We start from the raw sequence: 57,671 nt of genomic DNA, 5'->3' as shown, positions 1-57,671 counted from the left end.
TGATCCTGGGCCTGGCCAGCCTGTACCTGGGTGATTTCGACAACGCCCGGCAAATGTTCTCCGGGCTGCAGGTCCGTAATGGTGAACTGTCGGCCGAGTATGCCAACCTGCTGGTCGACGCGTTCGAATATCCCTTGCGCCGTGAAACGGTGGAATCGGGTATGGTCGAGGAAGCCCATGAAGGCCGGCTGGACCCCTACCTGGCCTTTGAAATCCTCATGCTGATGGGCTCACCGCGAGCCTTCGACCTGGAAATCGATTACGGGAACAGCGACTTCGGATACCGGATGCCGGAGGAAATCTGGAGCAACTGGGGGGTCGAGTTGCGGCGCGATCCGCGCTTCAAGGGCTGGGTGCGTCAACTGGGCTACGACCGCTACTGGAGAAAGTTCGGTTGGCCGGACCGCTGCAAACCCACCGGGCGCGACGATTTCGAGTGCGTCTGAGGCCTACTCTTCCGGCGCCAGTTCCAGCTGCAGCCCGTCGTGCTGCTCGCCCAGCCGGAGCTGGCAGCTGAGCCGCGAATTCGGGGCCTCGAATTCCAGCATGTCGACCAGGTCTTCCTCGTCGACATCGCGGGGCGGAAGCTGGGCCAGCCAGGCCTCGTCGATAAAGACATGGCAGGTGGCGCAGGAGCACATGCCGCCGCAGACCGCGGCCACGCCCCAGGGCTGGTCGCGCAGGGCTTCCATCAGGGTGTCGCCCGCCTGGGCGGTGATAGTGTGCGACTGGCCGTCGCGGTCTTTCACATTCAGGTTGATCAAAACGCAGTCCTGTTACCGGGCTGGCGGTTATGCGCCACTCACCCGTTTCTTGCCGAATTCACGCGCATGCTGGATGGCCGCGTACGCGGCCGGCACCATGAGCGTGCCGAAAATCGCGGATGCGATCATGCCATAAAACACCACGGTGCCCAGGGAAACTCGCGAGGCGGCGCCGGCGCCGCTGGCCAGGATCAGGGGCAGCACGCCGAGGATAAACGAGAAGCCCGTCATCAGCACGGCGCGGAAACGGATCGATGCGGCCTGGCCGGCAGCCTCGGCGATGGGCACGTGCTCCTGGTCCCGTAACTGCTTCGCAAACTCGACGATCAGGATGGCCGTCTTCGCCGACATGCCGACCAGTAACACCAGGCCGATCTGGCCGTAAAGGTTCAGCGGCAGGCCGATGGCATGCAGGCCGGCGAACGCGCCGAGTATTGCCAGCGGCACGGAAAGGATCACGGCCGCCGGGATCAGCCAGCTCTCGTACTGGCCCACCAGGAACAGGTAAACGAACACCAGCGCCAGGCTGAAAATGATGGGTGCCAGGTTGCCGGCTTCCAGTGACTGGAAGGTCATGCCGGACCAGTCGTAGGTGTAGCCGGAAGGTAGCGCGCTTGCCGATATACGCTCGAGGGCGCCAATGACGTCGGACTCGCTGTAACCCGGGGCGGGCATGGCATTAATGGTGACCGAGTTGAACAGGTTGTAGCGGTTCAGCGTCTCGGGGCCGATGGTGTAGTCGGTGCTCACCAGCGTCGACAGCGGCACCATTTCGCCGTCATTGTTACGGACAAAGATCCGGGAAATGTCGTTTTCCTCGTCACGGAACTCCGCGTCCGCCTGGATCATGACGCGGAATGTTCGTCCATACAGGTTGAAGTCGTTGACGTAGAGCGAGCCCAGCATCGCCTGCAGGGTGCCGTACAGGTTCGCCAGGGCGATGCCCTGGTCCTTGGCCTTGACCCGGTCGGCCTCGACCTCGATCAGCGGGATGCCGGCCCGGAAGGTCGAGAACGCCATGCCGATTTCAGGCGCCTGGTTGGCCTGTGTGACGATGGTCCCCGCCACACCGGCCAGGTCGCTGGCGGGTCGTCCAAGCTGGTCGAGCAGGCGGTAGTCGACGCCGGAGACCGCGCCGACACCGGGCAGGGCGGGCGGCGAGAACACGGTCACCATGGCGTCCGGGATGGCCAGCAGGCGGCCGCGCATGCGGTTGGCGACGGCGGCCTGTGACTGGTCGGCACGCGGCCGCTGTTCCCAGTCCCTGAGCACCACGATGGCCATGGCGCCGTTGCTGGCGGCCACACCCTTGAGCAGTGAGTAGCCTTTCACAGCGATCACGTGCTGCACTTCCGGGTCGCCTTCGAGAATCTCGCTGACCCGTTCAACCACGCCGCCGGTTCGCTCCAGCGACGCGGCGTCGGGCAACTGGATGTCGACCATGAACGCGCCCTTGTCTTCATCAGGCACAAAACCCGATGGCAGCGTGGTCAGCATCCAGACAATGCCACCGACCAGCACCAGGTAGACGGCGATGGTGAGCCCCAGCCGGCGTACACTGATGTCAACGATGGAGCGGTAGCGGTGCGTCGTGCGGTCGATCAACCGTGCCACGGCACCGAGGAAACCCTTGGGCTCCTCGCGATGTTTCAGGATCAGGGCCGACAGCGCCGGGCTCAGTGTCAGGGCGTTGATGGAGGAAATGAAGACGGCGACCAGGATGGTGATCGCAAACTGCCGGTACAGCGACCCGGAAATGCCCGGCATCAATGTAACCGGCACGAACACGGCGAACAGCACCAGGGTGGTGGCCACGATGGGGCCGGTCACCTCCTTCATCGAGATCATCGCGGCGTCGAAGGCGGACTTGCCCTCGGCGATATGCCGCTCAACGTTCTCGATGACGATGATGGCATCGTCCACCACCACGCCGATGGCCAGGATCAGGCCAAACAGGGATACCGTGTTGATGCTCATGCCCATGGCCAGCAGCACCGCGAAGGTGCCGATCAGCGACACCGGGATCGTGACCGCGGGAACCAGCGTCGCGCGCCAGTTACCCAGGAAAAGGAACACCACCAGGATCACCAGCGCGACGGCCTGCAGCAGCGTGACCACGACCTCCTTGATGGAGATCGAAACGTAGCGTGTGGTGTCGTAAAGAACGGCGTAGTCGAGGTCTTCGGGGAAGGTCTGTGACAATTCATCCAGCTTGCTGCGGATGTCGTCCGCCACCGCCAGTGCATTGGCCTCGGGCAGTTTGTAGACGGCGATAACGGCGGCGGACTGCCCGTCCAGTTCACCCACCGCGGCATAGCTCTGCGCGCCCAGTTCAATGCGGGCGATGTCTTTCAGGTAGACGATGCGGGCCTCGCCACCGGCGCGGACGACAATCTGTTCGAACTCCTCCACGCTGGCCAGGCGGCCACGGGTGGTGATGGTGTACTGGAACTGCTGCCCCTTGGGCGCCGGGGGCGCACCCACCTGGCCGGCCGCTACCACCAGGTTCTGCTCGCGGATTGCCGCGACCACGTCCTCGGTCGCCAGTCCCAGCGAGGCCATGCGGTCCGGGTTCAGCCAGACGCGCATGGCGAAATCCAGCGAGCCCAGGTTGTTGGCCGCAGAAATGCCATTGATCCGGGCCAGGACATCGGACACGTTGATCTTCGAATAGTTGGAAATGAACTCGGGTGTCAGCGTGCCTTCGGGGGAGAAGACGTTGATCACCATCAGCATGTCGGTCGATTGCTTCTGCACGCGCACGCCGCCCTGCGAGACCTCTTCGGGCAGGAGTCGCAACGCCTGGTCGACCCGGTTCTGGACGTTGACCTGCGCCAGGTCCGGGTCGGTGCCGTACTCGAACGTGACCGACAGCGAGTAGTTTCCGCTGTTTGACGCCGTGGATTGCATGTAGATCATGTTCTCCACGCCGTTGACTTCCTGCTCGATGGGGCCGGCGACGGCGTCAATCACGGTCTGCGCGTTGGCGCCCGGGTAACTGGCCGATACGGTCACCTGGGGCGGCGTGATGTTCGGAAACTCACCAACCGGCAACAGCGGAATGGCAATCAGCCCGCACATGACGGTGACGACGGCGATGACCATCGCCAGCTTGGGTCGCTTGATGAACGTCGTGGAAATCATGGCCGGGTCACCAGGGGCGGTTGTCAGGGTTGTGCTTCGATGTCGGTCGCCGTGACCTGCATGCCCACGCGTACCTTCTGGATGCCGTAGACAATGACGCGGTCACCTTCTTCCAGTCCCGATTCAACCACCAGTCGGGTGCCGTCGCGTTGCCCCAGGGAGACGTTCTTCCGCACAACGGTATCGCTGTCATCGACGACGAAGACGTACTGCCCCTGCATGTCGGTGAGCACGGCGGGCTGCGGCACCAGCAATCCGGGTGTGGGATCGCCGCGCTGCAGTTCAACGCGGACGAACTGGCCCGGTAGCAGGATGCCGCGTGGATTGGGGAAACCCGCGGTCACGGTCACCGTGCCGGTGCCCGGGTTGACCCGGTTGTCGGCGTAGTTGATGGTGCCTTCCTCCGGGAAAATCTCGCCGTTGGGCAGTTTCAGTTCCGGGGTATACCTGACCGGCGGCTCACCACGTGCCTGGCGCTCCTGGTTGACCTTGAAGGCATCCGCCAGGGCCTGTTCGGTGACATCGAAATCAACCAGCATCGGGTCGAGTTGCACCAGTGTGACCAGCGCGTCAGACGTTGGGTTGACCAGGTCGCCAATGCTCAGTTCGGAGCGCCCGGCGGTGCCGGAGAAGGGTGCCTGGATCTCGGTGAACCCCAGGTCGATTTCCGCCTTTTGCACCACGGCCCTGGCCTCCTCGAGCGCCGCACGGGTCGAGTCGCGCTCACCCTCGAGCTGGTCCATTTCAGCCTTGCTGATGAAACCGCTGTCGACCAGTTGCAGGCCTCGCTCCAGGTTGCGTTCGGCCACCTGGGCGGCGGACTCTGCGCGGGCCAGCGTCGCTTGCGCGGAATTCAGGGCCGCCTGGTAAGGGCGCGGGTCGATGCGAAACAGCAGGTCCCCCTCGTTGACCGCCTGGCCTTCCTCGAAATTGCGCTCAATGATGGTGCCGCTGATGCGCGCGCGGATCTGAGCGTCTTCCTGCGCCCGTGTGCGCGCGACATATTCGAATACCGTCGCGACCTGTTCCGGCGCGATGGTCACGGTCTGCACGGCCGGTGGTGGCGCCTGGGGTGGCGCGGCTTCTTCGCCGCAGGCCATGAGCAGGGCCGTGAGTGGGGCGAGAATGACGAGTGTGATGACGCGGCGCATGAGATCCCCCGGTAAGCGACAGGCTTAGCGCCGCCAGTTTGACGGTTGGTAATAGGTGGGTCAAACCTGCCGGTGACTGTGATAGCGTTTCACGATACGTTCAGCATCACAGTTATGGAGTGACCCATGTCCGAACCCGTCAATATCCCCACCTGGCCCGTCGTTGGCTGGAACCTGGCCCAGGCCGAGAGTGCAGCGCTGTTGCTGCTCAATGTCCGGTTTCTGTCTTCACGTGAGCAGAGTGTCGACGTGCCCAGCGACAGCGGCTATTACGTCATGACCCGCCAGCAGGCGCAGGACCTTTCGAAAATGCTGGCCGACTACGCCGCGAAGTTGCCCGAGGATGGGTGACGGGTGACGGGTGACGGGTTACGCGTGACGCGTGACAAAAAAAGGGCGCCCGAGGGCGCCCTGAATCACCAGACACACACAGATAAAACTTATTTCAGGTAGCCGTGCTTCTCGAGGGTAATGAGAATGCGGTGCGCGGCCAGGTCCGGGCTCAGCTCGGAGGTGTCGATGACGATCTCCGCGTTCTCCGGCACTTCGTACGGGTCGTCGATGCCGGTGAAGCCCTTGATGATGCCGGCGCGCGCCTTGGCGTACAGGCCCTTGCGGTCACGCTCCTCGCAGACCTCGATCGGGGTCGCCACGTGCACTTCCAGGAAGCCGCCCAGCGGCTCGATGGCTTCGCGAACCTGGCGACGCATCTTGGCGTACGGCGCGATCGGCGCGCAGATGGCGATGCCGCGGTTCTTGGTGATCTCGCTGGCGACATAACCGATGCGCTGGATGTTCAGGTTGCGGTGCTCTTCCGAGAATGTCAGCTCAGAGGACAGGTTCTTGCGCACCACGTCACCGTCGAGCAGCGTCACCGGGCGTGAGCCGTCTTCCAGCAGCTTGACCATCAGCGCGTTGGCGATGGTGGACTTGCCGGAACCGGAAAGACCCGTGAAGAAAATGGTGAAGCCCTGCTTGTGCTTCGGCGGATGCGCGCGGCGCAGTTCTTCGACCACTTTCGGGTAGGAGAACCATTCCGGGATATCCAGGCCCTCGGCCAGGCGACGACGGAACTCGGTGCCGGACAGGTTCAGAACCTTGTCGGTCGGGCCGGTTTCGTCGGCCGGCATGTACTCGGCCTTGTTTTCCACGTAGACCATCAGCTTGAACGGCACCATGGTGATGTCCATTTCCTCTTCAAATTCCTTGAAGAGATCCTGGGCGTCGTAGGGGCCGTAGAACGGGTTGCCGTCACGGTCGTTGCCCGGGCCGGCGTGGTCGCGGCCGACGATGAAGTGCGTGCAGCCGTAGTTCTTGCGGATCAGCGCGTGCCAGATGGCCTCGCGCGGGCCGGCCATGCGCATGGCCAGGTTCAGCAGGCTCAGCGTGGTGGTCTGTTCCGGGTACTGCTCCAGTACGTGCTCGTAGCAGCGCACGCGGGTGAAGTGGTCGATGTCACCGGGCTTGGTCATGCCCACCACCGGCTGGATCAGCAGGTTGGCTTCGCATTCGCGCGCGGCACGGAAGGTCAGTTCCTGGTGGGCGCGGTGCAGCGGGTTGCGGGTCTGGAAGGCCACAACCTTGCGCCAGCCCAGCTTGCGGAACTTGCCGCGCAGCTCGGCCGGGGTGTCACGCAGCAGCTTGAAGTCGTAGAACGTGGGGACTTCCACGCCACGCAGCTTGCCGCCGATGTAGTGGCTGCCGGCCTTGTGGAACAGGTAGTTGACTGCCGGGTGGGTGTCGTCGGTGGTGCCGAAGACCTTTTCGGCCTCTTCTTCCTTGTTCGGGGCCCAGATGTCTTCGATTTCCAGCGTGGCGATCAGCACGCCCTCGGCGTCACGCAGGGCGATGGTGTCGCCTTCGGCAACACTGCCGGCGAAGTCTTCATTGACGTCCAGCGTGATGGGCATCGGCCACAGTACGCCGTTGACCAGGCGCATGCCGTCGCGGACGGACTCGTAGTCGGCCTTGTTCAGGAAGCCTTCCAGCGGTGAGAACGCGCCGTTCAGCAGCAGGTCCAGGTCACACAGCTGGCGCGGGGTCAGGTCCCAGGACGGGTAGTCCTTGGCCTTGATTTTCTCTTCGTCCGCCAGGTGTTCCGGCAGGTAGAGTTCCTTGAGTTCGCCGCCGTGCGGCTCCTTGAAAGCACCCATCTTGATCACTCCAATGTCTTGTGTCAGTCGTTAACGTTGTTCGTCGCGCACTCAGCCGGCGCGGTCGTGGTCGTGGTCGACCAGGCCGTTCAGCAGCAGGTCGGTGCACTTGCGGATGACCTCGAATACATCGAGCTCCGCGTCGCGGACGATCAGGTCGCCCCAGGCATTACAGATGCCGATCACCGATTGCGCGGCGAAATGGCAGTCCAGGTTTGGCCGGATCGCGCCGTCGCGCACCGCGTCCTCGAAAATGCCTTCCAGCAGTTCGCGGTAACGGCTGCCCATCTTCTTCAGTTTGCGCCGCTTCAGTTCCGGCAGGTAAAGGCGCTCGTCGTTATGCACCTTCAGCGCCTCGTTCTTTTCCCGGTAGCTCGACAGGTGCGAGGTCACGGTGGCCAGCAGGCGCGCCTCGAAAGGCTGGCGGCTGGCGGCGATCTCCTCCATCCGCTGGACGTAGTCGCTGATGCCGTACAGGCAGACTTCGGCCAGCGCCTCTTCCTTCGACTTGAAGTAGTAGTAGAGGCTGCCCTGCTTGATGCCCATCGCCTCGGCGATGTCGCCGGTGCTGGCCCCGTGGTAACCCTTGTGCGCGAACACCGTCGCAGCCGCACGAATGGCAGCCAGACGTTGTTGCTGGTACTTGGGTGACTCCGGGTTTTGCACTTCTCGGCTCAATCTCGGGCGAAGTGCGAGTATTCTATAGGTGTATAGAAAAAATACAAGGGACGTGCTGAAACCCGCTTAGACCAATGCGGTATAAGCTTTTAATCAATAGAAAGTTGACAGCCTAGCGCCAGGTCCATTGGCCGAACTCCATCTCGATCCAGACACCGAAGCCCAACGAGGCTTCGCGCTTCTCGTCGGCGAATTCCTTTGGCCAGGTCAGGCTGGGGCCCAGCGAGAGATACATCCAGTCGCGGGTGAAGGGCTGGCGCCAGACCAGGTTGAAGCCGTACTCCTTCAGTGGCACTTCCCAGTCGGTTTCGCCACGGGCGAAGGCCAGCAGCGACCATGCGCCGCGGTCACCGGCCACGTGGTACCAGGTCTGGCCGGCCCACCACTCGGTGCCGTAGAGGACTTCATTGATGGTGGCCACGCCTTCCCAGCGCAGCACATCGGCCGGGCCGATTTCCCAGGCCAGGTCGCCACGGCTGGTGGTGCCCCAGCCATCGTCGCTGCGCCAGAAGAAGGTCTGGCGGAAACGCAGGTCGGTATCCGGGGAAAACCGGTGGTAGTGATACCACTGCAGTTTCACGTAGGGCACCGGCGGACTGCGCAGTCGCATGCCCACGGACCAGTCCCAGCCGCTGTCGCCGTCCTGGCGGCGGCCGCCCAGGCCCAGCAGCCAGCTGGCATCGTTGTCGATGGCGCGGTTGACCAGGCCGGGATTATAGAAGGTGTCCGTCTGGGTCTCGGTATCGGAAATGAACTCGTCGTCTTCACCGCGCCCGAGCAGCACGTCGAACCGCCGGCTGACGTTTGGCAACGGCGCGCGCACCCGGAACTTCAGTTTCTCGTCGAAGCCGTAGTACTCCTCGTATTCCGCGCCAACGCGCAGCAGGCCGTTGACCTCGTTCTCCGGGTAGTCGATCTCGCTGCCGAACCAGCTGTCGACGTAACGGAAGGTATGACAGGTGGCGCCGCGGACGAAATCGCGCACGTCTTCCTGCCAGTGCGGGATGTCGGTGCGCCAGTCGCAGGGGTCCTCGGCCACGCTGATGGGTGGCTCGTCGAACACCGCTGGCTGTTCTTCCGTGGCCTGGGGATGTAGCGGCGTCAGCGGCCACAGCACGTCGTCCAGGCTGTCAGTGTCCGCGGCCAGCCCTGGCGGGATGCCCGTCTGCAGCAATACAGCCAGTCCTAGTATCCGGGCCGTCTTCGGTCGCATGGCCAGGTCGTGCCCCCCAATCGGCGCCGCGCGCCAGACGCCCCATTCTTGCCTGCTAGCCGGAAAATTCCAATTCCGCGTGTAACTTTTGCCCGCCGAACGTCGTCAAACACTTGAAAGCCGGGTCGCAGGCGCCATTCAGTGCCTTCGGTTTGAAAACAGCTCGGTTTATCGCGGCTCATGGGGTCCCTGACTTTTGACCCATGTGCGGGGGGTGGCTGTTGTGGTGTTATATCCGGGCAGTACACCTGGGTGGTGACCAGACACCGCCCGAAAGCGAGAACGGCGTGGTCCATGCAGGCGGCGCCAGCACAGGCATGCGGATACCTGTGCCATACGGCGACGACGGAGAACGTCGTTGATCAGAGAGATTGAACCGGGCAAAACCCGGACATCCAGAGGGTTCAAAACGTGAAAAAGTTCATCAAGGTATCCGCGCCGATACTGGTTCTGCTCGCGGGCTTCGTGATCGTCAAGGTGCTGGCCGATATGCGGCCGGAGCCGGAGAAAAACGAGGAAGCGCAGCGGCTGGTCTCACTTTATGTCGATGAAGTCCGCTCCGAGAATGTCCGGGTTGACGTATCGACCCAGGGCGAAGTCCGTCCCAAGACCGAGATCGACCTGATCCCGCAGGTCTCCGGGCGAATCGTCGCCATGTCTGAGCAGTTCAACGAGGGCGCCGAGTTCCTGCCGGGCGCCATGTTGCTGAAAATCGACGACACCGATTACCGGCTGGCGCTGGTCCGTGCCGAGGCCCGCGTCGCCGAGGCGAAGACCGAGCTGCAGCGCCAGCAGGCCACCCGCGCCATCAAGGAAGCGGAGTGGAAGGAAGATCGCCAGCGCGGTGGTGTTCCGACATCATTCGCGCTTAACCAGACCCAGGTGGAACAGGCCGAGGCCATGCTGGCGGCCGCCGAGGCCGACCTGAGCAAGGCGCGGCTGGACCTGGAGCGCACCGAGATTGCCGTGCCTTTCCGGGGGCGGGTACGCACGCGCAATGTCGGCATCGGCCAGTATGTCGCCGCCGGCCAGGCCCTGGGACGGGTGTTTTCCATTGACACCGTCGAGATACGCCTGCCGCTGACCGACAACCAACTGGTGGAGTTGAACCTGCCTCTGGGTTACATGGCCGGTGACATGGCCACGGCGCCACGCGTCGACTTCAGTGCCACGCTCGGCAACCGCGAATACCACTGGCCGGGCCATATTGTCCGCGTCAACGCGGCGGTCGATAACGACACCCGCCTGATCTACGCCATCGCCGAGGTGGTCGACCCATACGGCGCGGCCGCGATCGACGGCATGCCAATGGCGGTGGGCCTGTTCGTCAATGCCGGCATCGATGCCGTCAGCGAGCGCCAGGCCTATGTCATGCCGCGCCTGGCGCTGCGCAACCAGGACAAGGTCTACGTGATCAACGAAGACAATCGCCTGGAAATCCGTACCGTGGAAGTGCTGTCCACGTCCGAGGACCGCGTGCTGGTGACCGCGGGCGTCGACAGCGGCGACCGCGTCGTGACATCGACCTTGCCCAACGCGGTCGATGGCATGGAAGTGGAGCCGCTGACCCGCGACGCCGCCGCCCAGGAGGGCTGATCCATGAATGGACTGATTGAATGGTGGGCGCGCAACCCGGTTGCCGCCAACCTGCTGATGGTGGGCATCATCATCTCCGGCCTGTTCGGTTTCGCGCAGCTGGAGCGCGAAATGGAACCGCAGGTTCGTTTCCCGGGGCTGGAGATCGAGGTCACCTGGCCCGGCGCCTCGCCACAGGATGTCGAGGAGCAGATCGTCGCCCGCATCGAGGAAGCGGTCTCCGACCTGGACAACATCGAGTGGGTGCGTTCGCACTCGGGTGAGAGCTACGGCGGGGTCTACATCCTGGCTGAGCAGCAGGTGGACTTCACCCAGTTCATGAATGACGTGAAGATTCGCGTCGACTCGATCTCGTCGTTTCCCTCGGATATCGAGCCGCCGCAGGTTCGCCAGTGGGTGAATCGCGACGAGTTCATCCGCGTGGCGGTGCATGGCGACCTGTCCGAGCGCGAGCTGAAGCGGCTGGCCGAGACACTGCGCCGCGAGGCGGCCACGCTGCCGGCCGTGTCGGTGGTGGAACTGTTCGGTACACGGCGCGAAGAGGTCTCCGTGCAGGTCAGCGAGGATGCCCTGCAGCGTTACAACATGAGCTTCAACGAGGTGGCCCAGGCCATCCGTAACCACTCCATTAACCAGTCGTCCGGGTCAGTGCGGACCGATGTCGGCACCTACCAGTTGACGGTGCGCAGCCAGGCCGACACCGAAGCGGAGTTCTCCGATATCGTCATCCGCCAGACCAACGACGGCGGCGCTATTCGTGTGGGCGATGTCGCCACCGTGGTCGACGGTTTCGAGGACAACCCCATCCTGGCCACCCTGAACGGTGAACCAGCGGTGCTGATCCAGGTGATGACCACCGAGGTCATGGATATCGTCAAGGCCTCGGAGTCCGTTAGCGAGTGGATCGAGAAACGCCAGGAGACCCTGCCGGCCGGCGTCAGCCTGACGCTGTGGACCGATCAGTCCGAGGCCTTCAAGAGCCGCCTGGCCACGATCGGCAACTCCGCCGGCGTGGGCCTGGTGCTGGTACTGATCTTCCTGGTCCTGACCCTGCGCCCGAAAGTGGCGCTGTGGGTGGCGGTGGGTATCGCCACGGCCTATGCCGGCGCGTTCGTGTTCCTGCCGCACGTGGGTGTTTCGCTGAACATGCTGTCGACCTTCGCCTTCCTGTTGGTGCTGGGTATCGTTGTTGACGACGCCATCGTCGTTGGCGAGGGCATCCACAGCGAGTCGCACCGCCTGGGTGGTGGCGTGCAGTCGGCCGTGGCCGGCGCGCAGTTGGTGGCCAAGCCGGTCATTTTCGGCGTGTTGACCACCATCATGGCGTTCATGCCGTGGCTGTTCCTGTCCGGTGGCACCAGCGAGTTCACCCGCAACATCACCTGGGTGGTGATCCTGGCGCTGGCGTTCTCGCTGGTCGAATCCCTGTGGATCCTGCCGGCCCACCTGCGCGACCTGAAGCCGCGCGACGCTTCACGGCTGAGCTGGTTCGGCCGCTTCCAGAAGGGTATCGCGGACAGCATCGTCCATTTCGCCCACAACCATTACCGTGGCATCGGCCAGTTCGCGGTGCGTCGGCGTTACCTGACCCTGAGCTTTTTCATTACCGCGCTGATTATCGGCTTCGGCATGTTTTCCACCGGCTGGGTGAAGAAGTCGTTCATGCCGGAGATCGAATCCGACGAGATCATTGTCAACGTGGTGCTGCCCGAAGGCGCGCCTTACAGCCGCGCACTGGAAATCCTGAAGCAGTTGCAGGATGCCGAGAAGGCGCTGGTGGACGAGGTCAACCAGCGCACCGGCGGCGAAGGTGAGCTGATCGAGAACTGGTACACCCGTTCGCGGCGCGATTCCGTGCTGGCCATCGTCAAGCTGGCGCCGCCGGAAGTGCGCGACATGTCCGCCAAGGATGCGTCCATCCGTCTGCGCGAGCTGATGGGCGAGGTGCCGGACGCCAAGGAAGTCTCGGTGGACTACACCCAGAACAACGGCGACCCGGGCTTCGAACTGTCGGTGCGCCATCCGGACCTGGACCTGCTGCGTTCCGCGGTGAACGAGCTGGAAGACCAGCTGCGCACCTACGACGCGCTGTACGACGTGCGTAACAACCTGGAAAGCGCTTCTGAAGAGATCCGCATCACGCTGAAGCCGGGCGCGCACAAGCTGGGCCTGACCCTGAGTGATGTCACCCGCCAGGTGCGCCAGGCGTACTACGGCGAAGAGGTGCAGCGCCTGCCGCGTAACGGCCAGGACGTGCGGGTGATGGTGCACTACCCGATCGAGTCACGGCAGTCGATTGAGAGCCTGAAGCACTTCCGCGTGCGCACGGCCGACGGTCGCGAGGTGCCGCTGCTGTCGGTGGCGGACCTGGAGTATGCACCGGGCATCAAGCGCATCCAGCGCTGGAACGGCGCCCGCGCGGCACGTGTGTCCGCGGACATGAAAGACAATGTGCGCGGCGACATCATGGAGGACCTGAACGAGAACTTCTTCCCCGAGTGGGAGAAGCGCTACCCGGGCCTGGAGCGCGGTGCGATTGGCCAGGCCGAGGGCGAGGCACGCTTCTTGCGCGAGGTGATGTTCCTGTACATCATCGCCTTCTTCGTCATGTACGCGATGCTGGCCGTGGCCTTCCACAGCTACTGGCAGCCGATCCTGATCCTGGTGGCCATGCCGTTCGCCTACGTGGGCGCGGTCTACGGCCATGCCGTGCTGGGCATGACCATGGCGATCTTCAGCTACTTCGGCATCGCCGCGGCGGCGGGCGTGGTGATCAATGACAACCTGGTGCTGATCGACTACACCAACCGCCTGCGCGAGAAGGGCATGGCGCCGTTGGAGGCCGTGGTCGAGGCCGGCGTGGTGCGTTTCCGGCCCATCCTGCTGACCACGTTGACGACCATCGTTGGCCTGTTGCCGATGATGTTCGAGCAGTCCATCCAGGCCAAGTTCCTGGTGCCCATCGTGGTGTCGCTGTGCTTTGGCGTGTTCTGCGCCTTCTTCGTGACGCTGCTGATGGTGCCGGCGATGTACGCGATCGGTGTCGATATCCGCTCGCTGAAAGCCCGCATTTTTAACGCGTTGCGGTCCCGGTTCGGGCGTGGAACGGACCAGGACGAGGGTTCGTCCGAGGGTAACCGGCCCGCGCACGGCACCTCGCACTAGGCCCCCCGTACACACGGGCTGGAAAGGCCGGGTTCGCCTCGCGCGACCCGGCCTTTCCTATATAGTGGGCGGATGATCCCGGCCCTTGATGGAGCTTGAGCCATGCCCGATTTTCGACCCTTCCTTACCGCCGTCCTGCTGGCCGCGGTTACCGGCCTGGCACAGGCCGCCGATGACGCCTGGGACGTGGCCAACCCGCCGGGCGACTGGCGCAGTATCGAGATTGATACCCGCGAGACCACCTGGTCGAACGTGACGGTGTCCCCGGACGGCGAGACCATCGTCTTCGACGCGCTGGGTGACATCTATTCCGTACCCATGGCTGGCGGCGAGGCCCGGGCGCTGACGGAAGGCATCCCCTGGAACTACCAGCCGCGATTCAGCCCCGATGGTCTCTCCATCGCCTTCGTTTCCGATCGCGGTGGAGCGGACAACCTGTGGGTCATGGATGCCGATGGCACCAACGCCCGGCCCGTTAGCGACGAGCATGAACACCTGGTGCACAACCCGGCCTGGAGCCCGAACGGCCAGTACCTGGTGGCGAAGAAGTCGTTCATGGGTTCGCGCAGCATCGCCGGCGGCGAAATCTGGATGTTCCATGCCGGTGCTAAGGGCAAGGGCCTGCAGCTGACCGAGCGCCCGCATGGCGACGAGGACCAGAAAAACCAGGCCGACCCGGTGTTCTCCGCCGATGGTCGTTACGTGTACTTCGCGCAGGACACCACCGCCGGCCGCGTCTGGCAATACGGCAAGGATTCCACCGGGCAGATTTTCGTCATCCAGCGCTACGACCGTGAAACCGGCGAAACGCGCGAATTCGTGACCGGCCCCGGTGGCGCCGTGCGGCCCGCGCCGTCGCCCGACGGCCGCTGGCTGGCGTTCATCAAGCGGCTGGTCGACCTGCGCTCGGCCATCTACCTGAAGGACCTGGAAACCGGCCGCGAATTCATGCTCCATGACGACTTCGAGCGCGACCTGCAGGAAACGTCGGGTACCGAGGGCAACGCGCCGTCGATCGAGTGGACGCCTGACAGCAGCGCGATCGTGTTCTGGTCAGGTGGCGGCCTGCACCGTGTGGACGTTGAAAGCCGGGAGGTCACCGCCGTGCCGGTCCGCTTGCGCAAGTCCATGTGGGTGCGGGACACGCTGCGCCACGAAGTGGACGTGGCGCCGGATCGTTTTACCGTGCAGATGCCGCGGTGGCCGGTAGTGTCGCCGGATGGCGAGACCGTCGTGTTCCAGGCCCTGGGCGTGCTGTGGAAGCGACAACTGCCGGATGGCGAGCCGGTTCGGCTGACAACCCAGGGCACGCATTTCGAGTTCTACCCCGCGTTCTCGCCCACGGGTGACCAGCTCGTTTATACGACCTGGTCAGACATGGACCAGGGCAGTGTCCGCGTGTTGGACCTGGCCGACGGTACGGAGACAGTGCTGACACCCAATCCCGGCAATTATGTCGAGCCGGCCTTTTCCGCCGATGGCCAGTCCGTGGCTTACCGGCAGATGGGTGGCGGTTACCTGTTGTCGCCGCTGTGGTCGCTGGAGCCTGGCTTGTACGTCGTTCCGGCCGATGCGGCCCAGGCGCCCAGGCACCTGGTTTCCGGTGGCAGCTGGCCGCGTTTTTCCGCCGACGGCGCGCGCGTCTGGTTCCAGGCCCAGGCCGATGGCGGCCTGGCCCTGAAGAGCGTTGACTTGTCCGGCCAGGACGAGCGCATTCATGCCCGCGGCAGCGATATCGCTGCCATGGCGCTGTCGCCGGATGGCCAGTGGCTGGCTTTCATCGAGGGCTACGAAGCCTACCTGGCGCCGCTGCCGATGACCGGCAAGCCGGTGACCCTCTCCGGCAGCAGCAAGGCCTACCCCGTGCGGCAGTTGTCCGCGCGCGCCGGCGCCTTCCTGGCCTGGCAGGGCAACGACACGGTGACCTGGAGCCTGGGCCCGGTGCTGTACCGTCGCGCGCTGGGCGAGGCCTTCGCTTTCGTCGAAGGTGCCAGCACGCCGCTGCCGGAACCGCTTGAGCGGGGCACGGATATCGGCTTCCAGGTTGACGCCGATATCCCCGACGGCACCGTGTACCTGGTGGGCGGCACCGTCGTCACCATGCGCGATGCGATGGCGGGCACGCAGGAGATTATCGAGGACGGCGTGGTGGCCGTCAGCGGTAACCGGATCGTTGCCGTGGGTGCGCGGAGCGATGTCAGCATCGCGGAAGACCAGCGGGTGATCGACGTGTCCGGCAAGACCATCCTGCCGGGCTTCATTGACGCCCATGCCCATGGCGGCATGGCCCGTGACGGCATCACGCCGCAGCAAAACTGGATGCAGTACTCGAACCTGGCATTCGGCGTCACCACCATCCATGACCCGTCCAATGACACGACGGAGATTTTCGCGGCCAGCGAAATGCAGCGCGCCGGAAGGCTGGTCGCGCCGCGCATCTTTTCCACCGGCACCATTCTCTACGGCGCGAAGGGCATTGGCTACCACGTTGACGTGGAGTCGCTGGAGGACGCGCAGTTCCACGTCAGCCGCCTGAAACAGGCCGGCGCGGTGTCGGTGAAGAGTTACCAGCTGCCCCGTCGTGATTCACGCCAGATGATTGTCGAGGCTGGCGATGAGCTGGGCGTGATGGTGGTGCCGGAAGGCGGCATGAAGTTCCAGCACAACATGACCGAGATCGTCGATGGCCACACCACCATTGAACACTCGATGACGCTGAAGCACATTTATGACGACGTGCTGCAGCTGTGGTCGCAGACCGGCACCGCGTACACGCCGACGCTGGGTGTGTCCTTCGGCGGCATGGAAGGCGAGCGCTACTGGTACGACCGCACCAACGTCTGGGAAAACGAGCGGCTGATGCGTTATACGCCGAAGTCGCGTGTCGAACCGCGCGCCATCCGTCGCCAGACCGCGCCGGATTCACACTACAACCACATTCACGTGGCCGCCTCGGCCAAACAGCTGATGGACCGTGGTGTGGCCGTGAATACCGGTGCCCACGGACAGCGCGAGGGCCTGGCCCTGCATTGGGAGATGTGGATGCTGGAGCAGGGCGGGTTCACGCCCTGGCAGGCCCTGCGTGCCGCGACGGCCAGCGGCGCCTGGTCGCTGGGCATGGACGGCGAAATCGGCTCGATCGAGTCGGGCAAGCTGGCCGACCTCGTGATCATCGACGGCAATCCGCTGGATGACCTGCGCCGCAGTGAATACGTTCACGCCACGATGATCAACGGCCGGCTGTTCGAAGCGGAAACCATGAACCAGGTATGGCCGGCAGCCGTCAAGCGCCAGCCGTTCTTCTGGGAACTGGAAGGCGGCGACACCGTGCACCCCTCCGCCGCCGCGGCGGAGCACTCACACTCGCGGCGACACTAAGGCCTTACTGGCGGCCCAATGCCCGCGCCAGTGCCTGTTTCAGGCGGGTGACGTCAGCGGCATCCAGGTCGCCCAGGATGCCGCGCCGGCTCTCCGGCAGGTGCTCACTGGCAACCGGTCTGTCGTCAAAGGCGTAATGCTCGAACATTGATCGCCATGCCGCCCGGTAGCCTGGCGGCAGGTCACGGATCGCCAGCATGGCGTGGAGCAGGGCATTGCGTGGGTCACCGCCACGAGCGGGCATGGGCGTCCACCAGTAGTTCACCAGGGCGTTAATGGCATCCAGCGCGCGCACGTGGTGCCACCACAGGTAGGGGATGTAAATGGCATCGCCGGGCTCGAGGTCGGCGACCAGCGCGGCAGCGAGCGCATCCCGGAACCTGGGGTGGCGGTCCAGGTCGGGCTGGTCGAAGTCGACCATGCTGATGGCGGCGCCGGCCGGCGTCAGTTCCAGGGGGCCGATATAGAGGTTGGCGACCTGCTCCGGCGGAAACAGCGTGAACCGGCGCCGCCCGGCCACGCAACAGGCCATATTCTCGGAAGGATCGTAATGGGCGGCCACCGTCGCCCGGCCGCCAAGCCAGAGCCGCGGGTCGATGTCGGGGGGTACCAGTCCACCAGGCAGGCGATTTTCGCGCTCCATGCCGGGCAGGTAATGACTGATCACGGCTGACTGGATCGCCAGGGTGGGCGGCGCCGTGTCGTTGGCATGCTCGAGCAGGAATTGCAGCGATGTCGACAACCGTGACTGCACGGTGCGGAAGTTCAGGCCGCTGAGGTCGGCGTTGTAGAACAGGCGGCCATTGATGGAAGCCGGCCCCTGCGCCGTGCTGATGTCCTGGCCACGGTCGAACGCCCGGATGTAGTCACAGAAAGATGTGTCTGATGTCCTGGCCGCCTGGACCAGCGGCCAATCACTGACCAGTCCTCGAAACACCGCCGGTTGCCCGCCCGGCAAGATCTCCTCGTAGAACTGCTCTGCAGTTAATTCATGAACTTCCTGGATGGCTTGCATGACGGCTATGGTCTCAATCGTTTGCGCTTCTCGGGGCGCCGAATCACGAGTTTTTGTAAAACGTTTGACAGTTTTTAAACCAAACATTAGCATGAGAGCGGTAACAAAAATAAGTTACACGCGCCCGGCGAGAGAACGGGCAGCATAGAAAATCGAGGCTCAGAACAACAGTCCGCTTGCCGGATGGCACCACCCCGTTTGACGACCTCGTGTACGGCTCGTGCGGATTGCCCCTTGTAGGGTGCAGCCCACGGCACTGGATTAAACACATAAAACAACCCGACCGAGGGGAGACAATCCATGTCGAAGAAGATGCGTAACACGTCCACGCTCAATGAAGAGGACACCGAACTCACCCGGAGATCCCCGCTACGCCGCGGCGCCCTGTTTGCCGCAATTGCCGGCGCACTGGCTGCCGGTCCGGCGTTCGCGCAGGTGTCCAACTCCGGCGCCACCAGTGACGATGAGAACATCGACACGCAGGAATTCGAAGAGAACGAGCAGTCCGAATCGGACAGCATCATGGAGGAAGTCATCGTCTCCGGTATGCGCACCAACCTGGAAACCGCCCAGGCCCTGAAGCGCAACGCCGACACCGTGATCGAAACCATCACCGCCGAAGACCTGGGTTCATTCCCTGACAAATCCGTGGCCGAGGCCCTGCAGCGCGTGGCCGGTATCACGGTCAACCGTTTTGCCGCGTCTTCGGACACTGCGCACTTCTCGGCCGAGCCTTCGGGCGTTATCGTCCGCGGCCTGGACATGGTCCGCACCGAGTTCAACGGTCGCGATTCATTCAGCGCCAACTCGTCCCGTGGCCTGAGCTGGGGTGATGTGTCACCGGAACTGATGGCCGGCGTCGACACCTACAAGAACCAGATGGCCGAATTGATCGAGGGCGGCATCTCCGGCACGGTCAACATGCGCACGCGTCTGCCGTTCGACCAGGAAGACCAGACCTTTGCCCTGTCGGCCGGCGTCAACTACGGCGACCTCTCGGAAGACTTCACGCCGGAAATTTCCGGCCTGTACAGCAACCGCTGGGTCCTGTCCGGTGGTAGTGAATTCGGCATCATGGCCAACGCCGCTTACTCCGAGGTGCACACGCGCTCCGAGGGTATCCAGCTGTACCGCATGAACCGCTTCCGCAACGTCTACGATGGCGTTGACCTGGCCTACATTCCGGCCAATATCGCCATGCGCGACAACCTGTATGAGCGCGAGCGTACCGGTATCTCGCTGGCGGCGCAGTGGGCCAGCGCGGACGATACGGTCAGCACCTCGGTGCAGTACAACAGTTCCGACTACAACAACGCCTGGGAAGAGTACGTGGTGACCTCGGCCCCGGCCGACCTGTCCTACGGGCAGAGCGTGTTCTACGAAGTCGAAGGCCAGACGCCTTGCGCCAACAACGACACCACGGTGCCGTGTCCGGCGCCCGGTACTCCGGCGTTCACGTTTGATGAAAATGGCCTGTTCCAGACGGGTGTGATGACCACCGGTGTGGGCTGGTGGGGCAATGACGCGACCGAGGCATCCGGGTTTGCCCAGAACGCCGCGGGCATGCCGTTTGTAAACCCCTGTTACGGTTGGAACGGCTGTGCGCCGACAGAACGCGGTGTCGATCTCTCGACGGCCACGCGTTCCAACAACAACGAGAACAAGACCCAGGACTTCGGCTGGAACCTGAAGTGGGCGGTGACGGATACGATCCGCACCAATTTCGATGTCCAGTACATCGATTCCACGGTGCAGAATTACGACATCGAAGTGGCATTCAACTCGTTCACCAACGCGTACTGGGACCTGACCGGCGCGCGCCCGGTGGTCGAAATGCAGCCGCCGACCAACGTCAACCTGTCCGACGGAGGTTACTCCAACCCGAACAACTGGTACTTCAAGCACATCATGGACCATGTTGAGGACAGCGACGGTAACGAGCTGGCGCTGCGTGGCGACATCGAAATCGATCTCGATTCCGGCTGGATGGAGTCGGTCAAGATGGGTGTGCGTTACGCCGACCGTGACCAGACCGTGCGCTGGAGTGGTTACAACTGGCAGAACGTGGCCAACACCTGGACTGGTGGTGGCCAGAACGCCTACTTCAACATTGACCAGCACAACCCGGATAACTCGGGTAACACGGGCTTTAACGGTTACCCCACGGGCTACTACGTCAACCGTGCGTTTAACTCTGACTTCTTCGGTGGCGGCCTGTTGTCACCGCTGGACTACGTGTTCGCGAACATGGACCTGCTTCAGGACCAGCAGGGCTTCGCCAACCAGTTCGGCGCCGCGGCGCTTGGTCTGGCCGGCGGTGTTGGCTGGGATCCGATCTGTTCCAACGTGGGTGACCGTGTTGGCGAAACGCCGGGCACCTGTTACCTGCCGGCGGAAATTTCCGAGGTCTCGGAGACCACCAATGCGGCGTATGTGCAGCTGAACTTCGGCGGTGATGACGCCGAGATCTTTGGCATCCCGTTCTCCGGTAACGTCGGCGTTCGTTATGTTGAAACCAACAACAAGAGCTCGGGCGGTATCGCCTACCCGTTGATGGATGAAACACTGTTCTTCGAACGGATCTACGCTGACGATGGGTCCTACGTCGACAACCCGCTGCCGCGTGCGTACGAGAACCTCGGCTGTTACGCGAACGGTGTTCGTGATGACGGCACACCGCCGGCAGTTCCGTTCACCACCGGCTGTTACATTTCAGAAGACGACTACGCCTACATGAACGGCGCGAACGCGCTGAGCACGGTTGATGTCGATCATGACCACTTCCTGCCAAGCTTCAACATCAAGTTCGACCTGACCGATGAAGTGCTGTTGCGATTCGCCTGGTCACAGGCCATGTCGCGGCCGGATATTGGCAACATGAAGAACTACCTCGGCTTTGGTGGCACGCTGCCCAGCCAGGATGACGCCAACGATCCGCTGTGGGTGAAGGACACCAACGGCGATATCGTCGGCGCTAACGTCGACTACTCCGGTGGAGCGCAGAACCCGTACCTGGAGCCGATCATCGCGAACCAGTGGGATATCTCGCTGGAGTACTACTTCGCCGACGTCGGTTCACTGACGGCCGCCATCTTCCACAAGAAGTTTGACGACTACATCCAGTTTGGCAGCTTCTATCGTGACCTGACCAACAACGGCGTGACCAAGCAGGTCGAGGTCCGCGGGCCGCTGAATGGCGACGGCGCTGAACTTCAGGGTTTCGAGTTGTCGTTCCAGCGCTTCTTCGACTTCCTGCCAGCACCGTTTGACGGGCTGGGTGTGCAGGCCAACTACACCTACATCGACAACAAGGGTATTTCCAACACCAATACCTCTGAAGTCGGCGATGGCACCACGATAACCGGCCAGGCGCCGGACGCCATCCAGGTGGACGCGCTTGAAGGCCTGTCGGAGAACTCCTACACCTTCATCGGTATGTACGAGAAGGGCCCGATCTCGGTCCGAGCGGCCTACAGCTGGCGCTCCGAGTACATGGTCACGGCGGTCGACTGCTGTGTGGCCTACCCGATCTGGAACGATGACTACGGCCAGCTTGATGCGTCAATCCGCTGGCAGATCAGCGACTCCTGGGAACTCGGCTTGTCGGGCAGCAACCTGCTCAACACGGAAACCAAGCTGTTCCAGCAGGTTACGGACGCCGACGATGGCGGGCTGCTCCTGCCGAACGCCTGGTTCCAGAACGACGTGCGTTACACGCTCTACCTGAGGTTCTTCAGCCGCTAAACACCGCGCTGAAGCCACAAAAAAGCCCGGCAATCGCCGGGCTTTTTTGTGGGTGACGCGTGACGCGTGACGCGTAACGGGGCCGGCTTTGGTGCGCTGGGTGGTTGTCGTTTCGGGAAGAGGCTTCGGTAGCATGGACGCCAGCGAAAACCGCACCCGTCACCCGTCACCCGTAACGCGTCACCCGTTACGCGTCACCGAACTTGGCGGTGGGCGAGGCGCAGTGCTGGCGTACGAATTCACGGTGTTCGGGCATGCTTTCTACGCGGTTCTGGATGCCGGTGCGGATTTGGGTCAGGCGCAGCCGGAGTTCGTCTTCGGAAATGGCGTCGGCGACGGGGTGGTAGCCTTCCGGCTCCAGGCCCTGTCCCACCAGTACGGCGTACCAGCTGGTTTCCTTGAACAGTTCCATCTGCCGGGCCATGACTTCGCCGCGCGCCTTGAAGATGTCCAGGCGTTCCTGCAGCGAGTCGGGGATGTCCATGTTGCGGACGTACTGCCAGAACGGGGTGTCATCGCGCTCGGTGATCTTGTAGTGGGCGATGAGGAAGTCCTTGACGTTGTCGTACTCGTAATCCATTTCGTCGTTGTAACGCGTGACCAGGCGCGGGTTGATGCCGTTCTTGGGGAACATGGCCAGCAGCTTGGAAATGGCGACCTGGATCAGGTGGATACTGGTTGATTCCAGGGGCTCCAGGAAGCCGCTGGACAGGCCGAAGGCCAGGCAGTTGTTGATCCAGCAACGCCGGCGGCGGCCGGTGACGAAACGCAGCGTGCGCGGATCGGCCATGGCCGGCGCGTCCAGGCGGGACATGAGCTTCTCGGCCGCCTCGTCTTCGCTGATGTACTGGTCGCAGTAGACGTAGCCGTTGCCGGTGCGGTGCTGTAACGGAATCCGCCATTGCCAGCCGGCTTCGCGCGCAGTGGATCGGGTGTACGGCAGCCAGTCGCCGGCGCTCTCGCAGGGCACGGCCACGGCGCGGTTGACCGGCAGCCAGTGGCTCCAGTCGTCGTAGCCGGCCTTGTAGACCTGCTCGATCAGCAGGCCGCGAAAGCCCGAGCAATCGATGAACAGGTCGCCCTCGATGACCTGGCCGCTTTCCAGCGTGACCGAGCGGATGTCACCGGACTCGGGGCATTGCGTGACATCCACGACCTTGCCCTCGATGCGCTTCGCACCGCGTTTTTCCGAATAGCGGCGAAGGTAGGCGGCGTACAGGCTGGCGTCGAACTGGAACGCATAGTTGATGGCCGGCATGGTTTTGGGGCCGGTCTCCCCGGACGTGCGCATAAACCGTCGCTTGCCGGCGGCCTCGGTTTCGGCGTTGAAGCGGCTGTACGGCATGCCACCGCCGGACTGTTTCCAGCGCGCCCAGTAGTGGATGAAGCCGATGCCGTCCATGTCGACGCCGAAATTGCCGAAGGGGTGGAAATAGCTGTGCCCCAGCTTGCGCCAGTCGACGAACTCGATGCCCAGCTTGAAGGTGGCGTTGGTTTCCCGAACGAACTCGTCCTCGTCCAGCCCCAGCACGTTGTTGTACAGCTGGATCATCGGGATGGTGGCTTCACCGACACCCACGGTGCCGATCATTTCCGATTCCACCAGCGTGATGTCGTGCAACTGGGTGCCCAGCACCTTGGCCAGGGCGGCCGCGGTCATCCAGCCGGCGGTACCACCACCGACGATGACGATCCTGTTGATTGCGGGTCGTTTGTTCATCAGCCGAATATATAGTCCGATTCAGGTTGTTGGGGGGCGGTCAGCTCCATGTGGTCCTGCAGGGTGGGCATGGACTGCACCTCGGTGCCGATAAAGCCCAGCATGCGCTGGAAATTACCGATCAGCTCCTGCTCGGGCACTGCGTCCGCCAATGGGTCCCAGGCCTGGGGTAGCAGGCCGTGGCCGGCCAGCACCGAGGTCCAGTTCTCTTCCTGGAATGTCTCGTTGTCGTTCATCGCGACAACACCGCGGGCGCGGAACAGGTCGAGCTTCTGCGCCAGCGATGCCGGCGGCGCCTGTTCGCGCGGGGCGTCCCAGGCCGGGTCGCCGTAGCGCTGGTTCAGGTGCATGTGGGCGACCTGGAAGTCGCGCACGCCGGCCGCGTGCTCGCTCATCTTCTGGTTGTACACGGCCGACTCGGGCATGTCTTCGGGATGGGTCGGGAACAGGGTCACCAGCCAGGAGAGCCCGGTCTGCAGCAGCTGCAGGTGGTTGGCGTCGAGCGGGTCCAGGCGTGTCGCCGTGTCGCCCACGGCCACGCAGTTGCCCAGCCAGTGCTGGCGCCGGCCGCCGGCCCTGGTCTGCTCGGTGACCGCATCGCCCTCGATTCGCAGGCCGCTGAGCGCCGAGGTCAGCTGGGCGATGTCGGCCTCGCCGGTGGCCGCCGACGCGTAGCTGGTCACCAGCACGGTGCGGTCGGCCAACGGGAAGATACCGATCCAGCCCGACTTGAACGCGGAGACCTGATTGAAGGCCGGCAGCGGGTGAAGCGCCGGCGCCGACGCCACCATGCGCCGGTCGAAGGGCAGCCAGTGCTGCCAGGACTCGAAGTTGTCGCCGGGTTCCAGTTCGCGCAGCAGTCGCGCTTCGCGGCCGCTGGCGTCGATAAACAGGTCGGCTTTGAGTTCTCGGCCGTCCGCCAGCGTGATGGCACTAATCTGACGGCCATCATGGCGCACCTCGCGAACCTCGCCACGGCTGTGGCGCAGGCCTTCGTGCAGCGCGACCTTGCCGATGGCGACCAGGTAGGGAATCGCCGACAGGTTGTAGCCATGGGTGGCGCGCGAGAAACCGCTGGTGGCCTCGTTGAAGATCACGTACCGACCCTGCCGCGCCGCCACCGCGCCCAGTGAAAAGTCCTCCAGCGGCACCGACAGTCCGCTCGCGCGGGCCCGCAGCCAGTGCTGGAAGAAGTCGACGCGGTTCAGGGCCACGCCGTGCGTGTCATAGGCGTGTATGAACGGCGCGGCCGCGCCCGACCAGTTCGAGAACCGCTGCCCCAGTGAGTACACGCCCTTTGACGCACGCAGCAGGCGGGTCTCGTCCAGGCCCAGCAACTGGTGGAAAGCACGTTGCGAGGGCAGGGTGACAAAGCCGTCCTCGGGGCCCAGCGTCGACGGCAGCTCGACCAGCTCGATCTCGACCCCGGTTCGGCCAAAGCTGCGCTGCAGCGTCAGCGCCGACAGCCAGGCCGCGGCGTCGCGGCCGATAATCACGACCTTGCGTACGGCGCCGCTCATGACAGGGCCGCCTTCGTGGCAGGGCAATAGTCGGCGACGAACTCCCCGTGCGCCGGCATGACCTGGACGCGCGAATCGATCGATGCCTGGAGCTCGCGCATCCGCCCGATCGCGTCTTCAAGCGGCGTGTTATCCGCCAGCGGCTCGTGGCCCGCAGGTGACAGCCCCTGGCCCAGGAACACGGAAATCCAGCTGGGCGGCGCGAACAGTCCGAAGCGATACCGGTCGATAAAGCCGCGCCGTCGGAACAGCTCCATTTTCTCGGCCAGGCTGTCCGGCACGGACATTTCGCGGCAGTGTCGCCACAACTCGCCGTCGTCGCGCTGGTTCAGGTGGTAATGCAGGATCAGGAAGTCGCGCACACGGTCGTATTCGTAGTCGACCAGGCGATTGAACTCGTTAATCAGTGCCGGCTCGGGCCGGCGGCGTGGGAACAGCCGGGTCAGCGCCATGATCGCCACCTGGACCAGGTAGATGCTGGTCGATTCCAGTGGTTCGAGGAAGCCGCTGGACAGCCCGACGGCAATACAGTTGCCCTCCCAGGAGCGGCTGCGCCGGCCGGCCTGGAAGCGCAGGACCCGTGGGTCGGCCAGCGCCGCGCTGTCCAGGTTTTCGAGCAGCCGCGCCGTGGCCTCGTCGTCGCTGATGTAGCGACTGCAGAACACGTGGCCGTTGCCGGTGCGGTGTTGCAGCGGGATACGCCATTGCCAGCCTGCCTCCAGCGCCGTGGAGCGGGTGAAGGGTGCGGGCCTGTCGTCGCGCTCACTGGGCACGGCGACGGCGCGGTCGCAGGGCAGCCACTCCGACCAGTCCTCGAACGGCACCTCCAGCGTCTCGCCCAGCAGCAGCGAGCGGAAGCCGGAGCAGTCGATAAACCAGTCGCCGGAGACCTTTTCGCCGGATTCCAGTTGCACCGCTTCAACCAGGCCGCTTTCGGCGTGCCGGTCCACCCCGACAATCCGGCCCTCGGTTCGCTCCACGCCGCGCGCCTGCGCGAACTCGCGCAGGTAGGCCGCGTACAGGCCGGCATCCAGGTGGTAGGCGTAGGCGTAGGTGGAGTTGATCTCGCTCTTGTCCTCGACCGGAAAGTCGAAACGCCCATGGCGGCAGGCCTGGACCGCGTAGGAGTAGGCCTCGATCGGCTCGGCTTCTCCCGCCTGGCGGGCGCGTACCCAGTGCTGCAGGAAGTCGACACCGCCGCGCGGGCGGCCGAATTCGCCGAAGGGGTGGATGTAGGAAGAACCCGGGTAACCCCAGTCGCGGAACTCGATGCCGAGTTTGAACGTCGCCTGGGTCCGGGCCATCATCTCGGCTTCGAGTATGCCGATATGATCATTGAAGTCCTTCATCTGCGGCAGCGTGGCCTCACCCACGCCGACGGTGCCGATCTGGTCGGATTCCACCAGGCGAACCCGGTAGTCCTTACCGACTGTCGCGGCCAGTGCCGCGGCAGTCATCCAGCCGGCGGTGCCACCGCCGACGATGACGATATCGATGGGGTCAGTCATAACGCCGGGTGTCTCAATCTTGGACGGATGTCATTGTTATTGTGATTCGCAGAGCCGTGTTCCTGCATCAACCCATTCTAAACTTAATCCGACCGTTAATGGCCCGCCAATGGCCTGCTAACCAGCCTGCAATGGCCAGACCCGGGGGATGGCAAGCACGGTCACCGCCATGGCCAGCAGGTTCATGGGCAGCCCGATACGCAGGAAGTCGCTGAACCGGTAGCCCCCGGCCCGGTAAACGATGGTATTGGTCTGGTAGCCAATGGGCGTGGCGAAGCTGGCGCTGCCGGCCATCATGACCGCCACGACAAACGGCTTTGGGTCCAGCCCCGCGGCCAGCGCCGCGCCGATCGCCACCGGGGTGAACAGGATCGCCGCCGCGTTGTTGCTCATGAACTCCGTCGCGATGGATGTCACCACGTAGATCACCAGCAGCAGGCCCACGGGGCCCAGCCCTGCGGTCAGGCCGTCCAGGACATTCACCAACAGCCGCATTGCGCCGGTCTGTTCGAGCGCCAGGCCGATGGCCAGCATGGCGAAGATCAGCATGATGATCGGCCAGTGGACGGCCCGGTAGGCCTCGCCGGCCGTCAGGCAGCCGGCTGCGACCACGACGATGGCGCCGATCACCGCCAGCGAAACAATGGGCAGCACGTGCAGTGCCGCCAGCGTGACCACGGCCAGGATCACTGCCACGGCCAGCGGAGCCTTTCGCCGCCGCGGCGTGTGCGCTGGGTCGCCCGGGTCCCCGGGGGCGGGCAACGCCGCCGAAACGCTGCGCGCGTCCGGCGCGCGGTCCGGCAGCAGCCACCAGCCAAACAACAGCAGGTAGGCCAGGCCGCACACGGCCAGCAGTACGCCCACCAGGGTGATGTCAAAGATCCCAAACGGCGCCAGGCCTTCTCGCTGGGCAATGCCGTCGACCAGCAGGTTCGTAGAGGTACCCACCAGGGTGCAGGTGCCGCCCAGGATGCTGGCGTACGACAACGGGATCAGGTACCGGGATGCGGCGATGCCCTGCCGATGCGCCAGCGTGATGATGACCGGTGTGAGTACGACAACGACGGGCGTGTTGTTGGCAAACGCGGAAACGAACGTGACCGGCAGCATCAGTAACAGCATCGCCCGCAGCCACGACGCCCCGGCCAGGCGCCCGGCCAGCGCGCCCAGGCTGGCAATGATGCCGGTGTTCTCCAGCGCCTTGCTGAGCACGAACATGGCAGCGATGGTGATCGGCGCGCCGCTGGAGAACACGCTCAGCAACTGCGGGGTGGACAGCGCGCCGGTCAGCAGCAACAGCGCTACACCCAGAAGGGCAATGATATCCGGCGGTTGCCGTTCGCGAATGAAGCCGAAGAACACAACAGCGGTGACGGCAAACACCAGGATCATCTGCGGGGTCAAGGAGAACGCCTCTGGACGCTGCGACCGCGGCGCCGGGCGATGTCCCGGCGCTGGTCCAGCGGGCCTAATTTACCCCTGATTCCCCGCTGAAACCATCGAAATCGCTAGCGTGGCAGGGCCATCAGCCGGCCGCGGCCTCGAGCTTCTCGCTGGCCTCCAGCCAGGTCCATTCCAGGTCGTCGATGGCGGCCCTGGCCTCGCCCTGGCGGCGGACCAGCTCGGTGAGCTCGTCCTTGCGCGCGCCGTCGGTATACAGGGCCTCGTCGGCCAGTTGCTGCTCCAGTTTTTCGAGTTCGCCGCGTAGCTTCTCCAGTTGCTTTTCGACCTCGCGCACGCGGTCCGTCAGCGGCTTGAGCCGCTGGCGCTTCTCGGCTTCCAGGCGCCGTTCCTCGCGGCGGTTGGGGCGTGGCCCGGTGTCGTTCGCCGGTTGCGGTGCGGCATCGTCCCCGGGGGCGTCGCTGCCGCCGGACTCGCGTTCGCGCAGCCAGGCCGCGTAGTCATCGAGCGAGCGGTCGAAGGTCTCGACGCCGCCGTCGTGGACGATCAGCAGCTCATCGCAGACACTGCGCAACAGGTGGCGATCATGGGCGATCACGACCAATGCGCCGTCATACTCCATCAGTGCGACGCTCAGGGCCTGGCGCATCTCCAGGTCGAGGTGGTTGGTTGGCTCATCGAGCAACAGCAGGTTGGGCTGCTGGCGGATCATCAGCGCCAGCACCAGTCGGGCCTTCTCGCCGCCGGAAAACGGCGCGACCGGTTCGAAGATTCGCTCGCCGCTGAAGCCAAAGCGGCCCAGGAAGTTACGCAGGTCGGCCTCGCGCTCGCCCGGCATCAGCCGTTGCAGGTGGTCGAACGGGCTCTGGTCGGGATTGAGCTGTTCCAGCTGGTGCTGGGCGAAATAGCCGATGTGGGTGTCGCGATGGGCGACACGTTCGCCACCCAGCACCGTCGCGCCGTCGGCCAGTGCCTTGACCAGCGTGGACTTACCGGCGCCATTGACGCCCAGCAGGCCCAGGCGGTCACCGGCGGAGATGCTCAGGCCTACGCCGTCCAGGACCACCGAGTCGCCGTAGCCCAGGCGGGCGCCCTCGAGTTTCAGCAGGTGCTGGGGCTGGCGCTCGGGCGCCATGAAGCGGAACCGGAACGGTGAATCCGCATGCGCCGGCGCGATCTTCTGCATCCGCTCCATCATCTTCAGGCGGCTCTGCGCCTGCTTCGCCTTGGAGGCCTTGTAGCGGAATCGGTCGACAAAGGACTGCAGGTGCTTCAGGTCTTTCTGCTGGCGCTCAAACATCGCCTGCTGCTGCGCCAGCTGCTCGGCGCGGCGCGCTTCGAACTCGGTGTAGTTGCCGGCATAGGCGGTGATCGCCTGGTGCTCGATGTGCAGGATGCGCGTGCACACCCCGTCGAGAAAATCCCGGTCGTGCGAAATGACCATCAGGATGCCCTCGTAGGCCTTCAGCTGGCGCTCCAGCCAGAGTATCGCGGGCAGGTCCAGGTGGTTGGTCGGCTCGTCCAGCAGCAGGATATCCGAGCGGCACATCAGTGCCTGCGCCAGGTTCAGGCGCATGCGCCAGCCACCGGAAAAAGAGCTCACCGGGTTGCCGACCTCGTCCGCGGCAAAACCCAGGCCATGCAGAAGCCGCCCGGCCCGGGCTTCCGCGCCGTAGCCGTCGATACGCTCCATGGATTCGTACAGCGCGTGCAACTCGTTTTCGCACAAAGCGGCGCCGGCTTCCGCCCGGGCGATGCCGGCCTGCACACGCCGTAGCTCGGCGTCGCCGTCGAGCACATAGTCCAGTGCCGACTGCCCGCCGTCAGGGCTTTCCTGCCTGACATGGGCCATCACCAGGCCCTGGCCGATGGTGGCCTCGCCGGCATCGGTTTCCAGCTCGCCCCTTAACAGCGCGAACATCGACGACTTGCCGCTGCCATTGGCACCCACCACGCCCACGCGCTGGCCGGCGTGGGCCTGGAATGTCGCGCCTTCAAACAGAATTCGTGGGCCGCGCCGTAGCGCGGCGTCCTGGAGCCGGATCATCGTTGTAATGCTGTCACTGGTAAGTCTTGCCGTTGTGCCTGATCCAGCCGTCGACATGGCGACGGCCGGGGTCGTGGTGGGTCCAGTGCACGACGCCGCCGCGCTCGTTCCACTCGTATTCGCCGAAGAAGCTGACCCGGTCACCCTCGGCCAGGCCCGCGACCCGCGGCGCCAGGTCGATATTATGCGCCACCAGGACCGTCAGGCCACCGGGCAATCGTACGATAAAGCGCTGGTGTCGGCTGCCGTGCGTATCGTCGGGCAGGACGCGGTCAACCACGCCTTCACCCTGCACCTGCAGGTCACCCTGGCGGTTCTCGTAGGCCGCCTGGATGGCGCGGTTACCCGCCGTTTCCGGCGTGGTACCAGTGCCATTGCCTTCGCGCCAGGCATTGAACGCCACCAACGCCAGCAAAGCGGCGACAACCAGTATCCGCTGCCCTTTCATGATCCTGTCGCGCACCGTACTCAGTCGCGGGTCAGAAACTCATGCACCGCGCCGACAAAGGCCTGAGAAGCGGGCTCACGGCCCAGCAGCAGGTGCCCGTCGGAGTCCAGGCCCAGGAATTCGGCATCCGGAATCGATGCCGCGATCTCCCGCCCGGTGCGCGCGGGAATGCGCTGGTCACCCTGCGAGTGAATGACCAGGGTAGGCACCCGCACCTGGGCCAGGCGGTCCCTGACGTCGATATCGCCAAACGCGGACAGGAACCGTACGGCGTTTTCCGGCGAGGTCGTGGCGCGCTGGAAATCATTGAACCAGGCGAACTCCTCCGCCGTGGCGTCAGGCATGAAGGTGGAGGAAAAGATCTGTCGGTAGGCCGGGTTGTCGGCACCCCAGCCGCTGGCGGTGAGCGTCATGATCGCCTCGCGTTCGCGAATCTGTTCATCGCTGGCGTCAATCCTCCAGCCCGCAGGGTAGCCGCCGAACAGGACCAGCTTCGAAACCCTTTCCGGGTGTCGCACGGCATATTCGATGGACACCGCCGCACCCTGGCTGATGCCCAGTAAGGCGAATTTTTCCAGGCCAGTGGCCTCAACGACGGTTTCCAGGTCGGTGACGAAGGCCTCGAAGCTGATGTCATCGACCTGCCAGTCCGACAGGCCATTGCCGCGCTCGTCATAGCGCACCACCTGGTGATCAACGGCCAGTTGACGCAGCAATGGACTCCAGATAGGTGCGTCCCAGTCGAGCTCGAGATGACTGAGCCAGTTGGCGGCCTTGATGATGGGCGGGCCCTCACCAACGCTGGCGTAGGCAATGCGGACCCGGTCAGAAGCCGTGCAGAACTGGATCTTCTGTCGCGCCTGGTACTGGCGTGCGGTGGTGATGGGGTCGGGCGCCGCGGGCGGCACAACGGCGCCGCCGGGCTGGGGGACCCAGTCAATGCCCGCTTTCTGGAAGCGTGCGGAAAATTCTTCACGGGCTGTTGTGGCCTCGATCTCCCGGCCGGCCTGTGTCAGCCGCGTGACCAGGTGATTGGCGGCATCAGTGCTGAACGGTTCGAGCTCCGACCAGGTGCGGATGACCGACAGCGCGCGATCCGGCATCAAGTCCGGGTGTGAGCCCAGCCGTTGCAGCGCGCGAGCGCGCAGCCGCTCGGCGTCGCGCCGTTCCGCCACCAGCCACTCCTGGAACAGCGACTGGTCAGGCAGGTCGCAGCCATCGAGAACCGTTTCGCCTAGCAATGCGACGATCGCCTCGAGCCGCGTGACAGGCAACTCAGCGGCGTCCAGTTCTGCCGCGATGTCGTGCAGGTCGACTGACAGCTCATCGCCTTTCAGGGCCGCCCGTTCACGATCAGCTTCGAGCCGCTGCACCGAAGTATCGTTCACCAGCGGGCGGATCTTGCTCAGGGACCATCGCAAGGCGCCGCGAGGGTCATCCGGGGCTTCCCAGAACAAATCGCACAGCCGCTCACGCCGGTGCGGCCTCGCAGTCAGTGCCAGGTATCCCAGTAGTGCACGCGTTTTTCGCGATGCGGGCAGCTTGATGGACTCGCCGTCGCGATACACCGCGATTTCACCGAGCGTGCGGATGAAGGTCGTTGTCATGAGGCTCGAATCCAGGGGGGCTGGAGAACAATTTCCACGCGGGTTACCACGGTTGTACCACGCTCCGTTCAACGCACGGGTTGCAAAATGCTCACGTTCCTGCCGGACCGGGTCGTTTGCCGGGCCAGTCAACACCTTAACAGAACGGTTCGGGGTCGTGATGAAAACCGGATTCTGGATGGAGGACCGCTGATCTGGCGGTTTGAAAGGGGATGGGGGAGGACGCGGAAGCGGCGCTGGCCGCTTCCGTATTTTTCAATGGCACCAGGGCGGCGTGCTTTTGCTGGCGCTACCGATGGCCATTGGTCCACACGATAGGGTCGACCAGCCCAACATTATCGCCTCTGGGGCAAGCCCCGGCGTGAGCATGGCCGTCGTGCAGGCGCCATAAGCTCCCCCGGTCACCGCTGATGACGCGGTGCTGGTATCGTTGTCGTACCGGCTTTCCGGGGGGAAGAATTCTTGATTTTCGACAGTTATGAACTGATCCTGCTGTGCGCTTTCCTGGGACTGCTCAGCATCGCCATTACCGGGCTGTCGCAGCGCCTGGGCGCGCCGTCGCTGCTGCTGTTCCTGGTGGTGGGCATGCTGGCGGGAGAGGATGGCCCGGGTGGCGTGCAGTTTGACGATGTCGAGACCGCGTTCCTGGTGGGCAACATTGCGCTGGCGGTGATCCTGCTCGATGGCGGCCTGCGCACGCATGTCAGCAGTTTCCGTGTTGGCCTTAAGCCGGCGCTTTCGCTGGCGACGTTCGGTGTGCTCATCACCAGCGGGATTGTCGGCGTGGTGGCCGCGTGGGTGCTGGACTGGCCGCTGCTGAACGGCCTGTTGCTGGGGGCCATTGTCGGCAGTACCGATGCGGCGGCGGTGTTTGGCCTGCTGCATGGTGCCGGGCTGGAGTTGAAGGAACGTTCCGGTGCGACTCTTGAGATCGAGTCGGGCACCAATGACCCGATGGCGATTTTCCTGACGGTTTCGCTGCTGACGTTGCTGGACAGTGGCCAGACCAGCGGCTTTGGCATCACGCTGCTGGCCGAGTTCGCCCGGCAGATGGGCCTGGGCGCGCTGATGGGTATCGCCGGCGGCTTCCTGTTGCTGCCGATGCTGAACCGCCTGACCCTGTCCCGGGTACTCTATCCCTTGCTGGCCGTCTCGTTCGGGCTGTCTGTCTTCGGCCTGACCAACCTGTGGGGCGGCAGCGGTTTCCTCGCCATTTACCTGATCGGCCTGGTGCTGGGTAACCGGCCGCTGAACTACCTGCACGACATCCGCTGGCTGATGGACGGGCTGGCGTGGCTCAGCCAGATCACCATGTTCCTGTTGCTGGGCCTGCTGGTGACGCCGTCGACGCTGATGGACGTGATTTATCCCGGGCTGGTGATCGCCGCAGTGCTGATGCTGGTCGCGCGGCCCGTCGCGGTGGGCCTTAGCCTGCTGCCGTTCCGGTTCCCATTGCGCGAGCAGGTGTTTATCAGCTGGGTAGGGCTGAAGGGCGCGGTGCCCATCATCCTGGCGCTGTTCCCGTTGCTGACCGGGCTGGAGTACAGCAACACGTATTTTGAAGTGACCTTCTTCGTGGTGCTGCTGTCGCTCTGTTTCCAGGGCTGGACCATTGCGCCGCTGGCGCGCGGCCTGGGCCTGGACGTGCCACCGCACCCCGAGGACAGGGAGCACCTGGGCGTGGTGCTGCCGGGTGATGTCAGCCGCGAGTTGCTGGCCTACCGCATACACGCCGGCAGCCCGGCGGATGCCTACCACCTGGCGCGCCTGCCGGTGCCGCCCGGGGTGCGCCAGTTGGGCGTGGTCCGGCAGGGCGAAGTGTTGCCCCCCGACGACAACCTGGTGCTTAAACCGGGGGATTACCTGGTGCTTCTGACACCTTCACATGAAATTCCCGAGCTTCCAGTGCTATTCTCTGCGCTGCCGACGCCAACGCACCTGGCCGGCACGGCGTTCTTCGGGCACTTCACGCTGGAGCCCGAAGTCCGTTTTGAAGATGTATGCGCCAGTTATGGCGTGCAGCCGCCAGACGATTTGCGCGGGCTGGACCTGGACGCGGTCATCCGCCAGAGGGTCCACCGTTTGCCGGTCGTCGGTGATCACCTGCGGGTTGGAAACATCGACCTGGTGGTCAAGAAAATGGCGAGGGGGAAAATTTTGCAGGTGGGCCTGAAACTGCTCTCTGATTGAGGCGCGGGCCCCGGATGAATTTTCAGAGGGAGTGCGTAAATGAAGAATAAGAAATCGTGTCTCGTCGCGTTGCTGTCACTGGCCGCGTCGATGACAGCAGCGGCCGACGACGTCATCCTCATTGATGTCGCCCAGACCACCCAGGCGGTGGCGCACGAAAAACCCCCCATTGCCTACCCGGCCGGCACCCGCGCCAACCGACTCGAAGCCTGGGTCACCGTGGGCTTCACGATCGAGGCCGACGGCACCACCAGCGACATCGAAATCATTGACCAGAGCATGGAACGGATCTTTGGCGATGCGGCCATCGAGGCGGTCAGCGAGTGGACCTACGATCCCGCCACGCGCGATGGCGAACCCGTCGCCACGCGCTCGACCGCCCGCGTGATCTTCGCGCTCCGGCACCAGCGTGACAAGGTATCCAACGGCCTGGCGCGGCGCTTCAAGGGCATCAGCCGTGAGCTGGCCGAGGGCGACATCGACGGCGCGCGCGAGGGCATCGAGGCGCTCGACAAGCTCAAGCACCGCAGCCTGGCCGACGTGGTCTACATGGACTTCCTGCGCGCCGAGTACTTCGAGAAGATCGGCGACGACGTCCAGGCGCGCGAGTACCTGGAGCGTGCGCTGGTGGTGGCCGATATCGCCGTCGCACCGGCGACCTACCGGCAACTCCTGCGCTCCGCCATGCGCCTGGATGCACAGGCCGGCCTGGTGGCCGACGCCCTGGCGCATTACGACGACTTGATCGATTCAACCGGCGAGCTGCCCGTTACAGACCCCAGCGCCCAGCTGGCGGTCCAGCTCGAGCAGGCGATCGCCGGGCCTGAGCCCATTGTCCTGGACGCCGACCTGGAGCCATGCCTGTACTGCCTGGACGACTCCCCGTATGCCTGGTCACACCAACTGGCCCGCGGCCGCTTCAGCTTTGCCGAAATCGATGCTGCCGGGGCACAGGTGGAAGTGTGGTGCGGCGCGCAGTCGGCGCGTTTCACCGCCGAGGCCGACCTGGCCTATCGCGTCGAGACCGGGGAAGATGGCTGTAGCCTAAAGGTGCTGGGCGACCAGCCGGTTTCATTCCGGTTCGTGGAGTTGCCGCAGCTGAACTAGGCCGCGGCTGACCCCGGGCATGGTATTGGTGCCTGCCGGCTAGTAGCCGCTGACTTCGCAGGTACCGTCCTTCAGCGCGTTGTTGAACGCGTCCTCGCCATCCGGCGGCCCACCGGTCGTGAAGTAACTGCGGTAGTACGTGGCCATGGTCTTTCGCGTGGCTTCGTCATAACTGCAGTTCATCTCGCCATCGTTGGGCATCGACTCCCGGTAGTGACAGTTGCCGTTCTCTTCACCAACCACGGCCCGCGTTTCCTCGCCGCCCGTGAACGGATGTGTGAACGTGCATTCGAACGCCGTGCAGGCCTCCAGGTGATCGGGCAGGTCGCCGCAGGTGCCCACCAGGGGTTGCGCGGCGGCGGGCGCCGCAACCATGACCGCCGCCAGGCCAGCCATCATGATCGCGACGGCATGAGGGGTGCGAGTTTGGGTACGTGTCGATCGGTTCATGGTCGGGCCTCCTTGCTGGACTATGTTCAGTTATAGCAGCTGTAGGCGCGTTCTTCCCGTTCACTCGCCGTGTTTGCCGTCGCCCTCGTTTGCGGCATCACCTTTCATCGTGGCCAGCGTTTCAACGATATCGCGCAACTCGGCGCGTGACAGCAGCGAGTCGAAGATATCCGGCATGCTGGACGGCGACGTGAAGCCCTCGGCGATGGTGGCGTTGGGGTCGACGACAGCCTCAAGCAGGGCGCGACGGTCCATTCGCGAACCGATGCCCTGCAGGCTGGGGCCGGCGGCCTCGGCGTCCGGGTCCATGACGTGGCAACGCACGCAGGGCATGGCCGAGTTGCCCCAGTAGACTTTCCAGCCGGCCTTGCTGTCGCCACCCTCCAGGGCGTAGCTGAACGGCGCCAGCGGGTCGTCATCGGTAGCGGTGGCGGCTTCCCAGCGGGCCATGGCTTCCGCCACCTGGGTACTGTCGTGGGCATCCGCGGCCTCGATCAACTCCAGCTGTGCGGCTGCCGGTACCTCACCCGCAACCAGGCGGTCCAGGCTTTCGGCCAGCAGGCCAGCGGCGAAAGGCTGGTCGGTGGTGGCCAGCGTGTCGTAGGCGGTGCGTTGCTCATCGACGCTGCCCAGTGTCATCTCGCGCAACATCGTCGCCGCCGTGTCCGGCAGACGCTCGGTCATGATCGGCAGCGCCGCCATGCGCAGTTCCGGGGCGGCAGACTCGCCGGCCGCCCGGGCCAGTTCGAGCATCCGCGGGTCATCATTGGCGTTCAGCTGCTCGAGCGCGGCGGCGCGTGCTTCCCCGTCGATGTCGTCATCCAGCACCAGCGCTGCCAGGCTGTCATTGATGCCGGTCACGCCCAGCGCGGCGGTGGCGCTGATGGTGCTGGACAGGACGGCGGTGTCGCGCGACTGCAGCAGGGAATCGGCCACGGTAGCCAGTGCTTCGCGGGCCGGGGCCGGGTCGCGGTCGTCGAGGGGGCGGTAGACGCCCATGATACGGTCGCGATCGAATGGCGAGGCCCAGCTGGCCAGCTGGTCCAGGGCCTCGACGCGCAGGTTTTCGGGGTTGGCGTCGTCGGCCGCATAGCGGGCAAGGGCGGTGGCATTGCCGGGTTGGCCCAGGCGCAGCTGGGCATTGATGGCACGCAGCGCGACGATGTCGTTGCCCGCGTGCTCACCCTGCAGGGCCGCGGCGAGGTCGGCGTAGGCATCCGCGATCGGCACATCGTTGATGGCGCGTGCCGCCGCGAAGACGATCTGCTCGTCTTCATCATCCAGGAAGGCGGCGACACGGGCATCGGCGTTGCGGCGCATGACTTGCAGTACGGCCATGCGAACGGCAGCCGATTCATCGGTCATGGCGGCCTCGAGGGTGTCGCTTTCGGCGCTGCCGGCCAGGCCCATGATGATGGCGTGCTCCAGGTAGCGGTCCTGGCCGTTGTTGACCCGGGCGGCCTCGAGCAGGGCGGGCGCGGCGTCGGCATCGCCGAATTTGCCCAGGCTTTGCGCGGCGAAGAATTTCACCCGGGCGTCGTCGTCCCGCAACAGGTCGACCAGTCGTGGCACCTGCCCGGCAACGCGGTGGTCACCGGCCAGTTTCGCGGCCTGGGCGCGGACCTCCGCGACGTCGGCCGCCAGCAATGCGGCGATGGCCGTCTCGGCACCCTCATGACCGTGGCCGGCCAGGATACCCAGGCCCCAGGTGGCGTGCAGGCGCGCGTGCAGGCCGGCGTCCGGGTCATTGGCGATAGCCGTGAACAGGCCCAGCGCGTCGGCGCCGCGCGACGCCAGTTCCAGTTGCGCTTCCAGGCGCACGTTCCAGTTAGGGTGCTCGAGCAGGCTGGCCAGTTCGATGTCTTCCCGGCCGCTCATGCCCCCGGCGATGATGGCCTGTGCCTGGCGAACTTCGTCGCTGGCCGCGTGGTCCGGATGCGAAATGGCATAGACACGGCCGCGGTTGGATTTCGGCCAGCCGTCGACCCAGTCGAGTACGTAGAAACGGCCGTCCGGACCGAAGGTGACGTCGGTGGGCAGAAGGTTCTTCACGAACGCTTCCTTCTCACCCAGGCGGTAGCTGGCGCCATCGGACTCCAGCGTGTACGACCACACGCCGCTGGTGGTGGTGTTGCCGCGGAAGTGGGTGATGAACAAATGCCCCTGGTAGTCCGGCCCCAGGCCGGTGCCCGGGTAGTAGGCGATGCCGGATGGGCCGTCTTCGAGCAGGAACAGCGGTGGCAGCGCGAAACGCGGGAAGGCCTCGTTGTCGTCTTCCCACCAGCCCTCGGACATCCACACGCCGCCATTGCCCATGGGCGGGTGCTGGTGGCCGATGACCCAGCCGGAATCACCGCCTTCCACGACCTGCACCAGGCGCTCGCGGTCGCCCATGTCACCGTCGTTGTCGCCGGTAAACAGGTTGCCCAGTTCGTCGAAGGCCAGTTCCTGCGGGTTGCGCAGGCCGGTGTGGACCAGTTCCAGGCCGGTGCCGTCGAAGTTGGCGCGCATCACGCCGCCGGTATCGGGCAGGTCGACGCGGGCGCCGTCCGGCCCCTCGACCACGGCGCCGCGGTCGCCGACGGTGAAGTAGAGCTTGCCGTCCGGGCCAACGGCCAGGCCGTGGAAATCATGGCCGGTGAAGGAAAAGTGCACGCCAAAGCCGCGCAGGATCTCTTCGCGCGAGGTGGCGCGGCCCTCGTCATCGATGCCGCCCAGTTTCCACAGCGACGGGATATTGGTCAGCCAGACATCGCCCTTGCGCGCCAGCACACCGGAGGCGATGCCATCCAGCGTGGTGTTGAAGCCGGCCGCGTACTCGGACGACTGGTCAGCCACGCCGTCGCCGTCGGTGTCCTGGATCAGCCGGACGCGTTCGCTCTCGACTTCCAGCTTGCGTGCATCGTCGCCGAAGATGGCCTCGATGCCGGCCGCGCGTTCCTCGATGGTGCGGAAGGCCATGTCGTTTTCCAGCATCGGCATGTAGGAGCGGATATCCAGCGTGCTGGTGCCGTAGCGGTAGGTCTCGGCCACGTACAGGCGGCCCTGCTCGTCGAAATCAAATGCCACCGGGTTGGCCAGCAGCGGCTCGCCGGCCCACAGCTCGGCGACCAGGCCGCTGCCCTCGGGCAGCTCAAGGTTGTTTACCGCGTCGGCGGTCTGGTCCGTCGCCGCGTCAATTTTCGCCGCCGCCTGGCGGCCCTGGTCGGCGATTTCCAGGTTGGGCGTGTCGGCGACGACGGCGGTGATGGTGGTGGCGAGCAGGGCAGTGAGGGAGAGCCGGTATTTCATCGGAGACAACCTTTTCTATTTATTGGCATGTGACAAACTCGAGCTGAGACGGCATTATCCGACGGCGCAGGACGTCATGCCAGCGCTGTCTTTCCACCAAAGCAAAGAGAACCGGGCTCATGATGACACGCAGACACTTTATCGCCGGATCGGCCGGGCTGGCCCTGGCGTCCACCACCGCGAAGGCCGGTTACGACGGCACCTGGTTCGACATCTCGCTGGCCCAGTGGTCGCTGAACAAGGCCTTCTGGAGCGGTGAAAAAGACAAGCTGCGCTTCGCCCAGATCGCCCGCGACGAATTCGGCATCACCGCCATCGAGTACGTCAACCAGTTCTACCAGGACGGGTTCTCGGACAAGACCGTTGCCGAACTGGCGCGCGTATCGCGCGAAGAGGGTGTGCGCAACGTGCTGATCATGTGCGACCGCGAGGGCCGCCTGGGTGATCCAGATGCGGCGGCGCGGACGAAGGCCGTCGACAACCACGTCAAGTGGATCGAGGCGGCGCGCGCGCTGGGTTGCCATGCGATCCGCGTCAACGCGGCCTCGGAAGGCGCTTTCGATGAGCAGATGCAACTGGCCGCAGACGGCCTGCGCCGGCTGTCCGAGATTGGCGATACCTACGGCATCAACGTTATCGTCGAGAACCACGGTGGCCTGTCCAGCAACGGCGCCTGGCTGGCGGCGGTGATGCGCACCGTCGACCACCCGCGCTGCGGCACACTGCCGGATTTCGGCAACTTCGTCATCAACCGCGACACGGGCGAGGACTACGATGCCTACCTGGGAACGAAACAGCTGATGCCGTTCGCCAGGGGCGTCAGCGCCAAGACCTTCAACTTCGACGCCGACGGCAACGAGTCCGGCCTGGACTACCCACGCCTGATGGAGATCGTCCGCGCCGCCGGCTACCGCGGCCACGTGGGCATCGAGTGGGAGGGCGACAGCCTGGATGAGCCCGCTGGCATCATGGCCACGCGCAAGCTGCTGGAGCGCATGGGCGGCCGGGTTTGAATCGGCGGCCGTTCGCCACTATCTGAAGCGCCATGAATCATTCCGAATTGCCTCCGCGCCGGCTGGTCGGCGCGGCCATCCTTGCCTTTGCCTGCGCTAACGCCTGGGCCCAGGCCGAGCCTTTAGAAGAAAACGACCCCGTGCTGGAAGAGGTCCAGGTGCTGGGCACCTGGCTGCCCGTGACAAGGGTAGCCGAGGGCCAGCAGACCCGCGTGGCCACGGCCATGCTGCAGCGCAGCCAGCCCGTCGACCCGGAGCAGATGCTGGCGCGCCTGCCGGGTGTGTCCGTCAGCCGGGCCGGTGGCTCCGGTGGTGTGTCCGAGGTCTTCCTGCGCGGCGCCGAATCCAACTTCACCGCAGTGCTGGTCGACGGCATGCGCCTGAATGATTCGGCCAACACGCGCGGCGGCGGCTTCGATTTCTCCACGCTGGCCAGCCTTGAGCTTGGCCAGGTGGATATTGCCACCGGCGCCATGTCGGCGACCTATGGTTCCGACGCCATGGCGGGTGTTATCCAGGTTGAAACGCGTTTCCCCGGGGCCGGTGAAGGCTGGGCCGCCGGCGAATGGGGCACCGATCACGGCTGGCGCGCGGGCGCGGCGCTGGGCGGCGCGGTGGGCGATACGACCATCGCCGTTCGCGCCACCGGCGAGGACGCGGGTGACGCCATCGAGGGCGCCTCGCTGGAACTCACCACGCTGTCCGCGAAACTGGACGGCCGGCTCGGTGATGCCACCGACTGGCGCCTGGTGTTGCGCGCCGCGGATCGCCAGCGCATCAGCTACCCGGAAGTCAGTGGCGGGCCGGAATACGCCGTTCTGCCTGACCTGGAATATGCCGACGGCCAGTCCCTTGGCGGCTCACTACTCGTGGATACCGAACATTCCGATCGCTGGTCGTCTGAATGGCTGGCCAGCTGGTCACAGATCGAAGACGACATCGCCACGCCGGCCGTGCCGCCGGGAGTGCTGGACGGCCAGCCCGCGTATACCAGCGACACGCATTACCGCCGTGGTGAACTGCGCTGGGTGAACCGCCTGGCACTGGGCGATGCCGGTGCGCCCGACCTGGCGTTGGGCGTCGGTTTCATCGACGAAGACGGCTACGACGCGGGCACCATCGACCTGGGCTTCGCCGTGCTGCCCAACAGCTGGACCCTGGACCGCCAGACCGCGTCGGCCTTCGCCGAGCTGGGCGGGCGCTGGGGCAGCGGCTGGGTCGCCAACGCCGCCGTGCGCGGCGACCACACCGAGGGCGACACCCGGGTCTCCGGCAAGGTCGGCCTGGGCCACGAGAACGTGGCCGGCGGCCAGGCCTGGCTGCGCGCCGCCAGCGGCTTCAAGCTGCCCAGCTTTTTCGCGCTCGGCAATCCGCTGTATGGCAACCCCGACCTGGAGCCGGAGACGGTGCGCAGCATTGAGGCCGGCTGGGAGCGCGACTTCGCAGACCGCTTCAGCCTGGGCCTGGCCGCATTCGCCAGCCGCTACGAGGACCTGGTTGATTTCGATTTCGAGAACTTCACCAACGTCAACCGCGGCAAGGTGGACATCAGCGGCGTCGAGCTGCGCGGCGGCTGGCAGGTCAGCAACGACTGGCGCCTGGACGCCGACTGGGTGCTGGCCGATATCGACAGCGAGGACGGCCCGCTGCGCCGGCGCCCGGAAGACACGGGCGGCCTGGGCCTGACCTGGTCACCGGACGGGCCGTGGTCGCTGTTCGCCAGTGCGCGATATGTTGGCGAGCGACTGATCACGTCCATTCCCACCGGTGATGTCACCGACCCGGCCTACTGGCTGCTGGACGGCACGTTGCGTTACCGCGCGGCCGGTGGCTGGTCCGCCTGGGCCGCACTCGACAACGCGTTCGATGAAGACTGGCAGGACGCCCCTGGCTTTCCCGCGCCCGGGCGGCGGCTGCGTTTGGGCGTCGAACTGGGTTTCTGAGCCTTCCGGGCCGTCAGCCGAACGGGTTGCGGTCCGAGGCCAGGTAGTCGGCCTCGGCCGGAGTCGTTTCCCGGCCCAGTACGTCATTGCGGTAGGGAAATCGGCCGAACTCGTGGATGCAGCCGGCGTGCTCCAGCGCGTATTCGAGCGTGGACTCCGCCTGGTCGCGCAGCGCCGTGAACATCTCCACGCTCAGCGCCTGCAGCGCAGGGTCCTCGGCATGCATCAGCGGCATGTAGAAAAACTGCCGCTGCGACAGCGCCAGGGTCTCGTCCATGCCGGCGTCGATGCCGTCCACCACCAGTCGCTGGCAGACCTCATCCATCGCCCAGGTCCTGGGTGAGCCGCGAAAAATATTGCGCGAAAACTGGTCCAGCACGATCACCAGGGCCAGGCGCCCCAGCGCCGTTTCTGCCCAGTCATCGAGCTCACCGGCATGGGCCTGCTCAACCAGCGCCCCGAACCGGGCGGCGATCTCGGCATCCAGCGCCTCGCCGCCGCCGTACCATTGCGAGGGCCGCAGTTCGCGGAACCAGAAATCGAGGACCTGCGCGATGCCCGGGTGGTTAGAAGCCATGGTGCGGTACCTGGTTGGGAGTCGCGGCCAGTTTATCGTGGAATACCGCGTTGGGCCGCTTCACTGACATAATGGCGACGGATATCGAGCCAAATCGGAGTCGCGTGCCATGAAACGATTGTTGTTCATTCTCGCGGGCCTCGCGGCCCTTGCCGTCACCCTGATCCGCGGCATTGCGGGGGGCGAGGGCGACCTGGCCCTGCTGTTGGCTGCCCTGGAAGGCAACCCCATTCGCGGCGTGGTGATCATCAACTGGCACGCGCTTACCGCAGTATTCGGCCTGCTGGCCGTGGCGCTGTTTTTCTCCGCCTGGCTGTCGCGGCCGGTGGGCGTCATCGTCGGATTGCTGGCCGCCGGCACCTTCGGCACCACCTGCGCGCTGTTCATGGCCGTCGCCGCCGCCGAAACCGGATCACCGTTTACGTACTTTCCGTATATCCCGCTGGGAATCACCGCCACGCTGTCATTCCTGGCGGCGCTGTCGGCGGGCATGGGGCGCCGCTGAGCGCCCGCGTGCGCGGGTTCAGCTGATATGGGCGCCGCGTGTGCCCACATAGACCGCGTAGACGGACTGGCTGGCCGTCATGAACAGGCGGTTGCGCTTGGCGCCGCCAAAGCACAGGTTCGAGCAGATTTCCGGTAGCTGGATCTGGCCGATGCGCTGTCCATCCGGCGCGAAGATGTGCACGCCGTCATAGCCTTCACCCACCCAGCCGGCGCTGGCCCAGATATTGCCGTCAACATCCGCGCGGATGCCGTCCGCGCCGCCACGGCGGCCATCCAGCACCATGCTGGCGAATGGCCGGCGATTTCGTAACCGCGCGCCGTCGACGTCCCAGGCCATGATGCCTTTCGCATCGTCGCTGTCCTCGCCCAGGCCCGTATCGGTGACGTACAGGGTGCGGTAGTCGGGTGAGAAACACAGGCCGTTGGGCTTGTGGATTTCATCGGTGACCTTGCTGACCGCGCCCGACTGCGCGTCGATGCGGTACACCGCCTCCTTCAGTTCCAGCTCGCCACGCTCGCCTTCGTAGTCACCCATGCTGCCGTAGCCCGGGTCGGTGAACCAGATCGAGCCGTCATTCGGGTGCACGACCACGTCGTTCGGGGCATTGAAACGCTTGCCCTCGAAGCGCTCCGCCAACACCGTCCGCTGGCCGTCGTGTCCGTAGCGAACAACAGCTCGCAGGTGCTCGCAGCTGATCTGCCGGCCCTGGTAGTCGAAGGTGTTGCCGTTGCTGTTGTTCGATGGGTTCCGCAGCACGCTGGTCGCGCCGTTCTCGTCCAGCCAGCGCATCTGCCGGTTGGCGGGAATATCGCTCCACAGCAGGTAGCGACCCACGGCATTCCAGGCCGGGCCTTCGGCCCACAGGTTGCCGGTATGGATGCGTTGCACCGGCGTGTTGCCAATGCGGTAACGGTCGAACCTCGGGTCCAGGCTGACTAGCCGTGGGTCGGGGTAGCGCACCGGCTGTTCCGGCCACGGCATCGCCGTCTTCGCGGTCAGCACCGCGCCAAGCGCCAGGCCGCCACTGAGCATTTGCCGACGTTTCATGATGGCAGAGCCTTGATGAACAGCGTCACCAGCGGCAACTCGCCCACCTGGCGGCTCCAGTGGCCGTGAACCTCGGAGTCGAACGTGGCCCCCTCGGGCAGCGTGTCATTCGAGAAAAAGTGCTCGCCGGCCGAGAACACCCGCCGCTCTCCGCCAGGCAGACCGATTTCCATCTGGCCGGAAAGGATGAATACCCACTGCGGCTCGCCGCTGCAATGCACGGCACTGTGATACCCCACCGGGCTCTCGCGCCACTGCATGCCCCGCGTCGGCTGGATATCGGAAAGCCGCAGTTGCTCATGGCCACCGGGCAGGTCGACCGGCCGCTCAACAATCCGGGCGCGCCCGTCATCGCCGGTCTCAAGGATCACAGAGGTCAGGTTTTTCATGTCGGCCATTCTAGCCGACAAAATCAACCGCATTGGACACAGGTGCTACTGCACTGTCGTGCTTTGTCGTTCCTTTTCAGGTCTTGTCGCTTGTGCCGAAACCCCGAAATTTCCAGAATCGAGTGACAAGAGTGGACGCGCATCCGGCGTCCCGCACACGACAAGGAGTACGTCATGAAAGGGGATTCGTTCGACTTCCGGGCAATCAAACTGCCAACGCTGGTGTTGCTGGCCGCACCGCTGGTTTTTCCCGCCGTGTCCGCCCACGCGCTTGAATGCGCCAATCGCGCCGGCGGCGCCGCATGGGCGACAGCCCCGGACGACAACGGCCTTCCGGTCTCAACGGCCTGTGGCAACGCCGCCGTCGCGTCGGGCGTCGGTGGCACCGCGCTGGGCAGCGGCGCGGAAGCCCTGGGCCAGAGCAGCACCGCACTGGGCATCGGCACGGAAGCGCTGGGCGAGAACGGCATCGCGCTGGGGAATGACGCGATGGCTGCCGAAGAAGAGGCCGTCGCCATTGGATGGATGGCGGAATCACTGGGGGTTGGTGGTGTTGCATTGGGTGGATCGGCCGATGCCGGCGATTCACTGGCGACCGCGGTGGGCCTCAGGGCGGAAGCGCAGGGAATAGCCAGCGTAGCCCTGGGCAATCATTCTTATTCGTCAGAGGACTTCAGCATCTCGATCGGTCACGCCACGAACTTCCTTTGGATCGATGGCGATTACCTGCCCAATGGCAGTTCTTCCATCGCCATTGGGGCGAACAGCCGCGCGAGCGGTGATGATGCCGTTGCAATTGGGCCCTTTGCGATCGCCGCCGGCAACCGCAGCGTGGCGATTGGGAACCGGGCAGTGGCGCAGAACAACAACACCATCGTGCTTGGCTCCATCCCCGGCTTTCACGGCGCTCCCGCGTATGCCGACGTCGCGATCGGAACCACCGCCCCACTGGCGCCACTTCACGTGGCACGCAACAACGGCGCGGCCGGCATCCTGGTGACCGAAACCCACCAGGCGACAGGCCCGCGCACGCTGCTCGAACTCGAAAACAACGGCAACCCGGAGTTCAGGCTGACCAATACCGCCAACAACAACTCCTGGGTGTTCAGCGCCGGGCTGCGTTTCGTGGTCAAGAACAACCTGGGCGACTGGGTGATGCGAGTGACCGATACCGGCGACATGGAAATCGGCGGTGATATGAATGTTGGTGGCACGCTGACGGAGATGTCCGATCGCAACGAAAAGCACGCCGTCGAGCCACTGGCTGGTGAATGGGTGCTGGAAAAGCTGGCGCAGGTGCCGGTGTCGGAGTGGTCATACAAGGGCGAGGCTGCTGACCAGCGCCACATCGGCCCGATGGCGCAGGACTTCTATGCCGCTTTCGGCCTGGCGAGCGGCGAGACGCGAATCTCGGCACGCGACATGGCCGGTGTGAACATGGCCGCCGTCAAGGCGCTGGAAAATCGCAACCGCGAACTGGAAATGAAAAACGCAGCACTCGAAGAACGCCTGGAACTGGTTGAGTCGCTGGTGGCCCAGCTCCTGCCGAAGACTGCACAGAACTGACGAAACAGGAATGGTGCCCGGGGGCGGAATCGAACCACCGACACGCGGATTTTCAAGAGCTACAGCGGATTCGGTGGGCTAAAGAAAACAGTCACTTGCGGTGTTTGCCTTGTTGATCATGTGCTGGTTTCAGCCTAAAAAATGCAGTTAATCGTAAAAAGGACGGCACAAACCTGACACGATGAGTCTTTAGTCTTCTCTATGTAGCGATTTACCAAGTATTTCCACAACGGGGTTGACCGATTGAACGTCGGCCTCTTGGCCTTCGTATCCAGTTCTTCGATTCGAAAAAGCTGCCTGAGATGTTTGTAGCAAAATTGCATCTTTAACAGCGGGATCGTCGCTACCTTCAACGAATGCCCTAAATGTTCCAAGTGCATTTGCACGATGCTTATTAAGAGTTTCGTTGTGTTTTGCAGATCGGAAGTTTTTGGCGCTCCAGAAAATCCCAAACGACAAAACTGAAAGCAAAATCACTTTACTAAACACATACTGAATCGCATCAGGAATGTCTGCGGGTTTGTAAGTAAAGCTTAGGCATACGAAGACAATTGCCACAGCTAACGTCACACCAGATATCGCAATTGTGGCCTTTAGCCAGGTTCTTGCTCCGTTGGCATGAGCTGTTGACTCAGTGAGAAAAATTTGTGCGTTTGTCGAAACTCCTGCTTCCGCCGCTTGCTCCTTTACTGCATTGAGAGCCTTCTCAGCTTCCTGCCTATAGTTGTCGAGTAGCGTTTTGAAAGACTGCGCTTCTTCGCGCATCGTCGCATGATAGCCCTTGGCTTCCCGCTCAATTCTCGCGTAGTCGGTCGCCTGTGTCGCTGTAAAGGCCAAAGGGATGGTCAGCGGTTCCATTACGGAGTCGTATGCTGCTTTAACCTGATTGATGATTTGCGTACAAACGTCAGCAGGCGAATTTTGATTGAGTTCGAAATCCTGCACATTGTTAATGTGGCCTTTTAAATTATTGCAACCGGCAATAATTTGGTTAACTTGACTTGTGGTTAGCCTGGAAATGTCCCTTTGGTTAAGTTGTTTGATGATGTCTAACATTTCCTCAAAGTATGGAACCGCTTCTTGGAAATTTATGTCACGCGAAAGCTCTTCCTTGCGGGCGAGAGACGAGGGGCTGATGTTTGACAGTTCAGCCAAGAGCTCTTTCGCATTTTCAATTTTCTCGTTTCGTTTTTCTGGAGGCGTAGCCATATCTATTTACCCTTGTAGTTAACCGTTATTTTGGTTGTTCTTGCATTTGAGATTGAATTGGGTCCTTAGTGACAAGAGTGAATTTCTGGAGCTGGTCTCATCCAACACTTGCTTGAGAATGGTTTGCATAAGTTGGCCAATCCGGCTTGTACTCATCCGATTGGTCACCCCAAGTGGTCCAGCCGTCGCGAGAACCTCGGGCAAACAGCTCTAGATATGGTCCCCAACTGCAAGACTCGATAATTGAATACATCTCGTCCGGCTTTCGAGAATGCTCACGTTTTTGCGTCCGCATGATATTGACCTGGCTGCGGCCTGGATCGAGAGTTCTGGCGTTAGTTCCCTTGATGCCAAAGAGAACAATTTCCGTTGTGTTCCTGAAATAAAAACCGACACCGCGTCCGTCAGGGCCTCCATCCTTTCGCACTTTGTGCCAGATCAGGTTTGTTTTGTACGTGAAACCCCAAGCCTCCATCACTTCAAGGCCTTCCTTGAGCAGGGCGTTAGGGACCCAGAGATAAAGGTGTGCCCTGTCTTTTGTTACGGAATCGACTGGAATCGAGACAATATCTTTGAGAGGCAATGTTCCATAACGTGAAAGCCGCTTATGTTCTGGCGCGACTTTTCCGGTTTTGTTTATGAACTGCCAGGGCGGGTCGGCCAAAATCGTAGAGAATTTTTGTCCGGCAACCGTCTTCTTAAAGTCACTTGCTACATCAGTCATCTGATTCTTCCATTAAAAGTCTTGGTGTGATTCCGAACACCAGAACGGGGCACCCGCCATTTCTTCCTGCCTCGAGGCGAGGGATTAACTTGCCCATGTGCGTTGTACTTGCGCCATATTTCGCTTTGTAGGCTTTTACCTGGCCAGTCTTTGGGTCTTCGTAAGTTCCAAGCTCTACAAAAAGTGTGTCCAATTCGTTACTACGAGTAACCAAGATGCCAACGCTTATTTCATCAAAATCAAAAAAGGTCCGAAATGCGTAAAGGTCTCGATCATACGTCTGATCTTTGCTATTCCATTCGAAGTCAAAGGCAACCCGGTCTTTTAGGTAATCGACCTTGTGCGTGTCAGAACTCACCGTTCTTTCACCGACTAACGTCCTGGCTTGAAGCTTTTTTTCCTTCCAGCCAAGCGGTTTCAAAATTTCTGAAAACTTCTTAGGAAAACCACTTTCGTTCCCACCTGGCTTTTTGATGTCATCGACCGTAAATCGAAACGTTCTCAAAGCCTGATAAAGCTCTCTGGCTTCATTTGGGAACTCATTGGCGAGTATTGCTGCGGCATGCTTGAAATCATGAATCTCGTACAGCTCGGCGATGTCGACGGGGATGTAGTCTTTCCAGATCATGTTCGTTGTTAGTGTGCTTATGGAAATATCGCTTAAGCATACCAGCACCAAATTTTCTTAAGGGGTAAACCAATGCCAAAAAAGAAAAGGATGAGCAAAAAGTCGAGGCGATGGCTTCAGGACTTCAGAAACCATTACTACGAGTTTAATTCTGATCGCGCGGAGGTGGCCGATAGCCTAAAAGAAGGGTCTGAAAAAGCCCTGGATTTGTTCAGAACGGTTCCGCCGTGGGGTGAACTCTACTCCGTGCCACCCGGCGAGATTGTGGTTTCGTTCTTTGTAGCGGTTGGTTTCCAGGAAAAGCTATATGACTTACTTGGGTCTGATAGGTCGCTGAATAGTTACCAAGAGTTCTTTAAAGGCTTTTGGGAAGGAGAGGGCGGTGAGATGGCAGAAGACCGCCTTGATGCAATGCCAGATGACGAGCGAGGTGACGTTCTGGCTTTATTGTTCGCGATGGTTGGAAACATGGATGGTTTGAAGTCCTACTACAACACGATTTACGACCTGATTAAATTGGTCGAGGAAGGGGGCGCGGAACGTTCGCGTAAGGCGTTTTTCCAGGCAATCGCCACGGATCGTGCGGCTGTAGGCAATTCTGTGATCGCAAAAAGAATTTGTTTAGCCCAGATTGCTAACGACACGACCTTCATGGGTGAGTTGAGTAAGGCAATTACCAGGACGATTCCAAAGCGTAAGAAAAAGCTCGATGATTTTCGTTACATGGCCGAAGTCATAGACGAAATTCGAGGCCTTAGAACCTACTCGATTGAGGATCTGACAGACGTGTTTACTAACACATTGGAAGTGTTGCCGAAAAATATTTCATCGGATTCTGTTAAGAAAAACCTGCAAGATCGAAGGGTTGCGAAGCGGGGAAGTGAAAGCGCGGTCTGACTTCCTCGTCAACGCCGTAGTTGGGCGATAGATAGTTTGGCCATCTTTCACAAAATGGAGATGGCCAATGTCAAGTTGTAAGAAAACTAGTCAAACGAAGTCGCGGGATGACGCAAAGGCGCGGGTCGGGACACAGAATCCTTCTGGTCCCGCCGCGCCTTCGGCGCACACCGAAACGGTATCGGAAGGTGCGCCACTTAGTAACACAGCACCTTCTAATTACATTGATTGCGAAACTAAAGTCTTCAGAACAGGAATAGACAGTCTGTATCTTTCTTGGTCGGGTGATCTGTTTCCGGAAATAGAGAGTCACTTCGACACTCTCAAGGACTTTGCGCAGTCAACACAACCTGGTGAACAGGCAAAGGCAGTTCAGCCGATTCTTGATCACCAGTTCGAGTTGATGGGTTACGGGCGGCCCCGTTTCCCCTTTGTCCTCGCTGACAACTGGTTTGATATTCAATTGTCACGCTCCACGGCACATTCAATGCCGCTTGCTGTTGCTCAAATCCGAAGTGAAGTGCTCGCCAATAGTGGGCCTGACAGAGTAATTCCAAAGCTCGAACAAATCGTTTCGAAGTTTGGGGAAGCGGAACATCAAAAAATCAGTCGACTAGATATCTGTGCTGATTTTTACACCGACCATGACTTATCCGGACTTGATGTCATCGACTGGATCACCAAGTGTGATGCGATCGTCAAACGATATAGCGGCAAACGATTTACAGGATTCTCATTCGGCCATGGCGGTCCCATCGTCGTCAGGTTGTACGACAAGGCATATGAGATAGAGAAGAAGTCCGGCAAAACTTTCTTCTATCCGCTTTGGGCGAAAGGAGGGTGGATGGGTGAACTTCCAGTTTTCCGGTTGGAGTTTCAATTTCGGAGAGAAGCACTTAAAGAATTTGGTATCGAGTGTGCAAATGACCTGAACGACAAGCTTGATGGTTTGTGGCAGTACTGTTGTCAGAAGTGGCTTCGCCTGGTTGTTCCCAACCCTGCCGATTCGGTACAGACACGATGGCCGATTCACCCCGTTTGGGAGGCCTTGCAGAGCGCGCGATTCACAGATGTGAAAAACCCATTGCCGTTGGATCGCAGTCGGAAAGAGCGGTTGCCTTCGGATGAATCCATGTTCGTTCAGGGAATGTGGGGATTAACCACTTTTATGGCGGCAAGGGGAATCAAAGACATCGAAACCGGGTTCCGTGAATACATTGTTTCCGCTGCCGAACATCACAAGACACGGAAGAGCAGCGAATTTTCATTTGCTCGTTACCTTCGTAATGCGTTGGAAAAGAAGGCCCGTAAATTCAATAAACGCTTGGATTTGGATGAATCCAGCCTGAGTCCGGAAGCGTACAAAAAGGCCAGGGACGGCGAATGAACGGTGAAAACGCTCGACCTCAAATCCGCGGCCAGTTTCCTTTGCATGTCAGCGTCTGCACTTCGCGAAAAAGCCAAACTGGGAATCGTTCCAGCCGCAAAGCCAGGCAAACAATGGGTGTTCATCGAGGACGATCTTGTGGCCTACCTTCGCTCGTTCTATTCTGGGCGTGGGCAAGCACCGCAACGTGACCCAAGTGAGGAGAATTCACTATGTCACTATTCAAACGCGGTGAAACCTGGTGGGTCCGCTTTACCGCGCCCAATGGACGGCGAATACGCCAGTCTGCTCGGACTACGGACAAGCGGCTCGCGCAGGAGTACGAAGACACGTTAAAGGCAAGACTTTGGCGTGAGATTCAGCTCGGTGAGAAACCGAGACGCACCTGGCAGGAAGCTGTGGTGCAGTGGCTCCGGGAAAAGCAGCACAAGGCGGATATTCGGCAGGATCGGTCCAAGCTTCGCTGGTTGGACTCGCACCTCGCGAACCATTACCTGGATGAGATTGACCGGGAAACGGTTTTCGAGATCGGGGAGACCAAGCGGCTCGAATCGTCACCTACGACAGCCAACCGCTACCTCGCACTAATCCGGTCAATCCTCCGGATCGCTCGCGATGAGTGGGAATGGCTGGATCACATCCCCCGCGTCAAGCTCTACCCGGAACCACGCCGGCGGGTAAGGTGGCTGACCCACCAGCAGGCTGCACGCCTTCTGACGGAGTTACCCACCCACCTTGCAGACCTGGCGACCTTCACGCTGGCAACAGGGCTGAGGCAGCGCAATGCGTCTTTCCTCAGATGGGAGCAGGTCGACCTCCGGCGTGGGATGGCGTGGGTACATGCGGATGAGTCGAAGTCTGGCAAGGCCATCGTTGTTCCCCTGAATGACGACGCGCTTGAAGTCTTGCGACGGCGCCACGGAGAACACCCGGACTACGTTTTCACGTACAACGGCGCTCCGGTAGCGCGAACCACCACCAAGGCCTGGTACAAGGCTCTGGATCGGGCAGGGATTTCGGACTTTCGCTGGCATGACCTGCGCCACACCTGGGCCTCTTGGCACGTTCAGGCGGGAACGAGCCTACAGGAGCTTCAAGAGCTTGGTGGCTGGTCCTGTCAGGAGATGGTGTTGCGGTACGCCCATCTGGGCGGTGAGCACCTGAAACGGGCGTCGAGGCGCATAGAGGGCACAAACCTGGCACAAGATGCCCGCCAGGACCATCTAAGGCTGATCGCAAGTCGTTGAATAAGATGGTGCCCGGGGGCGGAATCGAACCACCGACACGCGGATTTTCAATCCGCTGCTCTACCAACTGAGCTACCCGGGCACTGGGGGATCTTGCAGTCGGCCATTGTAACCCGAAAAGGTCACGGATGGCCGTGAGGCGCGGTATTAAACCCGCTTGGGGGCTTCAAGTCAACCGTCGCGGTGCCGGGCGGCTGTGAAGCCGGCCCGGCGCCGCGGACGTGGGGGTCTGTGGTCTAGCTGGCGGCGTCGAAGGCGTCCTTCAGCCAGCGCTTCACATCGGCATCCACGTCGGCGGGTTTTTCCAGCCGGATCCTATGCGAGACCATGGCGTTGAAGCTGCCCGAGGCCTCCAGTCGGCCTTCGGGCTCGCGGCCCTTCAGGTTGATGCCCAGGTCGACGCGGGTCTTCGTCGACGGCTGCACCAGCGCGAACTGCTTCTTGTGGCGCAGGCTGACGTAGGCCTTCTTGGGCGACAGTTCCAGGCCATCACCGAAGCCCTCGACGATCTTGATGACCTTGTCATAGATCGGCTTCAGGTCGGCCTTGGGGCCTGCGTACTGGGCCGCGACCAGGTCGGCGTTGTCGTGCTGGTCGGCGCTGGATTTCAGGGTCCGGTGCGCGACCAGGTTGGCGTAGCCGTGGGTGAAGCCGTGGTCGGTCTTCAGCCACTTCACGATCTCGCCGTGTTTGCCCAGGCCGGAGGCTTTGACCTGTTTCACCCAATAGTCGATGGGGTGGCCGGTCTTCTCGGCGATGTTCGCCTCCATCTTGGCGACTTGTGCGTCGGCATCCATGGCGTTCCCCTTACATCAGGCCGAAGACCAGCCCGTACACGGCAAACTGCACCGCGTGGTAGCCGGCGTTGATGAGCCAGAGCTTCAGGCTCTTGAGTTCGAACAGGTAATTCACCCCGAACGAGGTCGCCACCCAGGCCAGGCCGATAATCAGCCCGGAGTGCAGGGGTATGAACAGGCTCTCGGAGCGCTCACCGAACAGGCCAATAAACATCGAGAACGCCATCGCGGCCAGCAGGCAGAGCACGAAGGCGATACCAAAAATCTTGCCCTTGTTGGCGGCGTTCAGCTGCTCATCCGACAGCCCGGTCTCGCGTTGCCATGCCTTGGCGAACAGCAGGGGCGAGTACCAGATGCCGCCGACGACAAACGCGGAAACGGCGGCGACGATTGTGGGTAACCATTCGATGGGAGGCATGGGTTTCTCCTTTGTTGTGTGTGTCGAGCCTTGAATGTACGCCGTTCTTTTTTGGGCGTATTGTAAAAATGTTGCGCTACCAGTCTTCCATGGTGGCGCTGCCGCCCGGTGCCGCGCGGCGCAGGTAGTCTTCCGGCGTCGTGCCGCAGAATTCGCGGAAGTCGTGCGCCAGGTGAGCCTGGTCGTGGTAGCCAAAATCCTCGGCCAGCGCGGCCCACTGGTCCGGGCCGTTGGCGGCCAGGTGGCCCATCAGGGCGTCGATCCGGACCACTCGGGCGTAAGTCTTCGGGGTCAGGCCGACTTGTTCGCGGAAGCGCCGGCCAAGCGTGCCGCGGGTGGTGCCCAGGTCGCGGCAGAGGCTGTCGATGCGCTGGCGGCCCAGGCTGTTGCGAATGCGGCGCGAGGCCTCGACCAGGGTGTCGTCCTGGCGGGCGCGAAGGTCCAGGCGGGCGCGCAGGTCCTGTTCGAGCAGGTCGAAACGGGTGAAGCAGTTGGGGGCCTCGGCCAGGCGCTCGTGCAGCAGTTCCCCCTTGCCGCCCCACAGGTCGCTGGTCTCGGGAACCCGGCAGGCAACTTCGTTCATCGGGGTTCGCAGCAGGCGCCAGGTGCCCCAGGGTTTCAGGCGCGCGGCGACGAAATGCGAGCCGCCGGTGGTTTCGATCAGCAGCCAGCGCCGTTGCAGGCCCGACAGCCAGCCGCCGTTGTGATCCATGTCGCAGTCGCGGCCATCCATCGACAGGATGCGGTGCTCGCCCCTCAGGTTGAACATCAGTTCGACCTGGGTGCGCGGCAGGATTTTCTCGCGCATCGGCGGGATGTTGCCCCAGCCTTCCCAGTAGCAGTCGACGACGTCGGCCAGGTCGGGGGCAGGCTGCGCCTCGATCATGTTCCAGCGGCCGATGGGGGTCTCGACCGACAGGTCGCGGCAGGCGCGCGTGAAGGTGTGGCCGGGCGTCTGGAACAGCGTGCCGGCCAGGTGCATGGCTCAGTCCTCGGGCGGCACGTAGCCGTCGGGGGCGGCCGAGCCGTCACCGAAAAAGTACTTGTCCATCTCGCCTTCGAGGAACTTGCGGTGCTCGGGGTTGATGGGGCTCAGGCGATTCTCGTTGATGAGCATGGTCTGGTGCGCCAGCCAGCGCTGCCAGGCCTCGGCGGACACGTTGTCGAATATGCGCTGGCCGAGTTCGCCGGGGTAGGGCGGTTTCGCCAGCCCGGGGGCCTCGCGTTCGAGGATGATGCAGTTCACGGTGCGGCTCATGCGCGGGTCGACTCCAGGATGTCCAGTACCGGTTTCGGAATGCCCAGCCTGGCCCACTGCAGCGGCGCGAACCAGTCCAGGTGCTCCGCGCATTCTACCCCGAGCGCCAGGTCCTGCGTGCCCGTGTCGCCGGGGCGTTGCCCATCGGCGGTCAGCGGAATGATCTCCAGCTTCAGGTGGGTGAGCAGGTGGCTGACGGCGGGAAGCGCCTTCAACTGCACTTCCGAAAGGCGGAATCGCTCGGCCAGGGCCTGGCGGGATTCGGATTCCGGAAAGCACCACAGGCCGCCCCAGATGCCCGCGGGCGGGCGGCGCTCGAGCAGCACGCGGCCGCGCCGGTCAAAGTGCACCAGCATGTAGAGCCGCCGCTGGCCGATATCGCGTTTCGGCCTGGGCGTGGGCAATTCGCCGACACGTTTCTGTCGGCGGGCCTGGCAATCGTGCCGGACCGGGCATTCGTTGCAGCGGGGATTGCGGCGGCTGCAGACCGTGGCGCCCAGGTCCATGACGGCCTGGGTGTAATCGGCGCCATGGGCCGTGGGCAATCGCGTTTCCGCCTGCGCCCACAATTCGCGCATGACGGCGCTGCGGCCGGGCCAGCCCTCGATTGCGGCGTGCCGGGACAGCAGTCGCTTGACGTTACCGTCCACCACCACGGCCGGGCGGTCGTGGGCCTGCGAAATGATGGCGTTGGCCGTGCTGGCGCCGATGCCCGGTAACGCGGCCAGGGCCTCGGCGCTGTCGGGCAGTCGACCGTCGTGGTCGGTCATGCACCGTTCCGCGGTGGCCTGCAGGTTGCGGGCTCGGGCGTAGTAGCCCAGCCCCTGCCAGGCGCCCAGGACATCATCGATAGTGGTGTTCGCCAGCGAGAGCAGGTCCGGGAACCGCGCCATGAAGCGCTCGAAATAGGGGATGACGGTGGCGACCTGGGTCTGCTGCAGCATGATCTCGGAGACCCAGACACGATATGGCGTGCGTGGGTGCTGCCAGGGCAGGTCGTGGCGGCCGTGGACACGCCACCAGGCCAGCAGCCGCTCGGCGAACGGCGCGGCTTCAGCCAAGTGGCAGGATGGCGTTGATAAAGGTGCCGGCGTCAAACGGCCGCAGGTCGCGCGCCGACTCGCCGACACCGATAAAGCGAATGGGCACGCCCAGCGACTCGGCAATGGCGAACAGCACGCCACCGCGGGCGGTGCCGTCGAGCTTGGTGACCGTGATGCCGCTGACCGGAACCGCGGCATTGAATTCCTTTGCCTGGTTCAGCGCGTTCTGGCCGTTGCCGGCGTCGACCACCAGCATGACCTCGTGCGGCGCGGTGTCGTCAAGGCGCCCGAGCACCCGGTGAATCTTGCGCAATTCCTCCATCAGGTTGGACTGCGTGTGCAGACGGCCGGCGGTGTCGGCGATCAGCACGTCGACGCCTTTCGCCTGCGCCGACTGCAGTGCGTCGAAAATCACCGCGGCCGAATCGGCGCCGGTGCTTTGCGCCACCACGGGCACGTCGTTGCGCTCACCCCAGGATTTCAGCTGCTCCACGGCGGCGGCGCGGAAGGTGTCGCCGGCGGCCAGCATCACCTGCAGGCCGTCCTGCTTGAAGCGCTGCGCCAGCTTGCCGATGGTGGTGGTCTTGCCGGCGCCGTTGACGCCGACCATCAGGATGACAAAGGGCTTGCGGCCCGCCGGCACGTCCAGGAACTGCTCGCAGGGCTCGATGATCTCGAACAGCTCGGCCTGCACTGCGGGCAGCACCTGGTTGGGCTGGGTGATCACGCCGTTGTCGACCGCCGCGCGCAGCGCTTCCATGATGCGCAGGGTGGCCGCGACGCCGACATCGGCGGTCAGCAGCGTGGTTTCCAGGTCATCAAACAGGTCGTCGTCGATGCGGTCATAGCCGTCGATCAGGGACTGCAACTGGCGCCCGAACTGGCGGCGGGAGTCTTCCAGCCGGCGGTCGAGCGCCTCCTGGCCATCTTTTTCCACCGGCCGCAGCTGCACATCCTGCACGGCGCCGGTTTTGGCCTTGTTCTTGCGGAATATTCTGAACATGAACGCGATATGCTATCAGCCTGGTGAAACTCAAGTCTGAACGGTGCGTCCCATGAAACGGAAACCGCCCGGCCAGGTCCGCATCATCGGCGGCGAATGGCGTGGCCGCAAGCTCCCCGTGCCCGATTTGCCCGGTTTGCGGCCCACCGGTGATCGGAGTCGCGAGACACTGTTCAACTGGCTGCAGGCCGATGTGCCTGGCGCCCGCTGCGCCGACCTGTTTGCCGGCAGCGGCGCGCTGGGCTTCGAGGCCGCATCGCGCGGGGCCCGTCATGTCGACATGGTTGAGATTGCGCCGCTGGCGGTCAGTTCTCTGGCCGAATCACGTGCCACGCTGCGCGCCGACAATGTCGACATCCATCGCGCCAACGTCCTGGCCTGGCTGCGCCAGGCCGAGCCCGACAGCCTGGACATCATTTTCCTGGACCCGCCGTTCGATTCCGGCCTGGCCGTGCAGGCGCTGGAGCGCATCCAGGACAACGGCTGCGTGGCGCCCGGGGGGTGCGTTTATGTCGAATCGCCTTCGAAGTTTCCGGAGCTGGTCATGAGGGCGCCATTTGCTCTTGCCCGCGACAAGGTGGTCGGGGAGTCGCGACTGCAGCTTTTCCGGCGTGGGTGAGGGTGTCGCGGGGCCGGAGGTGGGTTGGGGTCTCGCCGGACACGCTGTGAATACATCCCTGTACGCTCATCGGCGGCATCCATGCCGCCGAAGGTCCGGCGCGACCCC

General features: G+C 63.2%; 44 protein-coding genes and 1 tRNA gene (1 of these 45 only partly in view). 16 read left to right on the top strand and 29 right to left on the bottom strand.

Annotated elements, in window-relative coordinates; genetic code table 11:
* A protein-coding gene (locus F3N42_RS11185; RefSeq protein WP_191621365.1) for a winged helix-turn-helix domain-containing tetratricopeptide repeat protein crosses the window boundary here: on the top strand, positions 1–446 show its end. The gene continues 1,528 nt to the left of window position 1, outside the view; the window shows 446 of its 1,974 coding nt (coding positions 1,529–1,974); its start codon lies beyond the left edge, outside the window; the stop codon is at positions 444–446.
* Positions 447–449: 3 nt separating this feature from the next.
* Here the strand turns inward: F3N42_RS11185 and F3N42_RS11180 are convergent, their stop codons facing one another.
* From F3N42_RS11180 to F3N42_RS11170, 3 genes are read right to left on the bottom strand one after another with little or no spacing between them, the layout of a single operon-like run.
* Complete coding sequence (locus F3N42_RS11180; RefSeq protein ID WP_224784868.1) at positions 450–764, bottom strand: 2Fe-2S iron-sulfur cluster-binding protein; 315 nt, start codon at positions 762–764, stop codon at positions 450–452.
* 27 nt (positions 765–791) lie between these two features.
* Positions 792–3,908 carry an efflux RND transporter permease subunit gene (locus F3N42_RS11175; protein WP_150864550.1) on the bottom strand — a complete coding sequence of 1,039 codons (3,117 nt, stop codon included), beginning with the start codon at positions 3,906–3,908 and terminating at the stop codon, positions 792–794.
* 23 nt (positions 3,909–3,931) lie between these two features.
* Positions 3,932–5,059, bottom strand: a complete 1,128-nt coding sequence (locus tag F3N42_RS11170) for an efflux RND transporter periplasmic adaptor subunit (protein ID WP_150864549.1) — start codon at positions 5,057–5,059, stop codon at positions 3,932–3,934.
* 126 nt (positions 5,060–5,185) lie between these two features.
* Between F3N42_RS11170 and F3N42_RS11165 the strand changes: the two genes are divergently transcribed.
* Positions 5,186–5,410, top strand: a complete 225-nt coding sequence (locus tag F3N42_RS11165) for a hypothetical protein (RefSeq protein ID WP_150864548.1) — start codon at positions 5,186–5,188, stop codon at positions 5,408–5,410.
* 89 nt (positions 5,411–5,499) lie between these two features.
* Here F3N42_RS11165 and F3N42_RS11160 read toward each other — a convergent pair whose 3' ends face one another.
* The 3 genes from F3N42_RS11160 to F3N42_RS11150 all read right to left on the bottom strand — a co-directional run bounded on the left by F3N42_RS11160 (position 5,500) and on the right by F3N42_RS11150 (position 9,103).
* Positions 5,500–7,212 carry a bifunctional sulfate adenylyltransferase/adenylylsulfate kinase gene (locus F3N42_RS11160; protein WP_150864547.1) on the bottom strand — a complete coding sequence of 571 codons (1,713 nt, stop codon included), beginning with the start codon at positions 7,210–7,212 and terminating at the stop codon, positions 5,500–5,502.
* A gap of 51 nt (positions 7,213–7,263) precedes the next feature.
* Positions 7,264–7,878, bottom strand: a complete 615-nt coding sequence (locus F3N42_RS11155; RefSeq protein WP_191621364.1) for a TetR/AcrR family transcriptional regulator — start codon at positions 7,876–7,878, stop codon at positions 7,264–7,266.
* A gap of 124 nt (positions 7,879–8,002) precedes the next feature.
* A complete protein-coding gene (locus F3N42_RS11150) occupies positions 8,003–9,103 on the bottom strand; it encodes a hypothetical protein (RefSeq protein WP_150864545.1) in 1,101 nt (366 codons plus the stop codon).
* A 411-nt stretch (positions 9,104–9,514) separates the two neighbouring features.
* Here F3N42_RS11150 and F3N42_RS11145 point away from each other — a divergent pair, with 411 nt between their 5' ends.
* The 3 genes from F3N42_RS11145 to F3N42_RS11135 all read left to right on the top strand — a co-directional run bounded on the left by F3N42_RS11145 (position 9,515) and on the right by F3N42_RS11135 (position 17,242).
* Positions 9,515–10,699, top strand: coding sequence for an efflux RND transporter periplasmic adaptor subunit (locus F3N42_RS11145; protein ID WP_224784867.1), 1,185 nt, complete (start codon positions 9,515–9,517; stop codon positions 10,697–10,699).
* A 3-nt stretch (positions 10,700–10,702) separates the two neighbouring features.
* Positions 10,703–13,864, top strand: a complete 3,162-nt coding sequence (locus F3N42_RS11140) for an efflux RND transporter permease subunit (protein WP_150864544.1) — start codon at positions 10,703–10,705, stop codon at positions 13,862–13,864.
* A 102-nt stretch (positions 13,865–13,966) separates the two neighbouring features.
* Positions 13,967–17,242 carry an amidohydrolase family protein gene (locus tag F3N42_RS11135; RefSeq protein WP_150864543.1) on the top strand — a complete coding sequence of 1,092 codons (3,276 nt, stop codon included), beginning with the start codon at positions 13,967–13,969 and terminating at the stop codon, positions 17,240–17,242.
* Between the two features lie 4 nt (positions 17,243–17,246).
* Here the strand turns inward: F3N42_RS11135 and F3N42_RS11130 are convergent, their stop codons facing one another.
* On the bottom strand, positions 17,247–18,257 hold the full coding sequence (locus F3N42_RS11130) for a cupin-like domain-containing protein (RefSeq protein WP_150864542.1): 1,011 nt from the start codon (positions 18,255–18,257) through the stop codon (positions 17,247–17,249).
* A 300-nt stretch (positions 18,258–18,557) separates the two neighbouring features.
* Between F3N42_RS11130 and F3N42_RS11125 the strand changes: the two genes are divergently transcribed.
* Positions 18,558–22,001: a TonB-dependent receptor gene (locus F3N42_RS11125; RefSeq protein ID WP_150864541.1), complete on the top strand. Its 3,444-nt coding sequence runs from the start codon at positions 18,558–18,560 to the stop codon at positions 21,999–22,001.
* A 187-nt stretch (positions 22,002–22,188) separates the two neighbouring features.
* Here the strand turns inward: F3N42_RS11125 and F3N42_RS11120 are convergent, their stop codons facing one another.
* From F3N42_RS11120 to F3N42_RS11090, 7 genes are all read right to left on the bottom strand, one after another.
* Entirely contained in the window at positions 22,189–23,721 is a 1,533-nt protein-coding gene (locus F3N42_RS11120) for a tryptophan halogenase family protein (protein ID WP_150864540.1), read from the bottom strand.
* Positions 23,721–25,241 carry a tryptophan 7-halogenase gene (locus F3N42_RS11115; protein ID WP_150864539.1) on the bottom strand — a complete coding sequence of 507 codons (1,521 nt, stop codon included), beginning with the start codon at positions 25,239–25,241 and terminating at the stop codon, positions 23,721–23,723. The genes F3N42_RS11120 and F3N42_RS11115 overlap by 1 nt, the downstream gene beginning before the upstream one ends.
* Positions 25,238–26,749 carry a tryptophan halogenase family protein gene (locus F3N42_RS11110; protein WP_150864538.1) on the bottom strand — a complete coding sequence of 504 codons (1,512 nt, stop codon included), beginning with the start codon at positions 26,747–26,749 and terminating at the stop codon, positions 25,238–25,240. The genes F3N42_RS11115 and F3N42_RS11110 overlap by 4 nt, the downstream gene beginning before the upstream one ends.
* A 117-nt stretch (positions 26,750–26,866) precedes the next feature.
* Complete coding sequence (locus F3N42_RS11105) at positions 26,867–28,153, bottom strand: SLC13 family permease (protein WP_150864537.1); 1,287 nt, start codon at positions 28,151–28,153, stop codon at positions 26,867–26,869.
* Positions 28,154–28,274: 121 nt separating this feature from the next.
* Positions 28,275–30,197, bottom strand: a complete 1,923-nt coding sequence (locus F3N42_RS11100) for an ATP-binding cassette domain-containing protein (RefSeq protein WP_150864536.1) — start codon at positions 30,195–30,197, stop codon at positions 28,275–28,277.
* A gap of 13 nt (positions 30,198–30,210) precedes the next feature.
* On the bottom strand, positions 30,211–30,660 hold the full coding sequence (locus tag F3N42_RS11095) for a DUF3465 domain-containing protein (protein ID WP_224784866.1): 450 nt from the start codon (positions 30,658–30,660) through the stop codon (positions 30,211–30,213).
* A gap of 5 nt (positions 30,661–30,665) precedes the next feature.
* Positions 30,666–32,252, bottom strand: a complete 1,587-nt coding sequence (locus F3N42_RS11090; protein ID WP_150864534.1) for an alpha/beta hydrolase — start codon at positions 32,250–32,252, stop codon at positions 30,666–30,668.
* A 462-nt stretch (positions 32,253–32,714) separates the two neighbouring features.
* Between F3N42_RS11090 and F3N42_RS11085 the strand changes: the two genes are divergently transcribed.
* Positions 32,715–34,442 (top strand): potassium/proton antiporter, encoded by a 1,728-nt coding sequence (locus F3N42_RS11085; protein WP_318190955.1) that lies wholly within the window; start codon positions 32,715–32,717, stop codon positions 34,440–34,442.
* A gap of 39 nt (positions 34,443–34,481) precedes the next feature.
* The gene (locus tag F3N42_RS11080) at positions 34,482–35,549 is read left to right on the top strand and encodes an energy transducer TonB (RefSeq protein WP_150864533.1); all 1,068 of its coding nucleotides are present in this window, start codon (positions 34,482–34,484) and stop codon (positions 35,547–35,549) included.
* A 39-nt stretch (positions 35,550–35,588) separates the two neighbouring features.
* Here F3N42_RS11080 and F3N42_RS11075 read toward each other — a convergent pair whose 3' ends face one another.
* Positions 35,589–35,999, bottom strand: coding sequence for a hypothetical protein (locus F3N42_RS11075; RefSeq protein ID WP_150864532.1), 411 nt, complete (start codon positions 35,997–35,999; stop codon positions 35,589–35,591).
* A 60-nt stretch (positions 36,000–36,059) separates the two neighbouring features.
* The gene (locus tag F3N42_RS11070; protein WP_150864531.1) at positions 36,060–39,290 is read right to left on the bottom strand and encodes a DUF7133 domain-containing protein; all 3,231 of its coding nucleotides are present in this window, start codon (positions 39,288–39,290) and stop codon (positions 36,060–36,062) included.
* A gap of 119 nt (positions 39,291–39,409) precedes the next feature.
* Between F3N42_RS11070 and F3N42_RS11065 the strand changes: the two genes are divergently transcribed.
* Positions 39,410–40,303: a sugar phosphate isomerase/epimerase family protein gene (locus F3N42_RS11065; RefSeq protein ID WP_224784865.1), complete on the top strand. Its 894-nt coding sequence runs from the start codon at positions 39,410–39,412 to the stop codon at positions 40,301–40,303.
* Between the two features lie 32 nt (positions 40,304–40,335).
* A complete protein-coding gene (locus tag F3N42_RS11060) occupies positions 40,336–42,246 on the top strand; it encodes a TonB-dependent receptor plug domain-containing protein (protein WP_150864530.1) in 1,911 nt (636 codons plus the stop codon).
* A 13-nt stretch (positions 42,247–42,259) separates the two neighbouring features.
* Here F3N42_RS11060 and F3N42_RS11055 read toward each other — a convergent pair whose 3' ends face one another.
* The gene (locus F3N42_RS11055) at positions 42,260–42,823 is read right to left on the bottom strand and encodes a DUF924 family protein (protein ID WP_150864529.1); all 564 of its coding nucleotides are present in this window, start codon (positions 42,821–42,823) and stop codon (positions 42,260–42,262) included.
* 109 nt (positions 42,824–42,932) lie between these two features.
* On the opposite strand from F3N42_RS11055, the gene F3N42_RS11050 reads away from it, so the two are divergent.
* Positions 42,933–43,328 carry a hypothetical protein gene (locus F3N42_RS11050; protein WP_150864528.1) on the top strand — a complete coding sequence of 132 codons (396 nt, stop codon included), beginning with the start codon at positions 42,933–42,935 and terminating at the stop codon, positions 43,326–43,328.
* Between the two features lie 18 nt (positions 43,329–43,346).
* Here F3N42_RS11050 and F3N42_RS11045 read toward each other — a convergent pair whose 3' ends face one another.
* Both F3N42_RS11045 and F3N42_RS11040 read right to left on the bottom strand, forming a co-directional pair.
* Positions 43,347–44,378, bottom strand: a complete 1,032-nt coding sequence (locus F3N42_RS11045) for an SMP-30/gluconolactonase/LRE family protein (protein WP_150864527.1) — start codon at positions 44,376–44,378, stop codon at positions 43,347–43,349.
* Complete coding sequence (locus F3N42_RS11040) at positions 44,375–44,767, bottom strand: cupin domain-containing protein (protein ID WP_150864526.1); 393 nt, start codon at positions 44,765–44,767, stop codon at positions 44,375–44,377. Before F3N42_RS11040 ends, F3N42_RS11045 begins: the two co-directional genes overlap by 4 nt.
* A gap of 174 nt (positions 44,768–44,941) precedes the next feature.
* On the opposite strand from F3N42_RS11040, the gene F3N42_RS11035 reads away from it, so the two are divergent.
* Entirely contained in the window at positions 44,942–46,333 is a 1,392-nt protein-coding gene (locus F3N42_RS11035) for a tail fiber domain-containing protein (RefSeq protein ID WP_150864525.1), read from the top strand.
* Positions 46,334–46,522: 189 nt separating this feature from the next.
* On the opposite strand, the gene F3N42_RS11030 is transcribed toward F3N42_RS11035, so the two are convergent.
* The 3 genes from F3N42_RS11030 to F3N42_RS11020 all read right to left on the bottom strand — a co-directional run bounded on the left by F3N42_RS11030 (position 46,523) and on the right by F3N42_RS11020 (position 48,894).
* A complete protein-coding gene (locus F3N42_RS11030; protein WP_150864524.1) occupies positions 46,523–47,542 on the bottom strand; it encodes a hypothetical protein in 1,020 nt (339 codons plus the stop codon).
* Between the two features lie 97 nt (positions 47,543–47,639).
* Positions 47,640–48,266, bottom strand: coding sequence for an MT-A70 family methyltransferase (locus tag F3N42_RS11025; RefSeq protein WP_150864523.1), 627 nt, complete (start codon positions 48,264–48,266; stop codon positions 47,640–47,642).
* On the bottom strand, positions 48,259–48,894 hold the full coding sequence (locus F3N42_RS11020; RefSeq protein WP_150864522.1) for a BglII/BstYI family type II restriction endonuclease: 636 nt from the start codon (positions 48,892–48,894) through the stop codon (positions 48,259–48,261). Before F3N42_RS11020 ends, F3N42_RS11025 begins: the two co-directional genes overlap by 8 nt.
* A 72-nt stretch (positions 48,895–48,966) precedes the next feature.
* Between F3N42_RS11020 and F3N42_RS11015 the strand changes: the two genes are divergently transcribed.
* The 3 genes from F3N42_RS11015 (at position 48,967) to F3N42_RS11005 (ending at position 52,425) form a co-directional block, all read left to right on the top strand.
* A complete protein-coding gene (locus F3N42_RS11015; protein WP_150864521.1) occupies positions 48,967–49,791 on the top strand; it encodes a hypothetical protein in 825 nt (274 codons plus the stop codon).
* A gap of 67 nt (positions 49,792–49,858) precedes the next feature.
* A complete protein-coding gene (locus F3N42_RS11010; RefSeq protein ID WP_150864520.1) occupies positions 49,859–51,178 on the top strand; it encodes a hypothetical protein in 1,320 nt (439 codons plus the stop codon).
* Between the two features lie 212 nt (positions 51,179–51,390).
* Positions 51,391–52,425 (top strand): tyrosine-type recombinase/integrase, encoded by a 1,035-nt coding sequence (locus tag F3N42_RS11005; protein WP_150864519.1) that lies wholly within the window; start codon positions 51,391–51,393, stop codon positions 52,423–52,425.
* A gap of 6 nt (positions 52,426–52,431) precedes the next feature.
* On the opposite strand, the gene F3N42_RS11000 is transcribed toward F3N42_RS11005, so the two are convergent.
* From F3N42_RS11000 to ftsY, 7 genes are all read right to left on the bottom strand, one after another.
* Positions 52,432–52,507: transfer RNA gene (locus F3N42_RS11000), tRNA-Phe, on the bottom strand.
* 154 nt (positions 52,508–52,661) lie between these two features.
* Positions 52,662–53,222: a DUF4287 domain-containing protein gene (locus F3N42_RS10995; protein WP_150864518.1), complete on the bottom strand. Its 561-nt coding sequence runs from the start codon at positions 53,220–53,222 to the stop codon at positions 52,662–52,664.
* Between the two features lie 10 nt (positions 53,223–53,232).
* Positions 53,233–53,640: a DUF1761 domain-containing protein gene (locus F3N42_RS10990; protein ID WP_150864517.1), complete on the bottom strand. Its 408-nt coding sequence runs from the start codon at positions 53,638–53,640 to the stop codon at positions 53,233–53,235.
* A 76-nt stretch (positions 53,641–53,716) separates the two neighbouring features.
* Positions 53,717–54,622 carry a helix-turn-helix domain-containing protein gene (locus F3N42_RS10985; protein ID WP_150864516.1) on the bottom strand — a complete coding sequence of 302 codons (906 nt, stop codon included), beginning with the start codon at positions 54,620–54,622 and terminating at the stop codon, positions 53,717–53,719.
* Between the two features lie 3 nt (positions 54,623–54,625).
* Positions 54,626–54,898 carry an oxidative damage protection protein gene (locus tag F3N42_RS10980; protein ID WP_150864515.1) on the bottom strand — a complete coding sequence of 91 codons (273 nt, stop codon included), beginning with the start codon at positions 54,896–54,898 and terminating at the stop codon, positions 54,626–54,628.
* A complete protein-coding gene (gene mutY / locus F3N42_RS10975; RefSeq protein WP_150864514.1) occupies positions 54,895–55,959 on the bottom strand; it encodes an A/G-specific adenine glycosylase in 1,065 nt (354 codons plus the stop codon). Before mutY ends, F3N42_RS10980 begins: the two co-directional genes overlap by 4 nt.
* Positions 55,952–56,944 carry a signal recognition particle-docking protein FtsY gene (gene ftsY, locus F3N42_RS10970; RefSeq protein ID WP_150864513.1) on the bottom strand — a complete coding sequence of 331 codons (993 nt, stop codon included), beginning with the start codon at positions 56,942–56,944 and terminating at the stop codon, positions 55,952–55,954. Before ftsY ends, mutY begins: the two co-directional genes overlap by 8 nt.
* A 52-nt stretch (positions 56,945–56,996) precedes the next feature.
* Here ftsY and rsmD point away from each other — a divergent pair, with 52 nt between their 5' ends.
* Positions 56,997–57,563 (top strand): 16S rRNA (guanine(966)-N(2))-methyltransferase RsmD, encoded by a 567-nt coding sequence (gene rsmD / locus F3N42_RS10965; protein ID WP_150864512.1) that lies wholly within the window; start codon positions 56,997–56,999, stop codon positions 57,561–57,563.
* Positions 57,564–57,671 lie beyond the last annotated feature (108 nt).

This window comes from Marinihelvus fidelis, from assembly GCF_008725655.1.
In the GTDB taxonomy this organism is placed as follows: domain Bacteria; phylum Pseudomonadota; class Gammaproteobacteria; order Xanthomonadales; family SZUA-36; genus Marinihelvus; species Marinihelvus fidelis.
Note: the sequence above shows the minus strand (reverse complement) of the source record. Positions and strands in the feature narration are given on the sequence as shown.

Bases quoted from the DNA above. Each gene is read 5' to 3' on its own strand.
- F3N42_RS11135 (WP_150864543.1), top strand. From the start codon at position 13,967: ATGCCCGATTTTCGACCCTTCCTTACCGCCGTCCTGCTGGCCGCGGTT.
- F3N42_RS11045 (WP_150864527.1), bottom strand. From the start codon at position 44,378: ATGAAACGTCGGCAAATGCTCAGTGGCGGCCTGGCGCTTGGCGCGGTG.
- F3N42_RS11165 (WP_150864548.1), top strand. From the start codon at position 5,186: ATGTCCGAACCCGTCAATATCCCCACCTGGCCCGTCGTTGGCTGGAAC.
- F3N42_RS11050 (WP_150864528.1), top strand. From the start codon at position 42,933: ATGAAACGATTGTTGTTCATTCTCGCGGGCCTCGCGGCCCTTGCCGTC.
- F3N42_RS11070 (WP_150864531.1), bottom strand. From the start codon at position 39,290: ATGAAATACCGGCTCTCCCTCACTGCCCTGCTCGCCACCACCATCACC.
- F3N42_RS11170 (WP_150864549.1), bottom strand. From the start codon at position 5,059: ATGCGCCGCGTCATCACACTCGTCATTCTCGCCCCACTCACGGCCCTG.
- F3N42_RS11005 (WP_150864519.1), top strand. From the start codon at position 51,391: ATGTCACTATTCAAACGCGGTGAAACCTGGTGGGTCCGCTTTACCGCG.
- F3N42_RS11090 (WP_150864534.1), bottom strand. From the start codon at position 32,252: ATGACAACGACCTTCATCCGCACGCTCGGTGAAATCGCGGTGTATCGC.
- F3N42_RS11150 (WP_150864545.1), bottom strand. From the start codon at position 9,103: ATGCGACCGAAGACGGCCCGGATACTAGGACTGGCTGTATTGCTGCAG.
- F3N42_RS11100 (WP_150864536.1), bottom strand. From the start codon at position 30,197: ATGATCCGGCTCCAGGACGCCGCGCTACGGCGCGGCCCACGAATTCTG.
- F3N42_RS11030 (WP_150864524.1), bottom strand. From the start codon at position 47,542: ATGGCTACGCCTCCAGAAAAACGAAACGAGAAAATTGAAAATGCGAAA.
- rsmD (WP_150864512.1), top strand. From the start codon at position 56,997: ATGAAACGGAAACCGCCCGGCCAGGTCCGCATCATCGGCGGCGAATGG.
- F3N42_RS11110 (WP_150864538.1), bottom strand. From the start codon at position 26,749: ATGACTGACCCCATCGATATCGTCATCGTCGGCGGTGGCACCGCCGGC.
- F3N42_RS11080 (WP_150864533.1), top strand. From the start codon at position 34,482: ATGAAGAATAAGAAATCGTGTCTCGTCGCGTTGCTGTCACTGGCCGCG.
- F3N42_RS11175 (WP_150864550.1), bottom strand. From the start codon at position 3,908: ATGATTTCCACGACGTTCATCAAGCGACCCAAGCTGGCGATGGTCATC.
- F3N42_RS11035 (WP_150864525.1), top strand. From the start codon at position 44,942: ATGAAAGGGGATTCGTTCGACTTCCGGGCAATCAAACTGCCAACGCTG.
- F3N42_RS10990 (WP_150864517.1), bottom strand. From the start codon at position 53,640: ATGCCTCCCATCGAATGGTTACCCACAATCGTCGCCGCCGTTTCCGCG.
- F3N42_RS11120 (WP_150864540.1), bottom strand. From the start codon at position 23,721: ATGAACAAACGACCCGCAATCAACAGGATCGTCATCGTCGGTGGTGGT.
- F3N42_RS10985 (WP_150864516.1), bottom strand. From the start codon at position 54,622: ATGCACCTGGCCGGCACGCTGTTCCAGACGCCCGGCCACACCTTCACG.
- F3N42_RS10980 (WP_150864515.1), bottom strand. From the start codon at position 54,898: ATGAGCCGCACCGTGAACTGCATCATCCTCGAACGCGAGGCCCCCGGG.
- F3N42_RS11015 (WP_150864521.1), top strand. From the start codon at position 48,967: ATGCCAAAAAAGAAAAGGATGAGCAAAAAGTCGAGGCGATGGCTTCAG.
- F3N42_RS11025 (WP_150864523.1), bottom strand. From the start codon at position 48,266: ATGACTGATGTAGCAAGTGACTTTAAGAAGACGGTTGCCGGACAAAAA.
- F3N42_RS11055 (WP_150864529.1), bottom strand. From the start codon at position 42,823: ATGGCTTCTAACCACCCGGGCATCGCGCAGGTCCTCGATTTCTGGTTC.
- F3N42_RS11075 (WP_150864532.1), bottom strand. From the start codon at position 35,999: ATGAACCGATCGACACGTACCCAAACTCGCACCCCTCATGCCGTCGCG.
- F3N42_RS11160 (WP_150864547.1), bottom strand. From the start codon at position 7,212: ATGGGTGCTTTCAAGGAGCCGCACGGCGGCGAACTCAAGGAACTCTAC.
- ftsY (WP_150864513.1), bottom strand. From the start codon at position 56,944: ATGTTCAGAATATTCCGCAAGAACAAGGCCAAAACCGGCGCCGTGCAG.
- F3N42_RS11130 (WP_150864542.1), bottom strand. From the start codon at position 18,257: ATGCAAGCCATCCAGGAAGTTCATGAATTAACTGCAGAGCAGTTCTAC.
- F3N42_RS11115 (WP_150864539.1), bottom strand. From the start codon at position 25,241: ATGAGCGGCGCCGTACGCAAGGTCGTGATTATCGGCCGCGACGCCGCG.
- F3N42_RS11125 (WP_150864541.1), top strand. From the start codon at position 18,558: ATGTCGAAGAAGATGCGTAACACGTCCACGCTCAATGAAGAGGACACC.
- F3N42_RS11020 (WP_150864522.1), bottom strand. From the start codon at position 48,894: ATGATCTGGAAAGACTACATCCCCGTCGACATCGCCGAGCTGTACGAG.
- F3N42_RS11060 (WP_150864530.1), top strand. From the start codon at position 40,336: ATGAATCATTCCGAATTGCCTCCGCGCCGGCTGGTCGGCGCGGCCATC.
- F3N42_RS11140 (WP_150864544.1), top strand. From the start codon at position 10,703: ATGAATGGACTGATTGAATGGTGGGCGCGCAACCCGGTTGCCGCCAAC.
- F3N42_RS11065 (WP_224784865.1), top strand. From the start codon at position 39,410: ATGATGACACGCAGACACTTTATCGCCGGATCGGCCGGGCTGGCCCTG.
- F3N42_RS10995 (WP_150864518.1), bottom strand. From the start codon at position 53,222: ATGGATGCCGACGCACAAGTCGCCAAGATGGAGGCGAACATCGCCGAG.
- F3N42_RS11040 (WP_150864526.1), bottom strand. From the start codon at position 44,767: ATGAAAAACCTGACCTCTGTGATCCTTGAGACCGGCGATGACGGGCGC.
- F3N42_RS11010 (WP_150864520.1), top strand. From the start codon at position 49,859: ATGTCAAGTTGTAAGAAAACTAGTCAAACGAAGTCGCGGGATGACGCA.